General features: G+C 56.9%; 52 protein-coding genes (1 of these 52 running past the window's edge). 36 read left to right on the top strand and 16 right to left on the bottom strand.

Annotated features, from left to right (window positions below; genetic code table 11):
- The 6 genes from ruvB to yajC all read left to right on the top strand — a co-directional run.
- A protein-coding gene (gene ruvB, locus C7445_RS00250; protein ID WP_134158059.1) for a Holliday junction branch migration DNA helicase RuvB crosses the window boundary here: on the top strand, positions 1-618 show its 3' portion. Its footprint begins 375 nt before the window's first position; only the last 618 of its 993 coding nucleotides appear in the window; its start codon lies beyond the left edge, outside the window; the stop codon is at positions 616-618.
- 118 nt (positions 619-736) lie between these two features.
- Complete coding sequence (sigI, locus tag C7445_RS00245; RefSeq protein WP_134158058.1) at positions 737-1,498, top strand: RNA polymerase sigma factor SigI; 762 nt, start codon at positions 737-739, stop codon at positions 1,496-1,498.
- A gap of 4 nt (positions 1,499-1,502) precedes the next feature.
- Complete coding sequence (locus C7445_RS00240) at positions 1,503-2,381, top strand: anti-sigma factor domain-containing protein (protein ID WP_134158057.1); 879 nt, start codon at positions 1,503-1,505, stop codon at positions 2,379-2,381.
- Between the two features lie 66 nt (positions 2,382-2,447).
- The gene (gene queA, locus C7445_RS00235; RefSeq protein WP_134158056.1) at positions 2,448-3,515 is read left to right on the top strand and encodes a tRNA preQ1(34) S-adenosylmethionine ribosyltransferase-isomerase QueA; all 1,068 of its coding nucleotides are present in this window, start codon (positions 2,448-2,450) and stop codon (positions 3,513-3,515) included.
- On the top strand, positions 3,493-4,638 hold the full coding sequence (gene tgt, locus C7445_RS00230; RefSeq protein WP_134158055.1) for a tRNA guanosine(34) transglycosylase Tgt: 1,146 nt from the start codon (positions 3,493-3,495) through the stop codon (positions 4,636-4,638). Before queA ends, tgt begins: the two co-directional genes overlap by 23 nt.
- Positions 4,635-5,054: a preprotein translocase subunit YajC gene (gene yajC / locus C7445_RS00225; RefSeq protein ID WP_134158054.1), complete on the top strand. Its 420-nt coding sequence runs from the start codon at positions 4,635-4,637 to the stop codon at positions 5,052-5,054. Before tgt ends, yajC begins: the two co-directional genes overlap by 4 nt.
- Before the next feature lie 86 nt (positions 5,055-5,140).
- On the opposite strand, the gene C7445_RS00220 is transcribed toward yajC, so the two are convergent.
- Positions 5,141-5,554 carry a TIGR04086 family membrane protein gene (locus C7445_RS00220; RefSeq protein ID WP_134158053.1) on the bottom strand — a complete coding sequence of 138 codons (414 nt, stop codon included), beginning with the start codon at positions 5,552-5,554 and terminating at the stop codon, positions 5,141-5,143.
- A 131-nt stretch (positions 5,555-5,685) separates the two neighbouring features.
- On the opposite strand from C7445_RS00220, the gene C7445_RS00215 reads away from it, so the two are divergent.
- Together C7445_RS00215 and C7445_RS00210 are read left to right on the top strand one after the other, a co-directional pair.
- Positions 5,686-7,836: a sensor domain-containing diguanylate cyclase gene (locus C7445_RS00215; RefSeq protein ID WP_134158052.1), complete on the top strand. Its 2,151-nt coding sequence runs from the start codon at positions 5,686-5,688 to the stop codon at positions 7,834-7,836.
- Positions 7,837-7,980: 144 nt separating this feature from the next.
- Positions 7,981-8,670, top strand: coding sequence for a DUF421 domain-containing protein (locus tag C7445_RS00210; protein ID WP_166668917.1), 690 nt, complete (start codon positions 7,981-7,983; stop codon positions 8,668-8,670).
- A gap of 26 nt (positions 8,671-8,696) precedes the next feature.
- Here the strand turns inward: C7445_RS00210 and spoVB are convergent, their stop codons facing one another.
- Positions 8,697-10,280, bottom strand: coding sequence for a stage V sporulation protein B (gene spoVB / locus C7445_RS00205; protein ID WP_166668916.1), 1,584 nt, complete (start codon positions 10,278-10,280; stop codon positions 8,697-8,699).
- Positions 10,281-10,442: 162 nt separating this feature from the next.
- Between spoVB and C7445_RS00200 the strand changes: the two genes are divergently transcribed.
- From C7445_RS00200 to C7445_RS00160, 10 genes are all read left to right on the top strand, one after another.
- A complete protein-coding gene (locus tag C7445_RS00200) occupies positions 10,443-10,718 on the top strand; it encodes a post-transcriptional regulator (RefSeq protein ID WP_134158051.1) in 276 nt (91 codons plus the stop codon).
- Positions 10,719-10,767: 49 nt separating this feature from the next.
- Complete coding sequence (locus C7445_RS14475; protein ID WP_208320793.1) at positions 10,768-10,905, top strand: hypothetical protein; 138 nt, start codon at positions 10,768-10,770, stop codon at positions 10,903-10,905.
- On the top strand, positions 10,902-12,203 hold the full coding sequence (secD, locus tag C7445_RS00195) for a protein translocase subunit SecD (protein ID WP_134158050.1): 1,302 nt from the start codon (positions 10,902-10,904) through the stop codon (positions 12,201-12,203). Before C7445_RS14475 ends, secD begins: the two co-directional genes overlap by 4 nt.
- A complete protein-coding gene (gene secF, locus C7445_RS00190; protein WP_134158049.1) occupies positions 12,187-13,110 on the top strand; it encodes a protein translocase subunit SecF in 924 nt (307 codons plus the stop codon). The genes secD and secF overlap by 17 nt, the downstream gene beginning before the upstream one ends.
- Before the next feature lie 90 nt (positions 13,111-13,200).
- On the top strand, positions 13,201-14,133 hold the full coding sequence (locus tag C7445_RS00185) for a cation diffusion facilitator family transporter (RefSeq protein ID WP_134158048.1): 933 nt from the start codon (positions 13,201-13,203) through the stop codon (positions 14,131-14,133).
- 5 nt (positions 14,134-14,138) lie between these two features.
- Positions 14,139-16,178, top strand: coding sequence for a single-stranded-DNA-specific exonuclease RecJ (gene recJ / locus C7445_RS00180; protein WP_134158374.1), 2,040 nt, complete (start codon positions 14,139-14,141; stop codon positions 16,176-16,178).
- A 34-nt stretch (positions 16,179-16,212) separates the two neighbouring features.
- The gene (locus tag C7445_RS00175) at positions 16,213-16,731 is read left to right on the top strand and encodes an adenine phosphoribosyltransferase (RefSeq protein WP_134158373.1); all 519 of its coding nucleotides are present in this window, start codon (positions 16,213-16,215) and stop codon (positions 16,729-16,731) included.
- 30 nt (positions 16,732-16,761) lie between these two features.
- Positions 16,762-18,939 (top strand): RelA/SpoT family protein, encoded by a 2,178-nt coding sequence (locus tag C7445_RS00170; protein ID WP_134158047.1) that lies wholly within the window; start codon positions 16,762-16,764, stop codon positions 18,937-18,939.
- Between the two features lie 25 nt (positions 18,940-18,964).
- The gene (gene dtd, locus C7445_RS00165) at positions 18,965-19,414 is read left to right on the top strand and encodes a D-aminoacyl-tRNA deacylase (protein WP_134158046.1); all 450 of its coding nucleotides are present in this window, start codon (positions 18,965-18,967) and stop codon (positions 19,412-19,414) included.
- Between the two features lie 100 nt (positions 19,415-19,514).
- Positions 19,515-19,739, top strand: a complete 225-nt coding sequence (locus C7445_RS00160) for a hypothetical protein (protein WP_134158045.1) — start codon at positions 19,515-19,517, stop codon at positions 19,737-19,739.
- Between the two features lie 56 nt (positions 19,740-19,795).
- On the opposite strand, the gene C7445_RS00155 is transcribed toward C7445_RS00160, so the two are convergent.
- The 3 genes from C7445_RS00155 to C7445_RS00145 all read right to left on the bottom strand — a co-directional run bounded on the left by C7445_RS00155 (position 19,796) and on the right by C7445_RS00145 (position 24,275).
- A complete protein-coding gene (locus tag C7445_RS00155; RefSeq protein WP_243834844.1) occupies positions 19,796-22,129 on the bottom strand; it encodes an EAL domain-containing protein in 2,334 nt (777 codons plus the stop codon).
- Positions 22,130-22,269: 140 nt separating this feature from the next.
- Positions 22,270-23,469 carry a cation:proton antiporter gene (locus C7445_RS00150; protein ID WP_208320792.1) on the bottom strand — a complete coding sequence of 400 codons (1,200 nt, stop codon included), beginning with the start codon at positions 23,467-23,469 and terminating at the stop codon, positions 22,270-22,272.
- Between the two features lie 59 nt (positions 23,470-23,528).
- On the bottom strand, positions 23,529-24,275 hold the full coding sequence (locus C7445_RS00145; protein WP_134158372.1) for a sulfite exporter TauE/SafE family protein: 747 nt from the start codon (positions 24,273-24,275) through the stop codon (positions 23,529-23,531).
- A gap of 185 nt (positions 24,276-24,460) precedes the next feature.
- Between C7445_RS00145 and C7445_RS00140 the strand changes: the two genes are divergently transcribed.
- Entirely contained in the window at positions 24,461-25,738 is a 1,278-nt protein-coding gene (locus tag C7445_RS00140) for a beta propeller repeat protein (RefSeq protein WP_166668913.1), read from the top strand.
- Positions 25,739-25,757: 19 nt separating this feature from the next.
- On the opposite strand, the gene hemG is transcribed toward C7445_RS00140, so the two are convergent.
- Genes hemG through hemE form a run of 3 tightly spaced genes read right to left on the bottom strand, consistent with a single transcriptional unit; the run spans position 25,758 to position 29,190 of the window.
- Positions 25,758-27,182 (bottom strand): protoporphyrinogen oxidase, encoded by a 1,425-nt coding sequence (gene hemG, locus C7445_RS00135; protein ID WP_134158041.1) that lies wholly within the window; start codon positions 27,180-27,182, stop codon positions 25,758-25,760.
- Positions 27,179-28,117 (bottom strand): ferrochelatase, encoded by a 939-nt coding sequence (gene hemH / locus C7445_RS00130; protein ID WP_243834843.1) that lies wholly within the window; start codon positions 28,115-28,117, stop codon positions 27,179-27,181. Before hemH ends, hemG begins: the two co-directional genes overlap by 4 nt.
- The gene (gene hemE / locus C7445_RS00125; protein ID WP_166668912.1) at positions 28,114-29,190 is read right to left on the bottom strand and encodes a uroporphyrinogen decarboxylase; all 1,077 of its coding nucleotides are present in this window, start codon (positions 29,188-29,190) and stop codon (positions 28,114-28,116) included. The genes hemH and hemE overlap by 4 nt, the downstream gene beginning before the upstream one ends.
- A gap of 164 nt (positions 29,191-29,354) precedes the next feature.
- Here hemE and C7445_RS00120 point away from each other — a divergent pair, with 164 nt between their 5' ends.
- The 6 genes from C7445_RS00120 (at position 29,355) to dusB (ending at position 33,577) form a co-directional block, all read left to right on the top strand.
- Entirely contained in the window at positions 29,355-29,834 is a 480-nt protein-coding gene (locus C7445_RS00120; RefSeq protein WP_424922974.1) for a BrxA/BrxB family bacilliredoxin, read from the top strand.
- A gap of 128 nt (positions 29,835-29,962) precedes the next feature.
- Positions 29,963-30,643, top strand: a complete 681-nt coding sequence (locus tag C7445_RS00115; protein WP_134158039.1) for a fumarylacetoacetate hydrolase family protein — start codon at positions 29,963-29,965, stop codon at positions 30,641-30,643.
- Positions 30,640-31,314, top strand: coding sequence for a metal-dependent transcriptional regulator (locus tag C7445_RS00110; RefSeq protein WP_134158038.1), 675 nt, complete (start codon positions 30,640-30,642; stop codon positions 31,312-31,314). The genes C7445_RS00115 and C7445_RS00110 overlap by 4 nt, the downstream gene beginning before the upstream one ends.
- 52 nt (positions 31,315-31,366) lie before the next feature.
- Complete coding sequence (locus C7445_RS00105; RefSeq protein ID WP_243834879.1) at positions 31,367-32,239, top strand: D-alanyl-D-alanine carboxypeptidase family protein; 873 nt, start codon at positions 31,367-31,369, stop codon at positions 32,237-32,239.
- Between the two features lie 51 nt (positions 32,240-32,290).
- A complete protein-coding gene (locus C7445_RS00100; protein WP_040289042.1) occupies positions 32,291-32,521 on the top strand; it encodes a TM2 domain-containing protein in 231 nt (76 codons plus the stop codon).
- Positions 32,522-32,590: 69 nt separating this feature from the next.
- Positions 32,591-33,577, top strand: a complete 987-nt coding sequence (dusB, locus tag C7445_RS00095; RefSeq protein WP_134158036.1) for a tRNA dihydrouridine synthase DusB — start codon at positions 32,591-32,593, stop codon at positions 33,575-33,577.
- Between the two features lie 53 nt (positions 33,578-33,630).
- Here the strand turns inward: dusB and C7445_RS00090 are convergent, their stop codons facing one another.
- Complete coding sequence (locus C7445_RS00090) at positions 33,631-34,845, bottom strand: MFS transporter (protein WP_134158035.1); 1,215 nt, start codon at positions 34,843-34,845, stop codon at positions 33,631-33,633.
- 154 nt (positions 34,846-34,999) lie between these two features.
- On the opposite strand from C7445_RS00090, the gene C7445_RS00085 reads away from it, so the two are divergent.
- Positions 35,000-38,569: a PD-(D/E)XK nuclease family protein gene (locus C7445_RS00085; protein WP_134158034.1), complete on the top strand. Its 3,570-nt coding sequence runs from the start codon at positions 35,000-35,002 to the stop codon at positions 38,567-38,569.
- Positions 38,569-42,279: a helicase-exonuclease AddAB subunit AddA gene (gene addA / locus C7445_RS00080; protein WP_134158033.1), complete on the top strand. Its 3,711-nt coding sequence runs from the start codon at positions 38,569-38,571 to the stop codon at positions 42,277-42,279. Before C7445_RS00085 ends, addA begins: the two co-directional genes overlap by 1 nt.
- A gap of 52 nt (positions 42,280-42,331) precedes the next feature.
- Here addA and C7445_RS00075 read toward each other — a convergent pair whose 3' ends face one another.
- Together C7445_RS00075 and galU are read right to left on the bottom strand one after the other, a co-directional pair.
- Complete coding sequence (locus C7445_RS00075) at positions 42,332-43,264, bottom strand: C40 family peptidase (RefSeq protein WP_134158032.1); 933 nt, start codon at positions 43,262-43,264, stop codon at positions 42,332-42,334.
- Between the two features lie 316 nt (positions 43,265-43,580).
- Complete coding sequence (galU, locus tag C7445_RS00070) at positions 43,581-44,471, bottom strand: UTP--glucose-1-phosphate uridylyltransferase GalU (RefSeq protein WP_424922973.1); 891 nt, start codon at positions 44,469-44,471, stop codon at positions 43,581-43,583.
- A gap of 168 nt (positions 44,472-44,639) precedes the next feature.
- Between galU and C7445_RS00065 the strand changes: the two genes are divergently transcribed.
- Positions 44,640-45,491 carry a YheC/YheD family protein gene (locus C7445_RS00065; protein ID WP_166668911.1) on the top strand — a complete coding sequence of 284 codons (852 nt, stop codon included), beginning with the start codon at positions 44,640-44,642 and terminating at the stop codon, positions 45,489-45,491.
- Here C7445_RS00065 and C7445_RS00060 read toward each other — a convergent pair.
- Positions 45,466-46,689 (bottom strand): molybdopterin molybdotransferase MoeA, encoded by a 1,224-nt coding sequence (locus tag C7445_RS00060; RefSeq protein ID WP_134158029.1) that lies wholly within the window; start codon positions 46,687-46,689, stop codon positions 45,466-45,468. The two genes, C7445_RS00065 and C7445_RS00060, sit on opposite strands and share 26 nt — an antisense overlap.
- Before the next feature lie 38 nt (positions 46,690-46,727).
- Positions 46,728-47,675 carry an aldo/keto reductase family protein gene (locus C7445_RS00055; RefSeq protein WP_134158028.1) on the bottom strand — a complete coding sequence of 316 codons (948 nt, stop codon included), beginning with the start codon at positions 47,673-47,675 and terminating at the stop codon, positions 46,728-46,730.
- Between the two features lie 168 nt (positions 47,676-47,843).
- On the opposite strand from C7445_RS00055, the gene C7445_RS00050 reads away from it, so the two are divergent.
- The 5 genes from C7445_RS00050 (at position 47,844) to C7445_RS00030 (ending at position 51,845) form a co-directional block, all read left to right on the top strand.
- Entirely contained in the window at positions 47,844-48,614 is a 771-nt protein-coding gene (locus C7445_RS00050; RefSeq protein WP_134158027.1) for a PIG-L deacetylase family protein, read from the top strand.
- A gap of 16 nt (positions 48,615-48,630) precedes the next feature.
- The gene (locus C7445_RS00045) at positions 48,631-49,986 is read left to right on the top strand and encodes an MFS transporter (protein WP_243834842.1); all 1,356 of its coding nucleotides are present in this window, start codon (positions 48,631-48,633) and stop codon (positions 49,984-49,986) included.
- Between the two features lie 69 nt (positions 49,987-50,055).
- Positions 50,056-50,610 (top strand): peptidylprolyl isomerase, encoded by a 555-nt coding sequence (locus C7445_RS00040; protein WP_134158026.1) that lies wholly within the window; start codon positions 50,056-50,058, stop codon positions 50,608-50,610.
- Positions 50,611-50,716: 106 nt separating this feature from the next.
- Positions 50,717-51,013 carry a hypothetical protein gene (locus tag C7445_RS00035; RefSeq protein ID WP_134158025.1) on the top strand — a complete coding sequence of 99 codons (297 nt, stop codon included), beginning with the start codon at positions 50,717-50,719 and terminating at the stop codon, positions 51,011-51,013.
- A 58-nt stretch (positions 51,014-51,071) separates the two neighbouring features.
- Positions 51,072-51,845: an SDR family oxidoreductase gene (locus tag C7445_RS00030; RefSeq protein ID WP_134158024.1), complete on the top strand. Its 774-nt coding sequence runs from the start codon at positions 51,072-51,074 to the stop codon at positions 51,843-51,845.
- Positions 51,846-51,847: 2 nt separating this feature from the next.
- Here C7445_RS00030 and C7445_RS14875 read toward each other — a convergent pair whose 3' ends face one another.
- A complete protein-coding gene (locus tag C7445_RS14875; RefSeq protein ID WP_279586198.1) occupies positions 51,848-51,976 on the bottom strand; it encodes a hypothetical protein in 129 nt (42 codons plus the stop codon).
- A 162-nt stretch (positions 51,977-52,138) separates the two neighbouring features.
- On the opposite strand from C7445_RS14875, the gene C7445_RS00025 reads away from it, so the two are divergent.
- Entirely contained in the window at positions 52,139-52,996 is an 858-nt protein-coding gene (locus C7445_RS00025; protein ID WP_134158023.1) for a 3-hydroxyacyl-CoA dehydrogenase family protein, read from the top strand.
- On the opposite strand, the gene C7445_RS00020 is transcribed toward C7445_RS00025, so the two are convergent.
- Positions 52,981-53,931 (bottom strand): malate dehydrogenase, encoded by a 951-nt coding sequence (locus tag C7445_RS00020; protein ID WP_166668910.1) that lies wholly within the window; start codon positions 53,929-53,931, stop codon positions 52,981-52,983. The two genes, C7445_RS00025 and C7445_RS00020, sit on opposite strands and share 16 nt — an antisense overlap.
- A gap of 64 nt (positions 53,932-53,995) precedes the next feature.
- Complete coding sequence (locus tag C7445_RS00015; protein ID WP_134158021.1) at positions 53,996-55,411, bottom strand: RsmB/NOP family class I SAM-dependent RNA methyltransferase; 1,416 nt, start codon at positions 55,409-55,411, stop codon at positions 53,996-53,998.
- Between the two features lie 116 nt (positions 55,412-55,527).
- Between C7445_RS00015 and queF the strand changes: the two genes are divergently transcribed.
- Both queF and C7445_RS00005 read left to right on the top strand, forming a co-directional pair.
- A complete protein-coding gene (queF, locus tag C7445_RS00010; protein WP_134158020.1) occupies positions 55,528-55,881 on the top strand; it encodes a preQ(1) synthase in 354 nt (117 codons plus the stop codon).
- Between the two features lie 152 nt (positions 55,882-56,033).
- Complete coding sequence (locus C7445_RS00005; RefSeq protein ID WP_243834841.1) at positions 56,034-57,128, top strand: YheC/YheD family endospore coat-associated protein; 1,095 nt, start codon at positions 56,034-56,036, stop codon at positions 57,126-57,128.
- Positions 57,129-57,671: the final 543 nt, after the last annotated feature.

Raw genomic sequence — 57,671 nt, 5'->3', positions numbered from 1 at the left:
GCGATGGAGGATTTTTCTATCGATATCGTGATCGGGAAGGGGCCGTCTGCCCGCTCAGTCCGCCTCGACTTGCCTCCGTTCACGCTGGTTGGCGCGACGACGCGGGCAGGGCTTTTATCGGCGCCGTTGCGCGATCGATTCGGCGTGATGTTGCATCTGGACTACTATCCGGTCGAGGAGCTGGCGCACATTGTCGCCCGCAGCGCAGAGATTTTGCAGGTCGTGCTGACGAAAGAGGCGTGTGTCGAGGTTGCTCGCAGGGCGCGCGGCACGCCCCGAATTGCCAACCGCCTGCTCAAACGGGTGCGGGACATTGCCCAGGTTTCCGGCTGGAGCAGCATTGACGAGCGGTTAGCGGGCAAGGCGTTGTCGCGCTTAAAAGTCGACGCTTTGGGGCTCGATGCGACCGACGAGCGGATCGTTATCACCGCCATCGACAAATTTGGCGGGGGACCGGTTGGCCTGGAAACGCTGGCGGCGGCTGTGGGCGAGGAAGCGAGTACCATCGAAGACGTCTATGAGCCATACCTGCTGCAAATGGGCCTGTTACAGCGAACTCCGCGGGGGCGTGTGGTCATGCCGGCAGCATATCGACATTTTGGCAGAAAGATGCCATGATCGTATAAGAGTCTGAAACATCTGTGCGATCAAATCTGTTGCGTTGGCTTGAACCGGCAGTCGGACGTACCCCCACAATTGGGGCGGAGAATTCGAATGCGTGAGGAGAGGTGGAAGCGTGGGCGTTTTGCCGTTTCGGGGGCGTCGAATCGAGGAACGAAACGAGTTAGCCCGATTGCTCCACGGTGCAAAATCCGGGAATGCGAGTGCGCGCAATGAGCTCATTGCGATGTACATTCCTTTTATTCTGCGGATTGCGGCACAGACGGCACGCAGGTATATCGACCCCAAATCTGACGACGAATATAGTATCTGCTTGTCCGCGTTTAACGAAGCGATCGATCGTTTTCAGGAAGGCAAAGCAGCGTCGTTTTTAACGTTCGCCGAGACCGTGATCCGCAGGCGGTTGATCGATTTCTTTCGAAGCCAGCATCAGCATCGGTTGAAGCAATTGCCATGGAGCGAATTCGACGTGATCGACGACGAAGACAACGTCTCCAATTGGGCAGAGGTAAGTTCGTCGCTGGAAGTCCATCAGGCGCAGCAAGAAGCGGCGATGCGGGCTCTGGAAATCGAAGAGTATGCACATCGGCTGGCTGCGTTTGACCTGTCGTTTCACGAGCTGATCGATATTTCGCCGAAACACGAGGATGCGCGGCGCAACGCAATGGCGTGTGCGCGTGCCATCGCGTCGGACGCAGAGTTACTAGCGTTTGTCGAACGCAGGCGTGCACTTCCGTTGAAAGCGCTGGAGGAGCGTGTCAACGTGTCGCGAAAGACGTTAGAGAGGCAGCGCAAATATATTTTAGCTATCGTCATCTTACTTGCGGGCGATTTTCCACTGCTGAAATCCTTCTTGATGAATGCGGAAGGGGCTTGACACCATGCGAAGCAGGGACGAGGAAAAGGCCGTTATCCTATCGCTTGACGGAGATCGCGCAATCGTTCTGATGCGGGACGGTACCTTCCGGCGGATTCGCGTCGGCAAGGGCCTGCAGGTTGGCGAACTCTGTTCGGTGCCTGCCAGAGAGCGTCGATTCGATCGCGCTGTTCTCAGTCTTAGCCGTGCCGGTCGGCGTTGGCAAACGGGAATGGCGGCGGTTGTAGCATGCTGTGTGCTTCTTGGCGGACTTTTGGTCGGTGCTGTTTCGCACCGCTCTGACTATGCTTTGGTATCTTTGGATGCAAACGGACAGATAAGCTTTGCTGTCGACGCACACATGCACGTCGTGTCAGCCCGTGGTCTCAACGAAACGGGACAAAGTGTATTGAATGCCGTCCCTGTACAAGGTTTGCCGCTTTCTTCGGCCGTCGGCGAGGTGGTTGCGAAGCTCGCACAAGCGCAAGAATTGCCGCGCAATGACAGCATCGTTGTGACCACCGCTTCTGTCGCAAAGAATGCCGATGTGCATACGGTCGATGATCAAGTCATTTCGGCCATCCATACAGCCTTGGGTAAGAGTGAGACAAGAAATGTATACCATATGGATGTGCCAAAGGCGGTATGGGCACAAGCTCAAGCTGCACATGTATCGCCCGGGCAATACGCCACGTATCTACTCGCCCAGCAGGTCGGGGTACCGGTGAAATTGACGGATTTGAACTCGGCCAATCTGCAGACGGTGCTTGCCGAGGCACACGATTTGCACACAGCTTTATCCGGCTTCAACACGGGGGATTACCAGCAGGTCGCCTCGATTGTCGATAGTGCCGTCGGATCATCCACTTTGAATTCCACACAACAGTATCAGTATAATGGGTGAAGTTGCCCTGTCCGCACAGCGTGCGCTGTGCGGAATTGTGTGTACGGAAAGGATGGGACGACAACTGTGCGGGTCGATGAATTTGACTATTACCTCCCTGAACACTTAATAGCACAAGAGCCGCTGCCAGAGCGGGATCAATCCCGATTGCTTGTGGTCGATCCGGTGGCGCAAAGAGTTTGGCACCGCCAATTTGCCGACATCGTCGAGGAACTACATCCTGGTGACGTGCTGGTGATGAACGATTCGCGCGTCCTGCCAGCCCGCCTATATGCTCGCAAAAGTGCGACGGGTGCCCAGGTAGAAGTGCTGTTGCTACGCCCGTCGGAATCAGATGCGCATACGTGGTTTGCCCTGGCGCGGCCGGCCAAGCGGCTGCGCCAAGGAACGCCGCTCACGCTCGGCGAAGGCGAAGATGCCATCGAAATTGAAGTGGTTGCGGAGGGCGAAGAGGGTATTCGCGAAATTCGATTCCTGACCGATGAATCGGTTATCGACATCGCTAATCGTTTTGGGGAGATGCCACTCCCTCCATATATTCACAATAACCTTGAGGATCAGGAGCGCTATCAAACCGTGTATGCCAAGCGAGTTGGTTCGGTCGCGGCTCCCACGGCAGGGCTGCATTTCACGTCGCAACTGCTGGAACGGATTCGCGCGAAAGGTGTGGATATTCGCCACGTCACCCTGCACGTTGGGCTTGGTACATTCCGACCGATACAGGTCGAAACGGTTGAAAGCCATCATATGCACAGCGAATGGTACGAGGTCAGCCCGGAGACGGCCGAGGCAGTCAATCGGGCAAAGGCAGAAGGGCGGCGCATTGTCGCAGTCGGTACGACGGCTCTGCGTACCTTAGAAGCTGCCGGTGCGTCCGGAAAACTGGAAGCCAAACAAGATGAGACGGATATTTTTGTTTACCCTGGATATAAATTTAAGATGGTAGACGCGTTGATCACGAATTTCCATTTGCCGAAATCGACCTTGTTTATGCTGGTTTGCGCATTAATGGGTACGGAGTTTGCGAAATCCGTCTACGCACAGGCCGTCGCGGAGTCTTACCGGTTCTTCAGTTTCGGCGACGCGATGTTCATTACGAGGAGGGCCGACGTTGAAGCAACCGGTAACGTATGAACTGATTGGCCGTTGCTCTCACACCTTGGCGCGTCGTGGACGCGTGCACACCCCTCACGGCGCAATCGAAACGCCTGTGTTTATGCCGGTTGGCACACAGGCGACGGTGAAGACCATGGCTCCTTGGGAATTGACCGAGCTCGGGGCTCAGATCATATTGTCGAATACATATCATTTGCATCTTCGCCCAGGCGAAGACATTGTGCGGCAGGCTGGCGGTTTACACGGCTTTATGCAGTGGCCAGGAGCCGTTTTGACTGACAGCGGTGGATTTCAAGTCTTTAGCCTGGCCAGTCTGCGCAAGATTACGGATGAAGGCGTCGCCTTTCGCTCCCACATTGATGGCAGTCCCCGTTTTTTCTCGCCAGAATCGGTGATGGGCATTGAAAATGCACTCGGCGCGGACATCATCATGCAGCTTGACGAATGCCCGCCATATCCTGCATCCCGAGAGTACCTGCGCACGTCTTTGGAGCGGACTTTGGCCTGGGCAAAGCGCTGCAAAGAGGCTCATCGCAGGCCGGACGAGCAAGCGTTGTTCGGGATTGTGCAGGGTGGCGAGCATCTTGATTTGCGAAGAGAAGCCGCAGAGCGCCTTGTCGAACTCGATTTGCCGGGATATGCGGTTGGGGGGCTCAGCGTCGGGGAGCCGAAGCCTTTGATGTACGACATTCTCGGCTATACGACGCCTTTCTTGCCTGCGGACAAACCTCGCTATCTGATGGGCGTGGGCAGTCCCGACGATCTATTTGAGGGGGTGGAGCGCGGGATCGATATGTTTGACTGCGTGTTGCCGACGCGCATCGCCCGGAATGGAACGGTCTTCACGGCGACGGGTAAACGCGTTCTCAAGCATGCGCGTTACCGCGACGATTTCCGTCCACTCGACGAAGCGTGCTCGTGCCGTGTCTGTCAAACATTCTCGCGGGCGTACATTCGACATTTGCTCAAGGCGGATGAGATTTTGGGCCTGCGCCTCACAAGCTATCACAATGTGCATTTTCTGCTTGATATGATGGCGAGAATCCGAAAGTCGATTGAGGAAGACAGGTTTTTGCAACTCAAACGCGAATTTTATGAAACGTATGGTTATACTGGTCAGCGAGAGGACGTGTTGGATTGAAAGGCGGAAGCAGTCTCATATTTCTCATCATCGTCGTGATTGTGTTTTACTTCTTGATGATTGTGCCACAGCGCCGACAGCAGAAAAAGCGGGCAGAAATGATGAAACAGATTGGCCCTGGTGCGCGTGTCATGACAGCCTCCGGTTTGTATGCCGAAATCATCGAGACGCGCGGTGATATTGTCGTCGCCCAGATTGCCGACGGTGTGAATGTGGAAATGGACCAACGTGCAGTAGTGCGCGTCATTGAAGAGGGTCCCACTCAGCATGATGACGAAGCGGACGAGCTGCCGGAGGTGGACGCGGAAGCGATGTCGGGCGTCTCGGAAGCCGTTGCGGACACCGATGATGATTTCACGGGGTCCGACGCACAGCGCCAGTTTGACGAGCATCACAAGCAGCATGGACAATCGTGATTGCTTTTGCGACGACGGCCGTGGGCATACGCCTGCGGCCGTTTTGCGGATAGTCCTGTGAATCGGGTCTCATTAGGTTGCTTACATCAGCCGTCAGTTCGGGAGAATGCGGAGCCAATCATGCCGCCGAACGCGCCGATGACCGCCATCAACAGCACGCGAAACAGACCGCTCCCATCCATTGTGAAGGTGTTATACACAAACAAGCCGATGGCAACCATAATGAGGGCGTACAAAAGTCCGGTTGATCCGCCGTGAAACCAGCCTCGGCTGTCGACTTGCCGAGCCGCCGCGATCGCGCCGAAAAACACAGCCGCACAGTGCACCACATAAGCGGCGGTTGTCAAGGAGTTGGCACCCCAATCGCCATACTGTGCGAAAAGAAAGATCACGACGGTCCCTGAGAAGGCAATGAATAAACTCCAAAGACATCCATACAAAACCGGTATCGCGCGCAGTACGTCGAGCCGTCTGCTGCCATCCGCCTGAGGCACCTTCATCACCTCTTGTACAAGTTTCACTACAAAATATTCGGGTATCAAGACGAATATGATCTTGTCCAAATAGATATGAATTGTTTATACTGGAAACTTGAAGAATTCTGTAATCGGTTTGCAGTGGGGGTGAGCGCATGAGGGAGGGCGGGACGTTGCGGCGCCAGAACTTGTACAGCGCTGTTGTCGGGATCGCCGGCTGCCTCATCGCGTTGTACGGGCTGCCGAGTTTACGCCATGCGGATGGGTGGCTTGTCGCGGCTCTGGCGGCGATTGCGTGTGTACTCGAATCACTGCCTATTCCGCTGCGGCAAACACAAGCGTCGCTGTTGCCAGCCGTCATCATCGCACTCGTTGGCCTTGGCCAATTGGAGCCCGCGATGGTGTGTGCGATGTTAGCGGCCTGTGTCGCGCCGCTGTTCTTGCGTACGTGGGACAGCGTCATTGTGCTGTTCAACGCCGGGCAGTATGCACTTAGTGCGTGTGCCCTGTGGTTCGTCCTACAGGCGCTTCACCCCCTGCCCATTGTCTCCGTTCACGCAATGGTACTTTTGGATCTCGCCATTGGTTCCCTGGTCTTTTTGATCGTCAATCACCTGCTTGTCCACACCTTGCAATGGCTTCGTGGAAACTTGTTGCCGTCGTCCGTCGTCGGCGCGTTTGTTACGGATATCGCCAACTTGGCTCTATGTTTGCCGTTTGCCGTCCTCGTGCTGGCCTTGGCGCCTGACAACGTATGGTTCGAACCCATCGTGATGTTGCCGTTGGCGATGCTCGCGTATATGCTGCGGGCGCATCGTCAGACGCTTGATCTCCAAATGATTCACGAGGCAACGACCAAACTCGCTACCGAATTTGATATGTGTGCAATCGCGACGGAAGCTGCGGTTCTCACACGGCGCATGACGCTCGCCGATTGTGTCGTCGTGTTTTTGATTGACAATGAGCGAAATGCACTCGTTCCCATGGCCGTTCACCCGATTGCATACGACGCGTTTTTTGATAAGAACGGTTGGCCAGAAACTGAAGGTGGTGTCATATGGAAGACCATCCACCAGCGCGGTCACGTCCACATCCCGGACGTTCGCAAGGACGCGAGAGTGCGAATTCTCGGAGAACATCCGACATTTTTAAGTATGGCCATCTTTCCCATGCACGCGCACCTCAAGGCGCACGGTGCGATCGTGTGTTATGCGACACGGCCGCGAGCGTTCTCGCATGTTCACCAGTATATGGACACTCTGTCCAATCAAGTGTCCGTTCTTCTTGAAAACGCAAAGTTATACCAGGAGCTGCAGGAGCGCACCATCCGCGACGAGGCGACGGGGCTGTTCAACTACCGCTATTTCTACGAGGAACTGGCGAAGCGTGTACAAATGTCGGTGGCGGAGAACCGCCCAGTGTCGGTCCTGATTGCCGACGTCGACTTCTTCAAAAAGTTCAATGACACATATGGGCACCTGGCAGGGGATGCCGTTTTACGCGAAGTAGGCCGTCTTCTGCAGCGGCATGCCGGGGATCATGGGATTGCCGCGCGTTACGGCGGTGAAGAATTTGCCGTTCTCATGTGGGCGAGCGCCGAGGAGGCCTATCGTATCGCGGAGCATATTCGGCAAGAAGTTAGCAGATTGACGGTCGAGTTTCATGGATACCATCTGCAAGGGATTTCGGTCAGTGTCGGTGTGGCGACCTGTCCCGACGACAGTGTCTCCGATCGCGATCTCTTGCTCAAAGCGGACAGTGCCATGTATTGGGGGGCGAAACAGCGCGGTCGCAACCGTACCGCGATGTATACGCCAGAGTTCGACACGCAATTGTTTGTCGACAGCTTAACCAGTCTGTATACGTACCACTTCATCAACATTCGGATTCGTGACGGTATCGTGCATGGTGTGACGAGGTGGGGAGTCATCTGCATTGATTTGAATCAGTTTGGCGAAGTCAATGTAGGATTTGGTTTTGATGTGGGCGATACAGTTCTGCGCCAAGTGGGTGTGCTCGTTCGGGAGTGCCTGCGTCATACGGAATTGGCGTGTCGGTATGGGGGAGACGAAATGTTAATCGTGCTGCCGGACGTCTCCGAAACCGAACTTGCCGGGGTGTGCGATCGTGTCGTGAACGCGATCGAACAACACCGATATGTTGTGTCCGACAACGTGGTGCTTTCGATGCGGACGACGGCTGCTTATCGGGTGTTCGATGACGTTGCGGACGGTCCGGACTTATTCAATCGGATCGCGGAGATGTTTGCCCAACTCAATCCCACCTCAGAACAATCGATGGCGTGAAGCGGTGCCCGCACGTGTAGCGGGGCGTTGAATATGCGACCATCTCCAAGGCTTCCCTGGCTTCTCTGTCGGGGCATCCGCGCCATTCGCAGAACGCATGAACGATCCCGGTGCCAGGTCATACTAGCGCCGGAGGGATCAGCCATGCATAGCGTTCCCTTATGGCAATTTCCAGCACGCGCGCTCGTTCTCTACTTGATTGTCATGGTTGCACTGCGCATCATGGGCAAGCGGGAAATCGGTCAACTCTCCGTATTCGATCTCGTTGTGTCTGTCATGATGGCCGAGTTATCGACCTTGCCGATGGAGGACCGACGCGTACCGATTTACGAGGCGGCCATCTCGATCGCGTCCCTTGTGCTCTTTCAGGTCGCGGTTGCGTTTCTCCAGATTAAGAGCCATCGTTTTCGGCATCTGATCGACGGAGAGCCATCGGTTCTCATCGAACATGGGAGAATTCAGGATCGGGAAATGCAAAGAATCCGCTACTCGGTTCACGATTTGCTCACTCAACTTCGCGAGAAGGGCGTCGCAAATGTGGCCGATGTCGAGTTTGCGATACTCGAGACGTCGGGCCAACTGAGTGTCATCCCAAAAGCCGAGGCGCGGCCGCTGACAGCGCGCGACCTGGGTAAGCCAGTCGCAGCAGAAGCGATTCCACTGCCGCTTGTCATCGATGGCCGCCCTGTGCCCAAGACGCTCGCGATCATCGGCCGCGATGAGGTGTGGCTCAGAGATGAACTTGAGCATCGCGGATACGCCTTGGAAAACGTGTTTTATGCGACCATCGACGCGGCAGGTGCGATATGGATCGACGAGCGGGATCGAACGTAGTGCACCGTGTTTGGCGGTGTTGCTGTTTACACTGCAAATGGCATCCAGCGGACGATTCGTGAGAGAGCAGGGCCAATCTTCGGGATCCGCGAGACCGCTCGACTGGTTAGTACGCGCAAGGTGCACAGCAGCGCAAGGTAGAGGAGGAGTCCGCCGCCGATTGCCAGGAGCAGGGTGGTCCCAGGCACTGGGCGGTGGTACGTGATGACTTGCATGTAGACGAACATGCAGAGCGCGGCAATGCCCACGCGCAGGAGCGATTGCAGTCGAATGTGGAAGCCAATCATGCGCACGACAAACCACAGGTTTAAGAGTGTGGAGAGTGTAAAGGAAAACGCCGTTGCCATGCTCACGCCGAGAATGCCGAGTTCGGGGCGGCGAGCTAGGACGACGACGAGCAGAAGTTTCGCCACGCCGCCCACAATCGAGTTGACCATCGCCACGCCAGCCCGATTCAGGCCTTGCAGGATACCTGTCAACGGCGCTTGCAAGCAGAGCAGAAACTCAAACGGGGCCATAATGGCGAGAATGGGACCGATGTTCGGTTGTTTGTAGATGGCGGACGTGAGCGGCCCTGCGAACAGGGTGAATATCACGGACGCCGGGAACGAGATGAGTGCAGTTGCTGTGAAGCTTTGCGAGAGCCGTTTGCGAATGCGGAACATCTCTCCGGCCGCTGCTGCTTCTGAGACCGCTGGGACAAGATTGGTCGCCAACGAGGACGTGATGACCGTCGGGAAGACGAGCAGTGGGATGGCCATGCCGCTGTACTCGCCGTACATGCTGGTGGCTTGGCTCGTGACAAAGCCCGCGGCTTGTAACGCACGCATGACGAGGACGGGTTCGGCGGCGAACAAGAGCGACCAAATCAATTTGCTCAAGGTTACCGGAAGTGAAATTTGCCCGATCGCGTGTACAGTGCTGCGCATCGATTCGGCGGCACGCGTGTAGGCAGGTTCAGGAACGACGTCGACGAGACGGGCGCGTCGACGCTGTTGAAAGACCATAAATAAAAGGCCGGAGAGTTCGCCCAGTACCATGCCCATCATAGCAGCGGCGGCTGCGTACGACAGCGAATAGCGGACAAAGTATGCCGCAAGGATCCAAATGCTCAAAATGCGCACTGTCTGCTCGAGAATCGAGGCCCATGCGGTTGGCGCCATATCCTGCAGTCCCTGAAAATAGCCGCGATAGAGGCTTGAGACGGCGATGATGCCGACGACAGGGATCATGGCGAGATAGGTTGGGTACGCGCGCGGATCGGTCAGCCAATGTGTTTCAATCACATGACGCAGCAGGTACATGAGCAGGGTGAACAGGGCTGCCAGGCATGCGACCGAAATCCCGGATATGCGCATAATGCGATGAATCCGAGCGCGATCGCGCTGCGCCACAGCCTCCGCCACCAGTTTGGAGATGGCCAAGGGGAAGCCCATGGTGACAAAGGTCAGAACCAATCCCAGGATAGGGAAGACGATTTGAAACAAACCCATCCCCTCGGCGCCGATGATGCGAGTAAGGAAGATGCGGTATATGAAGCCCATCACGCGTGTGACAAGCCCTGCAATCATCAGCACGAGCGCTCCGTGTAGGAAGGTGTGGCGATTCATGGTGCAGTACCTCCCGTTTTGGTTTCTGTCTACGGCAGACATGTACGTTATTCCGTATGCGAAGCGAGCGTGAGGTAGTCCTTTTTTTGGACCAGAGAGGAATTTGCGCGGTGCGGGTGGAAAGATAGATAGCTTAGGCCAGCCGAGGGAGATGCATGGGGGATGGATCCGTTTCAACTTCCGTCGATCGCGGAACACAAAGCGGCAATTCTCGATCTTTGCCGGGCAAAGATCGAGGAATTTAAACTGCTCGGATATGATCAGGTCGATTTTGACGAGTTCTGGTCGTACATCGAATCGAAAGTCAGGTTTGGCATTCAGTTGCACGAGTTAGTAGAACTCATTCTATCCGTTCGTATCACCGATTACATGAATTATTTGACCGTGAATGCCTACCGCCAATTGGACGGCGGATTTGGCGAGCCGTCGCGTTCGTGACACAAAGTGGCTTGATATTGCGCAGCCAGTGCCTTCGAGGCAGGTTTTTTTGTTTGACGGCGAAATTTGTCGTTCGTATACTGGACATGGCATGCTGTTGGAAACGGCAGCGGAGCGTTCGTTTGGCTGGACGAAACCCGTTTTGCGGGCGAGGCTGGACGGCGGACTGAAGGAGGACAAGCTATGAAATGGGGACGCCTGTTCGCGTTTCTGCTGATGGTCGCCGCGATCATCGGCGTCACTGCGGGCACAGTTCCACAGGTATGGAAGTCGATCCCGCTTGGGCTCGACTTGCGGGGCGGTGTCGATTTGCTGTATGCGGTCGATACGCCAAAAGGGCAATCGCTTTCGGACAGCGGCCGTCAGGCGTTGTTGAAGGCGGTTGAAATGCGCGTCAACTCGCTCGGCGTCTCGTCGCCCAGTATTGATCTCGAAGGCAAGAATCAGCTTGGACAGGATCAGATCCGCGTCCAGGTCGCGGGTGTGAAAAACCAGCAAGAAGCGGTTCAGGTCATCGGCGCGACCGCCCAATTGGCCATTTACGGAGACGCGACTGTGGATAAGAAGACGGGCAAGATTACACCCGTCGGCGCACCGCTTGCGACCGGCGCTGACCTCAAGAGCAACGCCAAGTGGGTCGTAGATCAGCAGGACGGCAAGAATGCGGTCGCCATTGAGTTTAAACAGGCGCAGAAGTGGATCGATATTACAAAAGAGTATGTAGGGAAGCCCATTTTTGTTTTTCTCAACGGGCAGCTGTTGACGGATCCTGTCATTCAGCAGGTCATGTACAGCGGCAGCAGTGAAATATCCGGTGGAAGTCTGACGACGCCGCAGGCGTGTATGGCGCTGGCAAACGAACTGAATGCGGGAGCGCTGCCGTATCCGCTGACGCTTGAAAGTGAGACGAGCGTGGGTCCGTCGCTTGGTCAAACGAGCTTACAGCGCACGATGGTCGCTGGTCTCATCGCCATCATCATCATCTTCGCCTTCATGATGTTCGTGTATCGCTTGGCTGGTCTTATCGCCGATATTGCGCTCGTCGCATACGGCTACTTGACTTTGTTGGTCTTCTCGGGGCTGCACGTCGTGCTCACATTGTCGGGCTTGGCGGCACTCGTATTGGGTGTGGGAATCGCGGTTGACGCGAATATCATCACGTACGAGCGCATCAAGGACGAGATGCGGAACGGCCGGAGCTTGCGATCCGCCGTACGAGTCGGCAACAAGAACGCCTTGCGTACCATCGTCGATTCGAATGCGACGACGTTTATCGCCGGTGCTGTCATGTACATCTTCGGCGGGCAGGGGGATGTCCGAGGATTTGCCGTCGCGCTCATGGTCGGCATCATCGTCAGCCTTTTGACCGCTGTCTTGCTCAGCCGCCTCATGCTGCTTACGTTCACGGCATCTGGCGTCGTTCGCCGCCCATGGTGGTACGGCGTCGGGAAGGGAGTGTTGAAACAGCATGAAACCCAGGTTTAACATTGTTCGGTTGAGCAAGTGGTTCTTTATGCTGTCGGGTGCCATCACGGTTGCTGGCATCATCGTCTTCGCCCTGTTCGGATTCAATTTGAGCACAGACTTTAAGGCAGGATCGCGAATTCAATTTCAATTGAATCAACAGGTTCCGGATGCGCGCGTGCGCCAAATGTTTCAATCGGTTGGTCTCACCATAGGCGATACAGGGCTCACGGTTGGCGGCATCGAACGAAACGTCGCCATCGTCACGCTGCCCGAACAACTGAGCGCGAAACAAATCGCCGCAATTCAGACGGCTGAACACAAATTCTTTCCGAACGCGAAGCAAGACATTCAGGTTAACTCAGTCGATCCCTTTGTGGCACAGCAAACGGCGCGCAAAGCGATTTGGGCCGTTCTCGCGGCGGCGGTTTGCATTGTCATCTACGTGGCCATCCGCTTCGAATTTCGCTTTGCCATCGCCGGCATCATCGCATTGTTGCACGACGCGTTTATCGTTCTTGCCGCTTTTGCGCTGTTGCGCCGCGAAGTCGATTTGACCTTTGTGGCGGCTTTGTTGACGATTGTTGGGTATTCCATTAATGACACCATCGTGATTTTTGACCGCATCCGTGAGAATGTAAAGATTCACAAACCGGACAACATTGAAGCCCTGCGCGAGGTCGTGAACAAGAGTTTGTGGCAGACCATGACGAGGTCTATCAACACAGTGTTCACGGTGCTTGTCGCTGCTGTGATTCTTTACTTTTTCGGCGGAGTGTCCATCCGCAATTTCACGTTTGCGCTCATCATTGGTCTCATTAGCGGCGCGTACTCGTCCATTTTTATCGCGAGTCCGATTTGGGTTGCATGGAGAGGCCGCTCCATGCGTAAACATAAAGCCGTCACGAATGAGGCAAGTGCACAGTGAATCAGGACATTTGCGCGAAGCGCTCCCAAGGGGCGCTTCTTTATTTCTATCGCACGCACACCGCTAACGGTGGAAAGGACGAGATCGGCAGTGGATGCAACAACCAGACTTGCGCGTCAAGGAACTCGAATCGCGTACGCCAATGCGGGCTTTAACGTCGCCCTCACGGTCGCGAAGGGGCTCGTTGGTGCAATGGCACACAGTGACGCGCTCATTGCCGACGCAGTCCACTCAGCTTCTGATCTCGTCGGCTCCTTGGCCGTCATCATCGGGCTTCGGATCGCCCGGAAACCCCCTGACGAGGATCATCCATATGGCCACGGCAAGGCGGAGTTGATCGCATCAATCGTCGTGGCAGGGCTCCTTATCGCCGCCGCCATCGACGTGAGCGTCTCGTCGATTTCCTCGTTCTTCAAGCCCCCCAAAGTTCCTGAAATGGCAGCGGCCGAAATGGCCTTCGCCGCCATCGTGGTCAAGGAACTGCTCTTTCGATATAACGTGCGGATCGGCCGCCGCTTGCAAAGTAAGAGCCTCATGGCGCAAGCGTACGATCACCGCTCCGACGTTTATTCGTCCTTGGCGGCGCTGATTGGCATTCTCTTGGCCATCATCGGAGAACGGCTGGGTATGCGATGGCTAATGTACATGGATACTGCCGCCGGTCTGTTGGTGGCATGTCTCGTTCTCAAGATGGCTGTCCATATTGCGCAAGATTCGCTGCAGAGTCTGATGGATAGGGTCGTGCTGGAAGAGGACGCCTTGCATCCGTATCGCGAGCAGGTGCTGCAGGTGCCGGGCGTGCGTGCCATCGACGAACTGCGCGTGCGCGATCACGGCCAGTACGTGATTGTCGACATCGAGATCGCGGTGGATGGGGACATCACAGTGTTTGCAGGTCACGACATTGCGGCAACAGTTCGCCGTGTTTTGCGTGAGAAATTCGCGCGCGTTCAGGACGTGTTTGTTCACGTGAACCCGTACGAGGCGGGGGACGAGCGAGTGAGAAAGGATCAGGAATTGTGAGTACGATGCAACCGTTGTGGAAGGCCGCTGGCGTGCCAAACGAGGACGCCGCTTGTTTGGCAGAGCGTCTGGGACTGCCGACCCGAGTTGCGCGTTGGCTGTTGGCCCGTAATATTGTCGGCGAAGACGAGGCGCGGCGATTTTTGTTTGCGCGTGAGGCGTGGACGGACCCTTTCGACTTTCTCGACATGCGCGGCGCCGTCGATCGCATCCTTGCTGCCGTTCGCGATCGTGAACAAATTGTGATTGTCGGGGATTACGATGTGGATGGGGTCACGGCGAGTGCCATTCTCGCGAGTGAACTTGAGGCGCGCGGAGCCCATTGGCATTGCATCATACCAGAGCGGGTGGCAGACGGATACGGACTTGCACCACCGCTGGTCGAGCGTGCGCACCAGCTTGGTGGCACCTTAATTGTCACGGTGGACAATGGCATCCGGGCACAGGCGGCGCTCGAAGCAGCTGGGAAAATCGATATCGACGTGATTGTCACAGATCATCATGAACCTGTCGACGAGCTTCTCACATCTGCATTCGCCGTCGTTCACTACAGCCGTCACGCCGATCCGGAGCGGGCTCGTGCGCTGTCAGGAGCAGGTGTCGCTTGGAAGCTGACACAGGCCATGCAAGCGGTCGATCCGCGGCGACCTGGAAGCACGCCCGCGCAATTTCACGAGGCATGGCTCATGGGTCTGGCGGCGCTTGGCGCGGTGAGTGATATGATGCCCATGCGGGGCGAAAATCGGAGGCTCGTCCGAGAAGGACTCATGGCCTTGCGCTCGTGCCAGCGCCCTGGCTGGCTGTTGCTCTGTGAGCGAGCCAGAGTCGATGTGAGCAAGCTGTCCGTAAGCGACATCTCATGGCGGATTGGGCCGCGTGTGAATGCCGCCGGGCGCATGGCGCATGCAGGTACGGCATTCTCTTTGCTCATGGCCGAACAACGGTCACAGGCTGCCGATCTCGCTGACGAGATCGAGCGGTTAAACGTCCAGCGCAGGCAGGCGACGGAGCGAGCCACGCAAGAGGCCATCGCGCAAGTCGAGTCTATCTATGGGCCAAGTCCAGATGCGGTCGTCGCTTGCGGCGAGTGGCCGTTAGGTGTTGTCGGCATCGTCGCCGCCAAGTTGGTCAACCACTTTGGCTGCCCGGCGATCGCGCTTGCGCAAATGGAGGACGGCCTGTTGCGCGGGTCAGGCCGTGCACCTGCAGGCATCTCCTTGCACTCGGCAGTGGCTCTCTGCGCACCCTATCTCAGCCACTTTGGCGGTCACGATGCGGCGATAGGCTGCGGCCTGCAGATGACACACCTGGCGGATTTTCGAATAGCGTTCGCACGAGCGGTGGCGGATTTGCGCGCGGAGACGCGCGATGTCGACGCAGTCTCGTCCGAGAACATGATTGCGGACGACTATCTGCCGTTGTCGGAACATGGGCTCGAGTTACTTGATTGGGCACAGCGGTTTGCACCGTTTGGGCCCGAGAACGAACCTTTGCAATTGTTCGTTGGGCCTGTCGAAGTCCGTCAGGCGACGAAGTTGGGAAATGGATCGCATCTGCGGCTGCGGCTTGTGGAGGGCGGCGTCGAACAAGACGCGGTCTGGTTTCAGGTGCCGCCTCTCGCGGCTGCTAGGTTGGAAAGCGGGCTGCCGCAAGTGTGCGCATTCTTGGTCGAGATCGAGGAGAACGTGTGGCAAGGGCGGCGCACTGCACAGTTGCTCGTCCGCCGGGGATGGGTGCTTGATGCGCCGGTGTTGCGATCGCGCTTCGCCGCAGTGTATCGGTTGTTGCGGCAGGGAGTCACGGGGGTACAAGCTTTGCTTCATGCTCTGCGCGATCGCGGCGAAGTCTGTGCGCCACAGGAACTTGCCGCGATTTTGGCGACATTTGTCGAATTGGGATTTGCCGCTGAGCGCGATGGTGCGTATCATGTCATAGAGGGGAAAAAACGCGATTTGCGCGATGCGATGACATACCAGTCACTCGTGCGCGAGCATTTGTCTCCACTGGACGATGCAGAGTGGACAGGCTCGGGCTTGGGCGAGTGACAGCAAAGGGCGTAGAGGAGAGAACGTGTTGACCATCCAATATCGAGATTGGATTCGCGATGTTCCGGACTTTCCAAAGCCGGGCATCTTGTTTCGCGACATCACACCGCTTTTGGGCAATGGTTCGGTCTATCAGCAGGCGATTGCTGAACTCGCGGAGCGCGTGCGGGCGTGGGGCGCCGACGTGATCGCAGGGCCAGAGGCTCGTGGCTATGTCGTGGGCGCACCGCTTGCCGCGACGCTGGGACTTGGTTTCGTGCCCGTTCGCAAACCGGGCAAATTGCCGTATACCACGGTGTCCGTGACGTACGACTTAGAATATGGTCAGGATAGGCTTGAAATTCATAGTGATGCCATTCAGAAGGGGCAACGTGTCGTCGTTGCGGACGACTTACTCGCGACTGGGGGAACGATGAGCGCGACCATCGAACTGGTTCGCAAATTGGGTGGAGAAGTTGTCGGGGCTGCTTTTTTCATTGAACTAAAGGCCTTAGAAGGGCGTTCACGCTTGGGTGACATTCCGATTCATACGCTGGTCCAATACGAGTCATGAGGTGGCTTGGGTCGACGGGAGGTGACTGCCATGACGGAGCAAACGAAGGATCAGTCGATAGACGGCTTGTGTGAAAAGTTAGCGTCGTACTGCAGCCAGGAAGAACTGGATGAGGTGCGTCAGGCCTACGAGTTTGCCAGGCGCGCGCATGAGGGTCAGGTGCGCATGTCCGGCGAACCGTATATCACGCACCCGCTGGCAGTCGCGTATATTCTTGCAGATTTGCAGCTTGACGCGACCGCCGTCGTCGCGGCCTTGTTGCATGATGTGGTCGAGGATACGCCGGTGACGGACTCGAACATCGTGCAGACGTTTGGAGCCGAAGTGGCGTCCCTCGTCGACGGCGTGACAAAACTAAAGCGAATTCGCTTCGATTCGCGCGAGGAACAGCAGGCCGAGAATCTGCGCAAAATGTTCATGGCGATGGCACGGGACATCCGTGTTCTCATCATCAAATTGGCGGATCGGTTGCACAACATGCGCACGCTGCGCTACCAAACCCCTGAGACACAGATGCGGAAAGCGCGCGAGACGCTTGAAATCTTTGCTCCGCTGGCCCATCGGCTTGGGATTAACACAATGAAGTGGGAATTGGAAGATATTTCGCTGCGGTATCTGAATCCGCAACAGTATTATCGCATTGTCAATTTAATGGCGCGTAAGCGACAGGAGCGCGAGCAGTTTATTGAAGGCGTGATGGACGTGCTGCGCCAGAAGCTGGGCGAGCTCCATCTCAAAGCAGAAGTGAGCGGTCGTGCAAAACACATTTACAGTATCTATCGCAAGATGACCACGCAGCATAAGGAGTTTAATGAAATTTACGACCTTTTTGCCATTCGCGTCACTGTGGAGAGCATCAAGGATTGTTACGGCGTGCTTGGTGTGGTTCACACCATGTGGAAGCCGATGCCCGGGCGGTTCAAAGACTATATCGCGATGCCGAAAGCGAATATGTATCAAAGCTTGCATACGACAGTCATTGGCCCGAATGGCGAACCGCTTGAAATTCAAATTCGCACGTGGGAAATGCACCAGACGGCAGAATACGGAATCGCGGCGCATTGGGTCTATAAGGAGTCGGGATCGCGCAGGGTCGAGGACGATTTTGCGAAGAAATTGGCCTGGTTTCGCGAGGTGCTTGAATGGCAGCAGGATTTTCGCGACGCCCAGGAATTCATGGAGACACTAAAAATCGATTTGTTTTCGGATCAGGTGTTTGTGTTCACACCGAAGGGCGACGTGATCGAGCTGCCTGCCGGTTCCGTGCCCATTGATTTCGCGTATCGCATCCACACGGACATTGGCAATCACTGCATCGGCGCGAAAGTCAACGGCAAGATGGTGCCCCTCGACTACCGCCTGCGCACTGGCGATATTGTCGAGGTGATCACCAGTAAGCACTCGTATGGGCCGAGCCGCGATTGGTTGAAAATTGTACAATCGTCCCAGTCAAAGAGCAAGATTAGGCAGTGGTTTAAACGGGAAAAGCGAGAGGAGAACGTTGCGCGCGGGCGTGAGCAGATTGAGCGTGAGATCGTCCGTCAGCGCCTGGAGCCGAAGCAGTTGTTGACCGCCGCAGGTCTTACCGAAGTGATGCACAAGTTTAGCTTCTCCCGTGAGGAAGATCTCTACGCTGCCGTCGGTTATGGAGGGTTGAGCGCGGCACAGGTTGTCACGCGCCTCGTCGAAGTATACCGCCGTTCCCTCGAAGAGAAGCCGGTTGATTCGATGTCCATCACCAAGGGGCAGGCGAAGCCATCGGATACGGGTGTGCGGGTTAAGGGCGTCGATAACGTACTCATTCGCTTTGCGCGTTGTTGCAATCCTGTCCCTGGTGACGATATCGTCGGATTCATCACACGTGGGCGTGGTGTTTCGGTTCACCGCGTTGATTGTCCAAATGTTGCCGCACTGTCAGCGGCTCAGACGCGAACATTGGAAGTTGAGTGGGCGACGAGCAAGGACTGGTCATACAACGCTGAAATTGAAGTCACAGCACTCGACAGGCACGGTCTTGTCAACGAGGTACTCAATGCCGTCGCCGAGACGAAAACGGATATCACGGCGGTCAGTGCGCGAGCCGATGCCAAAAAGGTTGCACATATCCATATGAGTATCCGCATTCGCAATTTGGATCACCTCCGCTCCGTAGTCGAGCGTTTAAAGCGGATCAAGGACATGTACAGTGTCCGGCGCATGATTCAGTGACGAAGATTTGGCAAGGAGGAGCGGTATGCGCGTAGTGGTACAGCGAAGCGGTCCAGCGCGAGTCGAGGTTGAAGGCGAGATCGTCGGGCAGATCGCGGGCGGACTCGTGTTGTTGGTCGGCGTGAGCAAGGGCGATACGGAAGAGGATGCCGTTTATCTGGCGGATAAAATTGTCGGGCTCCGCATCTTCCCGGACACAGAGGGCAAATTGAACCGCGATGTGCGCGAGGCCGGCGGCTCCATTCTCTCTGTGAGCCAGTTCACGCTCTACGGCGATGCCCGAAAGGGCAGACGGCCGAGTTACGCAGAGGCGGCAGCGCCTGACGTCGCAGTCGACTTGTACAACAGGTTTAATCAATTGTTGCGCGATCGCGACGTCCATGTCGAGACAGGCCAGTTTCGCGCGATGATGCAAGTGCATCTCGTGAACGACGGGCCGGTCACATTGTTGCTCGACAGTAAAAAGGTGTTTTAGATCCATCTCCCGACCTCCCCAGCATCACATAGGTGAGGAAACGACCTCCAGCATAGCGGTGCCGTCTGTGGTGGACGATAGGGTGGGGGGAGATGGAGTTATGGAGAACGAGATTCACGCCACGCATACCTGCTATGCATGCGGACACATCATGCCGTTTGCGGGCCATATCTTTGGTGGAATCGTAGTCGCACACGGCAACGAGGTCGATGCGTCCATCTCGGTCACTGGAACGACCGGCAACTATGTTGAAATGGCGATTGAGCTCCAGTGTCCGAAATGCCACGCAATCAATCAGTTCAAAGCCCTTCATCCAAAATCGTAATCCGTTTCACGTTATATAGTACAACTCGCATTTGACACCGCTTCGGGGTTGCCGCACTATCCGTTTGCGCGTTGCAGGGCCAAAGCTTGTTCTCTGGCATCTGCATACACCCTCCAAAACGCACGCCAGTCTCCTGTCGCTTGGCCTGTATACACTTCCAGGCGCTGACTGGCGTCTCCCAGTCGATCCGCCCGTACATTCAGCAATTGAATATGTGAACGCAATTGATGCAAAAAATGCGTCACCGACAGACTCGGCTGATCGAAGGCGAGAACGAGTACTTCATTCGCCCCCATCCGTATGGCCACAGCATTGGGAACCGCGTGGGTGGACCAGCACTGTCCAATGTACGCGACGGCTTGCTCGCCCTCCAACAGGTCCATGTTTTCGTGGTTGGCGATTGAGACCACAACGGCTGTCGCCGTGGTCCACTCCGAAAACGGTCGCTGTACCGCTTGCGACAGCCACGCCGAGGGGGCGTCTGCAGTGAGCAGTTCGACGAGAAATGCGCGATGATATAACTTGGTTTTGGCGTCATACAGATGTGAAACCGGTTGCCGTGCATCTTGATAGGCTGCGTAAAGCGCGTCGCTCAGGCGTTCCGCCGTTCGTTGCAGACGTTTGCGATCCGCCTCTGTATACACGCGCTCGAGTGTGGACTGTACGTTTAGGGTACCAAAGACTCGGTTGCCCCGAAGCAAGGGTGCGCGGATCACCGATTGAATGCCTTCAGCAGCCAGGCCGTAATCATCATCAAATTCGGGGTTGTGGAGGATGTCCACGCACATGACGGGTTGTTTCGTGCGTTGGACAAACGCCAAACCGCTATTGGCGACGGGTATCAATGTGCCCACGGGTCTAGCCGGCACGTCATCGCGCAAGGAAACCTCGTGTACGGCAGAAAAGGCGGCACCGTTTTCAGCAAATTCCAAACTTAGTCGATCCAAGGGCACGTGTTCCACAATGGCGTCGGCCAAGTACGAAGTCAACTCGTGTAAGCGCGGGCGACGCCGAACGTTCGTCAGGACGGTGTCTAGCCACTCGCGTTCGCTGAACCGTTCCAAGTTGTGTGCATCGTCAGGCACAAAATGGGGATGGCGTGGTTGCAGTGTTGCGATAAACGCTGAGAGCTGAAAGGATGTTGGCGGAACTGGAGCGCCGAATAGATATCCTTGAATCTCGTCACACTTGCTGTCACGCAAAAAGTCAAATTGTTGGACCGTTTCCACGCCTTCGGCGACAACGCTCAGGTTGAGCGATTTCGCCAACGAAATGATGGCTCCAATGATTGGCGTCTGATTGACCGCACTCTGAATCCCAGCCGTAAATGAGCGGTCGATTTTCAGCGTATGTACTGGAAATTGCATGAGATAATTGAGCGACGAATAACCCACGCCAAAGTCGTCGATCGCGATGCGTACACCAATCTGGCGCAGTTTGGTCAAGATGTGAACCGCCCGTTCGACGTCGTACATGGCCGTGCGCTCTGTAATTTCAAGTTCCAGTAAAGACGGTTCAAGTCCAGATTCAGCAAGTGCCTGCTCAACAAGATGTGGGAATGACGGTTGTAGAAACTGGCGGCTTGAAATATTTACGCTGGTGCGCACGCGGTAACCCTGCTTGAGCCAGGTACTGCCCTGTTCACAGACGGCGCGCAGGACGTACTCGTCAATTGGAAGAATCAAATCGCTCGATTCGGCGATGGGAATAAATGCATGCGGTGGAATGTCGCCAAGTTCTGGATGCCGCCAACGACAGAGGGCTTCCGCACCGACGACCTGCATCGATTTGGCATGCACTTTTGGCTGATAATAAATCTGCAAGTCGCGATTGCGCAGGGCATGTCGGAGCATCGTTTCAACCATGAGCGGCGGCAATTCACGAGGAGGCCTTGCGCAATCCGTGCGCACTTGGTTGCTCCCCAATTGCTTTGCACAGCGAACCGCTGCATCCGCTTGGCGCAGCAGTTGCTCGGCGGTCGCCTGGGGATGCGATCCTGTCGCAATACCGACGCTGGCGGTGACAATGACTTCTGTGCCGGCAATGTGATGAGGCTCGGCGATGGCGAGACGAACTCGTTCGGCCACCGCTTCTGCACCGTCCTTGTCGACGTCGGTCAAAGCGACGGCAAACTCGTCAGCACAGAGTCTGCTCGCCGTTGCCGACATCGGAATGGCTGTTGAAATTCGCTGAGCGGTTTCGCGCAGGACCATGTCGCCATCCGCATAACTGAAATGCTCATTGACCATGCGAAACCGATCCAGATTGACAAGGAGTATCGAGACCGTTGGCGCATTGGGCATCGCTTGTGCCACGGCATATAGAAAATGGCTGCGGGAAAACAAGTTGGTCAAGGCGTCCCGCTGCACCGGTAAAAAGTCATTGCCCACAAAGCCACCGCCTCGTATCATGCTGCGCTTTAGAAATACTTCGTTTCTATAGCGTATGACAAAAGTTCAGTTCCCTACGTGATGTCGTACCTTGACTATTTCGACATTCGCAGATGAAAGTCCTCTTGTCTCGACGTGTTTCAACGATTGTCGACCGTGGGGGATTGCGGTGCAAGCAACGTCCATGCCAGAGGGCCTACGAGGCTGGTTACAATCGATACCAGGATGGTGCAGGCAGCCCACATTTCGGGGATCATATGGGCGTCGACAGCGAGTTGGGCGGCTGCTGCAACCAGGCTGAGCCGGCTCGACAACAGGAAACCAGCCGCCCACGTCTGCCGCCTGCCATGGGAATAGAGGAGGACGTGGGCGGGTAGAAGTTTCACCGCGAAAGCCATCGCCGCAAAGACAGGCAGCCAATACAGTGCCTCTTGCGAGTGGAGTTGCGCAATGGGCATCGTATATCCGGTTGCCACAAAGAACATCGGGACGAACACGGCATAGCCAACGCCATAGCTATACATTTCGACGAGTGGCTTGTACGCAAAAGACAGGCCGCGGACAATCATGCCAGCCAGAAAAGCGCCTAAAATGGGCTCGCTGCCGGTCATGTCTGCGAGCATGGCAAACAGCGCGACAAGTGCGATGGTCGCACGTGTTCTGTCCATTCCTTGACCCAATAGGCGACCAGCGGCAGGGATGCTGCGCAATTTCCAAAGGCCAAGTCCGACCCCAAGCGCGATCGGCAAGATGGCGAGTGTAAGCCCAACCCGCCAAGGATTGTCCGTGGCGTGGGCGCCAAGCAACAACGAGACGAGCAGCATCGTCATGAAGTCTGCGATCACGGCGCTATAGAGAATGGCTTGGCCCAAGGGATGGCGGAGATAACCTGTTTCTTCGAGCACGGGCAGGACGACGCCAAGGGACGTCGTTGCGAACAAGAGCGATAGCATATAGGGGTTCGCGTTGCCAGGCGCGAATCGTGTCAAGCATGCGCAGCAGACAAAGCTGAAGAGCAATGTTGCACAAAACATCATAGTTCCAACGATGGCCGGGGATGGACCGTCATGATGACCGTCGCGGCGTCTGGCAAGCAGCAGGTGAACGTCAATTTCCATGCCGGAGAGGAACATGAGAAACAACAGCCCCAAATCGCCGAACCGGCGCAGCCACCAGGCGTCCATGGGTGTGACATGCAGTGCGGGTAGTTTTAGAAACAGTCCGACGAGAAGGTAGGAGATGGGGCTCGGCACCCTGAACAACGGTGCACGCCTGAGGAGTGCGGCAACCGCGAATGCAGCGACAAACCATGCAAGAAATCGAAAGATCGTGGAATCCAATCCGCTCACCCCGCCAACGCTATACGATATGCGCCGCGGGACAAGCGAATGACAGCCCTTCAGTGGATTAAGGTATAGACCTGTTGCGCGATGACGATGCAGGTGACGCCGATAAAAATCGGTCGCACGTAGCGCGAGCCCTTGCGAATGGCGAAGCGCGATCCTGTAAACGCGCCAATCATCATACATGCGCCAAGGATGAGTCCCGCTTCATAACGGACCGACCCGACACTGGCGAATGCGATTAAAGCCCCTACGTTGCTTGCAAAGTTGAGTGTGCGGGCATTGCCGCTGGCTGCCAAAAAGTCAAAGCCAAGCAGGACAAAGCCCATCATGAGAAACGAACCTGTGCCTGGTCCGAAAAAACCATCGTAAAACCCGAGCACGATGGCGAGCAGAGCCGTCCACAGATACGTGCGGGCTGTTGTCGTACGCATCGCTTCGACCAGACCCAAGTTCTTCTTAAAAATTGTATAGGAGGCGACCAAGATCAGCATCACCAGTACAAATGGGCGAAGAAATGAGGACGGAAGATGATGAACGACGATGGCGCCGGCTGCCGAGGCGAACACACCGAGCGGAAAGAGGGGGCCGACGAGACGAATGCTGACTTTTCCAGATGTTAGATACGACGTGAAGCTCGTGACAGCGGACATCGTGCCAGCCAATTTGTTGGTGCCAAGTGCCAGCGAAGGGGGCAGGCCGACGAACAGGAGAGCGGGCAGCGAGATGAGGCCGCCGCCGCCAACCGTCGCGTCGATGAAGGCTGCGACAAATCCAGAAACGGCCAAGGTGATGACGGTCATGAGTGACAGATGCACTGTGTAACTCGTCCTTTCTGTGTGCACGATGTTCGGTCCAAAATCTTGAATATTGTACTGCCACCTACCTTGCCTGACAACCTTCATTTGTTTTATTTCCCTTTGCGTGCATGGTTTTTCACCGGCCAGCCAACCTAGTCGTAGACGAACTGGAGACGAGGGGGATTCGCATGTATCGATCGCGCTTGCTGTCGCTTGCTGCCGCTGGCGCCGTCGCCTTGATGGCCGTCGGTTGCGGTGCAAACACCGGAGCCATCGTGTCGAAATCGCAAACGTCCTTGCGGCCGTCTCACGACACCGCTGCGGTGCTGCAAAAACCGGATTCGCCGGGTATTCCGGCCCCTGTTTCACTGGCCGCGCTACAGCATAACAACGTTTGGTATAACATCGACTTGCCAGATGGCGATACGGGCTATCGTTGGGGCTATATGCACGGCGTGTTTCAAATGGAGCGCACGGAGGACCGGGGGGTTTCCTGGCGCGGCGTAAATCTGCCTGTCCGTTTTCGCCTTGGCGGGGATTCGGCTTACCGCGGTGTGGAAAATCCGCAGTTGGCAGTGGTCGATCTGGATACGCTTTATCTCTACGGCGTCTCTGGGCGTTCTTTTGTGCGGGCGGGGACAAGCGACGGTGGTGCGCATTGGAGCACATACCGAACAGATTTAGGGGCGGATGGCTTTCGAGTGGCTAGCGTAAGTCAGCCTGCCAAGTCACAAGCATGGGTGTTACTCGCCGGAACGGGTGCAGCCAACAGCGGTGTGACCCGCCTCTATCATGTGACGAATGGAGGCGCCACCGCCGCGGAAGTGAAGGTCGGCCCATTGCCGTCGGGCTCGGGTCTGCCCATGAACGCACAAGCTGTTGTCGCGTTTACCAACCTGCGCAGTGGGTGGCTGCTAGCGACCGATCCACGTGGTGAACTATCGCTGTATCGGACAGAAGACGGCGGTGGACACTGGTCGGTACGCACGCTCAATCCACCAAAGCAAATTCTCGGGGCGCGTGCCATTCGGGTTTTCCAGCCGCAACTTCTCGAACATGAAGGGACGTTTGCTGCCATGTTCGCCACAGGATCCGGAAAATCGAGCAAGCCACATGTGGTGATATTCCGATCGCGCGACGGTGGCAAAACCGTTGCCGGTGAGTTGACAGATCAACTGGATGGGGCGCAGGCCAACTACGAAGGTCAACCGGCGGTGTTTACGACACCGGATTATGGCTATGCCGTCCATGGCGGGCGCTTGCTTCGCACGACGGATTCTGGTGACAGTTGGCTCGCGGTGCACTCGCCGTCCTTGGAACTGTGGCTGCAACGTTATCCATGTGTTTTGGCGATGGACTTCGTGTCCTATACGCAAGGCTACATGCTGCTGGCCGACCGGGCGCAGAAACACACCGTGCTCTTACAAACCGCTGGCCTGCGGGATCGGTGGCAGCCAGTGCCGTAACCGGCCGCCAAGCCGATGTTTAACGTCGGGACAGCGCTGTAAAAACATCATCGGCCGCCTGCTGCCCTTGCAATATGCAGTCAGGCAACCCGAGACCTTCATACCCGGCGCCCGCCACAGCAAGGGAGGGCGCCTGACTTTGGATTGCAGCGCGGAGCGCTTGGAGCCGTTCGCCATGGCCGACGAGGTAATTGGGCATCGCGTGCGACCAGCGTGTGACCTTGTGCCAAGTCGGCTCGGCTTGGATACCCACGATGTGTCCCACTTCGTGGCTCACCTGTTTGACCATGGCCTCGTCGTCTAACCGCAGATGTTCTTGCTGTCCCGCTCGTCCCACGTAACAACGCAGCACCACCATGTCGGCCGGGGCTGTGTGAGGCCACTTGCTCGACATCCACGTACTTGCTGTCATCGCCATGCCTTCGGAGCGGGGGACGAGAAAGCCAGAAGCGTGCGACAAGTCGACGCTGACATCCCGCTTTCGGTATGCGAGGATGACTGTCGCCGTCGAGGCATACGGCACAACAAATCCGTCGCCGGCCACCCCAAGCTGATGAAGCAGATTTTTGGCGGCTGCGACAGGCGTTGTGATGACGACACCATCAAACCGATCGGTTTGCATTGCGCCGTTCTCGTCTACAGCCTGCAATTCATAGCCATCCGCCGTCCGGCGCATCGCGGAAATTTCCGTTCCGGTCCGGATGGATACGCCTTGGGCGATGTCGTCGCGTAACCGTTCGATCACGCTTTCCAGCCCCGTGCGCACGGTCACGAAAGCACTGCGCCCCGATGGACCGCTGTGATGCGTCTGTTGTCGCTTGCGGTTGGCGATCGCGCCGATGATCAAACTTCGCGACTGTACCGCGAGATCGTATAGTTGGCGCCAGGTGGCAAACAGGCTTAGATGGTCGATTTGCCCAGCATAAATGCCCGCGAGCAAAGGTTCACCAAGATAATCTACCCATTCATCACCCAGGCGAGATCGCAAAAATGCACCAAGCGACACGTCTTCTTCCATGTGACTGGCTGGCAGCCAGACATCGGCGAGCGCTCGCAATTTGCCCTGCGACGAGAGTAAAGATGACGCCAAGAATGTTGGAACGTCCGCAGGGATCCCGACAAACGTCCCTTGTGGCATGGGGTGAAGGCGACCGTTGCGAACGATGAATGTCTGTGAGGCACCCGGGTTCATATACACAATGTCCGCTTCCATGCCGAGATCGCGCAACAATTGCACTCCGGCTGGTTTACGGGCGAGCATGGAGTCGGGGCCGCCTTCCACGACAAGCCCTTGTTCTCGATACGTGCGAATTTTGCCGCCAAGTCGATTCTCTTTTTCATACAGGACGATGTCACAGGCCATGCCGTCGGTGCGGCTGCGTTGCAAGAGGCGCCGCGCTGCCGTCAGACCCGTGATACCCCCGCCGATCACCGCCACTTTCATGGGTCGATCAGCTCCGCTTCTCGTTCAGCCCGGCGCACAGCGTCGCGGAGGGCGGCCAGAAACGCCGGATCGTCGTTCATTTGGCGGGTGCGTACCAAGTGCAATCCCAACTCGCGCGCCCGCGCTTGGGCCTCGATGTCAATGTCATAAAGGACTTCCAGGTGATCCGCGACAAAACCTTGCGAGCACGATACGACCTCGCTGTAACCCTCCTCTTTTAAGTCGCGCAAAACGTCGAGAATGTCCGGCCCGAGCCATGGCTCACGCGTGCGGCCAGCACTTTGCCAAGCGTACATGTAGTGGTGCAGATCCAGGCGCTTGGCAATCGTGTCACCGGATTCGTGCAGTTGTTCGACATACGGGTCGTTCATCTCGAGAATGCGCGCAGGCAAGGAGTGTGCCGAGAAGACAACCATTGCGTGCTGTGGTTCGCGGCAGCGAGCCAAGGCTTCTTGAACGCGATCGGCCAAAGCGTCGAGAAAGCGCGGCTCCATGTGCCATTGGCGGACATAGCGGAAGCTTGGCCCACCGAGGCGCGCCGCCGTCTCCCGCACCTGCTGATGGTATGTTTCAATGCTCATCGTCGAATAATGCGGTGCAAGCACGATGGCGATCGCCTCCGTGATTCCGTCCTCGTACATTCTCGCTACCGCGTCAGGGATGAACGGCGATGTGTGTTTCATCCCCTGGTACAGCCTAACCGGCCTGCCGCCGTCTGCATTGAGCAACTGAGCAAGTCCCTCCGCCTGCCGCCTGGTAATGTCAGTAAGTGGTGACACGCCGCCAATGGCTTCGTAGCGGCGAATGAGATCAGCCAACTGTTCGTCAGAAGGTGGCCGGCCATGGCGAATGTCGGTGTAATACGGCAGCACCTCGTCGAGGCTGTGCGGCGTGCCGTAGGCCATCACCAAGAGGCCCATTGGTTGAGTGTTCAACGGATTTCCTCCTCAGAGACAGCTTCTCCAGTTTGCGTTGGCTGGTACGCGTGCACGGTTTCCACCAAATGGCGCAATACACCGAGATCTGTGGTCGGCTTGACGCCATGGCCCAGGTTAAACACATAGCCGGGTGCTGCCGTGCCTTCGTCCAGAATGTCTTGCGCGAGTCTGTCGATCACGTCGATGGGCGCAAACAGCATCGCGGGATCGAAATTGCCCTGCAAAGCCATGTTGTTGCCGACGCGTGCGCGAGCACGAGAGAGTGGGACGCGCCAATCGACACCGATGACGTTGGCTCCTGTTTCGGCAAAGTCAGCCAAGAGTTCACCCGTATTGACGCCGAAGTAAATCAGCGGTACCTCGAGCTTTTGCAGTTCGTGGAAAATACGGGTCATGAACGGCTTGACGCTTTTGCGAAACGCGCCGACGGAGAGGCTGCCCACCCACGAGTCGAATACCTGCAAAGCGGAGGCTCCCGCCTCAATCTGAGCTCGCCCGTAGCGGATGACCATGTCCGCAAGCTTGTCCATTAACGCCTGCCACAGATCCGGGCGAGCCACCATCATCGTCTTCGTTTGCAAATAGTCGCGGGACGGTCCGCCCTCAATCATATAACTTGCGAGTGTAAACGGTCCGCCCGTGAAGCCGATGAGCGGGACGTGTAACTCCGCGCGTAATAGGCGAATGCTTTCGAGGACATGCGGCAACGCTTCACTGGGCGCAAATGGCTTCAGCCGCTCGATGTCTTCCTGCGTACGGATGGGCTCTGCGATAACCGGCCCAACGTTTTCGCGAATCGTAAATTCGAGCCCCATCGCTCCAACAGGAACCATAATATCGGAAAATAAAATGGCGGCGTCGACGCCTAACTTGCGAACCGGCATCAAGGTGACCTCCGCGCACAATTCAGGTTGGGCGCAGATGTCCAAAAGCGAGTAACGTTCGCGAATCTTGCGATATTCCGGATCATAGCGGCCGGCTTGGCGCATGAACCAAACGGGTGTGACATCCGTGGGCTGGCGCCGGCAAGCCTGTAAAAAGCGTTCGTTTACCAATGTATGTATCCCCATTCGACGTCCACCCACCTCATCTTTCGTAGGATGGCCGATAGTTGGTGGCTTTCATCCACTGTTATACCGAAGCCCGAAATGGAGTTGCAAACGGACGATAGGTCCGCTGTCTGGCAAATGGGGTGAGTTCGTAAAACTGTCATTTGCTTGGCGCGAGGAGTATAATGATGGGGCAAGACAAAGTGCGAGGAGGCGTGCTCGTGAGTTTGGAATTGGATTTCTATCAGATGATGATTCAACCGATGCGCGACGAGCTGACCAACATTGGATTTCGCGAGCTTCGCACGGCCGAAGAGGTCGACGAAGTGATGGCAGATAAGACGGGAACCACCTTTTTCGTGGTGAACTCCGTATGTGGTTGTGCGGGTGGGATCGCCCGTCCAGCCGTGGCGATGGCTCTCGAGAACGACCGCCGTCCGGATCGGCTCGTGACCGTGTTTGCGGGACAAGACAAAGAAGCCACCGCGCGCGCACGCGAATTTTTCACAGACATGCCGCCATCGTCGCCCTCATTCTTCCTGTTTAAGGACGGCGAATTGGTTGGTGTCCTTCACCGCAGCGACATCGAAGGTTCGCGAGCGGACATTGTCGCAGGCAAGTTGATGGCTTTGTTTGACAAATATTGCGAGGCAAAGACGAACTGAACACTTGGACACGCACCGCTTCCGTCCGGAGGCGGTTTTTTCTTTGTATCAGGCAACATGATGGCACGGGCATCCTGGTCTCGTGTGATATGATGAAAGCATCATGCTGGCAAAGGGGAGCGGCTGCGATGAGCGGATTTACATATTGGCAACGGGCCGAAAACGTCTTTCCCGACGTCCGCAACATTTTTTGCGTTGGTCGGAATTATCGAGATCATGCTGCTGAACTTGGCAATCAAGTGCCCACGTCGCCGATGATTTTCGGCAAATTCACACACGCCTTGACCGCCGCGCGCGACACGGTGCCGTTTCCGGTTGGACGCGCCGAAATTCATCACGAACTTGAAATTGTGCTTTGGATCGATCACGCCATTGCAAACGGCGAACGGCCAGAACAAGCCATTGGTGCCATTGCTTTGGGGCTTGATTTGACGGACCGCGCATTACAAAGTCAGCTCAAGACACAAGGCCATCCATGGGAAGCGGCCAAAAGCTTTCGCCACTCCGCCATCGTCTCCGACTTTTATTCGTTCTCATCGTTCTCTGACGTGACCGATTCGACGTTTGCGATGACGGTAAATGGCCGCCAGGTTCAGATCGGGCAGCCGCAGGACATGGTGTTTTCGTTCGCCGCTTTGATTCGCCACTGCGCTCAGACGTACGGGCTAAATCGCGGCGACTTAATTTTTACGGGTACGCCGGCAGGCGTCGGGCCGCTTCAGGCAGGCGACGAGGTGGTGTTGACCATGAACGGAGAGATATGGGCAACCTTTTGCATGACTGAAACAGATGAGGGGGGAAAGGCTTGAGTTCGAGTGCACTCGATTCGTATCTGGAGGCGATCTACGTATTGCACGCTGAGGGGGAACTGGTCTTGGCCTCGCGCGTGGCTGATTATCTCGGCGTTTCCCGCCCGACCGTTTCGCAGACTCTTCAGCGTTTGCAGGCCCAAGGCTACGTCGAAATTGGCGAGGCGCGCGAGTTGTTATTGACCGCCGAGGGCAGGGCACGCGCCGAGGCCATCGTTCGCAAACATCGGTTGCTGGAGCGCTGGTTGACCGATGTGTTGGGGCTCGACTGGGCGGATGCGCACGTCGAGGCGGCGCGCTTGGAAGGCAGCGTATCGCCGTTGGTGGAAGATCGGCTGAATGAGCTGCTGAAGCATCCGGCCACATGTCCGCACGGCAATGTGATTCCTGGCAATGGCTTTGTACAGCCAAAAGGGCTTTCGCTCTCCGAGGCGCCGACCGGTGTTCCGCTCGAAGTGATACGCATCGTCGAAGTCGCCGAAGAAGATTTGGATTTGCTTCGATTTTTCCATCGGACAGGCCTTGTCCCCGGCGAGACGGTCGAGGCCGGACAGCATCAGCCTTACGAAGCTGGGATTCCGGTGACGGTTCGCGGCCAGACCCTTTCACTCGATCCGGCGATCGCCGCGCGCGTTCAGGTGCGCGCGCTAATCGCGAACCAACAGGCATAGTTCCGACCCGTTTCGTCCACCTTAAGCGCGACGAGAAGCGAGTGAGGTGGGCGTGTTGTTTCGCAAGTCAACGGTTTCAAGGACATGGCTTCGCCTGGCTGCAGGGTTGCTCGCCTTATGCAGTTCACTGTTGTGTCTGTTGGTGCCCGTCCCATACGCACAGGCCGCTGGTAAGGCCCCGTATGTCAATGCGAAGGCCGCGATTGTCTACGATGCAACTACGAGAAAGGTTTTGTACGACAAGTTGGCCGATACGCCCATGTATCCTGCCAGCACCACCAAGCTGATGACCGCCATTCTGCTTGTCCAGCATCTCGAACCCGATAGCCCTGTCTACATCGGCACCAAGGCGGCCCATCAGCCGCGCGTCCGCCTCGGCGTCAGCCCTGGCACGACCATTCCGGCGGACGACGCGTTGCGCGCATTGCTCATGAAAAGTGCCAACGACGTCGCGTATGGCATCGCCGAGACGGTGGGCGGATCGCAGGAAGGTTTTGCCCGGATGATGAACGTACAAGCACGTCTTCTCGGGTGTACACATACGCGATTTGTCACACCAAACGGTCTGCATGCGGATGCCCACACGACATCGGCCAAAGATATTGCTCTAATCTTGGCAGAGGCTATTCGTTATCCGCGCATCGTCCAGGCCATGCAGACGCCGTCAGCCACCGTTGCTGGTAAGGCGATCCGCAATGGCAACAGGCTTCTCTACAGCCCACCCAGTGCCATCGGCACGTTTATTGGCGGCAAAACCGGATTTACTTCGAAAGCGATGTACTGTCTGGCCACCGCCGTTCGCCGATCCGATGGACATGTCATCATCAGCGTCGTCTTTGGCGCTCCTCGGAAAAGTTTGATGTATCGAGAGACCATTCGCCTATTGACGTGGGCCAACCGGATGTCGAATCATAGCGCAAGTTGACAAGCAGGTCCCTCATAACCTGTATTACGACGGGTGATGGGGGGCCTTCGCATGGGCAAAAGCGTCGCGTTGGCATATGTCCTTTGGTTTTTCCTTGGATACTTAGGCATTCATCGGCTCTACTGCGGACGAATTGGAAGCGGCATCGTCATGGCGGCATGTACGGTGGTAGGGGGACTGACCGCACCGCTGTTCATCGGCCACGTGCTATTGTTTATCGTCGGCGTCTGGTGGTTGTTCGATCTCGTCCTAACCGCGCGCATGGCAGGATACCGCGGTTGAACATCAACCGCGGCGACCGTATAATGGTGCCGTTATGCCATGCGCTCAATGTAGAAAGGAAGTCGAGGCATGAAGCTGCAAATCGCCGGCGTGACGTTGGACAACCCTGTCATTCTCGCGCCGATGGCTGGCGTTTGCAACCCGCCGTTTCGCATTCTTGCCAAGGAGCTGGGCGCAGGTATGGTATGCGCCGAAATGGTTAGCGACAAGGCGTTGGTGCACGGCAGTGCGAAATCGCAACGGATGCTCACCATTCTGCCGGATGAACATCCGGTCAGCTTGCAATTGATGGGCTATGACAAGGCCTCGATGGAACAGGCGGCCGAGATGGTCGGGGAGACAAATGCCGATTTAATCGATATCAATATGGGCTGTCCGGTCCTGAAGATCTATAAAAATGGCAGCGGTGCGGCCCTCGCTCGCGATCCGAACTATGCTGCTGAAATCGTACGAGCGGTCGTCAGCCGTGTCGACAAACCGGTGACCGTCAAATTCCGCAAAGGCTGGGATGACGATCACGTCAATGCTGTGGAAGTGGCCATTGCCGTGCAGGAAGCGGGTGCCCAGGCGGTCGCCGTCCATGGCCGCACGGCCAGGCAAATGTATGCGGGTAAGGCGGATTGGGACATCATCCGTCGAGTCAAGGAAGCCGTTCGCATTCCCGTCATTGGCAACGGCGATGTAACGGATCCCTTGGCTGCCAAGCGTATGCTTGAAGAAACAGGTTGTGACGCGGTTATGGTGGGGCGTGCGGCCTTGGGCAACCCTTGGATTTTCCGCGAGATCGCGCATTATCTGGAAACCGGTGAGTTTTTGCCAGCGCCGGCCGTGGACGAGCGAATCGCTGTTACCTTGCGCCATATGCGACTCCTGGTCGAACACAAAGGCGAGGATATCGGCGTGCGCGAGATGCGCAAGCACGCGGCATGGTACATCAAAGGCTTGCCAGGATCCGCGGAGATGCGTACACTCATCAATCAGCAGACCACCATGCCCGGTATGGAGCAGGTCTTAACCAGCTATGTCGAGGAACTGTTGGGTCAAAAGTCTGCGTAATGATACGAATTGCGGCGGGAGGAAAGCCATCTGGCTTTGGCCCGCCGCCTTTGTCATTCGAGAGCCTGACCTTTGGTTTCGCGCCCTAGCAGGCTGACGAACAAGAAGCCAACGATAATGACGGCAAAGAAAATGCCGAAGACCCAGCCGTAGCCCAGTTGCGATCCCAATAGCCATCCGGTAATGAACGGCGCCAAGGCACTGCCGATACGACCGAAGCCCGCGGCCCAGCCCATGCCTGTCGCCCGAAATGCGGTGGGGAATTGCTCCACCGTAAATGCATACGTGCCTGCAAACGCAGCCAGCATGAAGTACGACAACAGCAATCCGAAAACAATGAGGCTTGCTGTGTTCCAGGCAAAGCCAAATGCCAGTGCGGCCAAGGCGGCAAGAATCATCGACGTGGCGAGCGTCTTTTTGCGTCCCCATTTTTCCACCAACCAGGCGGCAGTCAGGTATCCAGGAATTTGCGCAAGGGTCATGACGAGTGAATATCCCAGGCTGTGAACTAAGGAATACCCTTTATCGGACAATACCGATGGCAACCACAAAAACATTCCGTAGTACGAATAATTCATGACGAACCAGAGAATCCATGTCACCAAGGATCTGCGGGCGATACCAGGTGACCAGATTTGGCGAATCGCCTGGCGCATTGAGGTGCGTTGCGACAAGTGTTGGTATTTCGGCGTTTCCGGCAGCGCGAATCGGAGAACGATGCTGTAGAGCGCCGGAATCGCACCAATCAAGAAGACGATCCGCCAACCATGCGACGGGATGACGAAAAAGGATACAAGCGCGGCGACGAGCGAACCAACTGCCCAGAACGATTCGAGCAGAACGACACGGCGCGCGCGGACGGACTCTGGTGAAGTCTCCAGCACGTAGGTGGTTGCGACGGGCAATTCACCTCCGAGTCCCAGCCCCACAAAGAAACGCAGGACGAGGAAAATGCCGATACTCGCAGCAAAGGCGGACAGGCCTGTTGCCAAGCTGTAAATGAGCAGTGTGACGAGAAATAACGATCTTCGACCAAATCGATCTGCGAACAGGCCGGCGAGTCCGGAGCCGATGGCCATGCCTATCGAGCTGATACTGCCGACGAGGCCCGTCACAGTGTGTGTGAGATGCCATTGTTTTGACAGCGAGATCAACACGTATGACAAGATGCCGACATCAAACGCGTCAAACAGCAGACCAAATCCGGATGCTGTGAGAATCCGGGCTGCATAGATGCGTTTGCCGCCGACGGTGATTGGATCCACCACGCCAGTCACCTTCCTTCTCAAATTAAGTTATCCACGGTATATGAAGCGGGCGGTCAGGTGGTGACAAACGCCGTGGCAGGAACCAGCTGGCTGCTGCCGAAGTGAAACACGAGACGATGGGCAGGAGCAGCACAGGGAAACAGAGGTGCGATAGATGGCGAAATCGGTGCAATTGTGGTTTGGGCCGACAGGCAGCGGTCGGTCTCAGGGCGTCATCGAAGCGATGCGTCAGGAAGTCGCGGTTCGGCCAATAGGTTCCCCGCTTTTATGGGTTGTTCCAGACGAGACGGCGTTTGCGGCCGAACAAATGCTGATGGCATCCATGCAGTCTGCGTTGCGGCCGGAGGTTATCACGTTGCGTCGGCTGGCTGAGCGCGTACGCGCGAGCGTGGGGCGCGGCGGACATGTGGTCAACCGAGTCGGGCGACATATCTTGCTCCACGCCGCTTATGAAGACGTGCGCCATCGTCTGGGACCGCTCCAACGAGCGGTGACAGGAGCAGGGCTATACGAGCAAATTCTCGCCGTGTTTGATGAAATGATTCTTTACGAAGTCGACTTGCAGGCTCTGGAGGGAGCCATTGAGACGGCTGCGGCGCGCATCGACGAGATCGATCACCCCCACCACAGCCGTGCCGCTGCCTCTCTGTTCGGCAAGTTGCGCGACATTTGCACGCTCTATGTGCGCTATCGGGAACTTTTGCAACAACATGATTTGTTCGATCCGGCCTTGGCCTTGACCGATGCCGCCAGTGTTGTGGATGAAGTGCCCTGGCTGCGGACGAGCCGACTGTACATCGACGGCTTTAGCTTGATTGCGCCCCAAGAACTTCGCTTTATCACGGCACTGAGCGAACAGGCCGAAGAGGCGGTTGTCGTTTTGGGCGAGATTCAGGCGGAAGCTCTCGCAGCTTGCGCAAAGAGTCGCGACGCGACTGCAAATTGGCCGCGGTTGCAGGATTGGTGGCGCGAGCACGGCGATGTGAACGATGAGCATCACGATCTCGCTCATTTCTATAGCGCCGCACGGCTTGTGTCTGCCCTCATGGAACGCGGGATCGCCTGGGAGGCGGTGGCGTTTGAACCGGGCAAGCGCTTTGCGAAATCTGGGTTGGCACGATTGGAGCGCGCGCTTGCGGGGCAGTCCGAGGGGATTGATGGCCATACAGAAGGTGTGCGGATTTGGCGTGCGCCTGACCAAGAGGCGGAGATGCAAGCGGTGGTCGATGACATCGTCTCGCTGGTCGAACGGGGTGACGCGCGTGGGCGCGATATCGCGATCGTCTGTCCGTCGCTGGACGACTACGGACAACGCCTCGCGCAACGACTGGCGAAGGCTGGTGTTGCACACGCCATCGACGTCTTTCCAACTTTGGACGAGCATCCGCTCGGCCATTTCATCACGAAGGCCATAGCCGTCGTGCAATCGAACATGTCGGCAGCGGCCGTCGCCTCGTGGATCCGCAGCCCATACAGCGGGTTGACTGAGGACGAGCGAGACAGGTTTGATCTGTACATCCGCATGTATGACGTCTCAGGCCGTGCGGCTTGGTTTTCGGATACGCCTTGGACATACGCGCAAATGGCGGTGGATGGCGACGCGGTTGCAGGGACGAGGGAGGATCAGTTTGCCAATCGCATTCGTGTGCAGTTGGTGGCCAAGTTGCAACCGTTTGTCACCGCCTGCAACGAGCCAACACTGCGCCTGGCGGATTTTGCCAAAGCCATTTGGCAGTTGTTTGAGGGGTGTGACGTGAAGGCGAAGGTCGCGGCGGCAGTCGTCAACGGCGACGCGCAGGCGAGTGTGCTCGCAGGCAGCATGGAAGAGCAGGCGTGGAACCAGTGTATCGCCTTGTTGGACGATCTCGCCGGTATCTATCCCGATGTTCGCCTGCCCCAGCGCGATGTCCTGAGCTTGGTGGTCGATGCGCTGCGCCGTGAGCGACTTGCCACGATTCCCAGCAGTGTTGATCAGGTATTGATCTGCGATTATCGCCGTGCGGACCATTGGACGAAGCCATACGTGTTTGTGGTCGGCGCAGATGATGCCCACCTGCCGCCGCGAGCGAGCGACGTGGGTATTCTGCGCGACGATGAGCGCGAGATGTTCACGCGGGCGTTTGGCGTTCCGCTCGGATTCACCGAGGCCGAACAGCACATCGTATTGCAGCGCGTTCCGTACAAGGTGCTCACGCGCGCAAGCACGTTGCTAACGATCAGCTGGGCCGTCAGCGCGGGAGTCAAAGAACACGAGGCAGCTGTTCATGTGCGTTTTGTCGCCAATGCGCTCGCCGTTCCGGTGACCGACGTTCAGCTGCCGGATACGGGTGTGATGAAGGATGCACAGATGCCAATCCTGCGTCCGGATCGCGCATTGCACCTGCTTGTGCAGCGGCTTGCGGGTCTACAACGCGGGATGGCTTGGAATCAGATACTGGACTCCGCAATCGTTCAGGACATACTCGACTACTTTTTCGATGAACACGCTGAACGTGTGCAGGTCTTGCGCAACAGCTTGCGGGGATTGGTACATCGCCTGAGCCATGGACGTCTACCGCAAGAGGTCGCAGAGGGCCTATTTGGACGGCCGTTGCGCACGAGTGTCAATCGACTGGAGACGTTTGCCACGTGCCCCGAACGGCATTTCTTGCAGTATGGGCTGCGGCTTGAGCCGTTGTCGTTTGCTGCCGTGCGCCCGCAGGATGTCGGAACGTTTCTACACGATGTCGCACAAGCGTTGATCGCTCGTTTGGTCGAGCTCGAGGCCACAGCGTCATCACGGCCGGCCGCGAGTTGGGATGAGCATGTCATTCGCGTGGCGGACGATGTATTCGAGGAGCAAATCCATCGAGCCAAGTACAGGCGTTTGCAGAGGGAGCGTGTCGGCGGCGTCCGCATGGCCGATTTGCTGCGCGGTGTGCGGTGGTTGGCACGCATGTTTTGGCGGCAGTTACAGGATGGCGCATTTCGGCCATATGGGCTTGAAAGATCGTACGGCCTTGGCGAAGAAGCGTGGCCCCCTCTCGCGTGGCGGACAAATGGCGGCACAGAGGTCGAATTGCGCGGTCGTATCGATCGCGTCGATCTATTCGAACGGGACGGCGTGCGCTGGTTTCGCATTCTCGACTACAAGTCCAACGCCGACACGGTACTCGATGCCACGAAAGTGTTTTATGGGCTGCAACTGCAGCTGTTAACCTATGCCGAAGTCGTGCGCAGGCAGTTGGCGGATGGAACCGTGGCAAAGCCAGCCGGGGTACATTATGTGCCACTCTTGGCGGTCTGGGACATTTCCGACGCGCCGGAAGGCCTATCGCGCGATCAGATTTTGTCTAAGTATCGGGCAAAAGGGTACATGCACGCCAGTCACGACGTGATCGTGGCCATGGACAGGCAATTGTACGCGGGGGGAGCAACGCCGTTGTTTTCAGCCGTGCTCAAGAAGGACGGCGAATATACGAAGGATGCAAAGGTCTGGTCTGACGAGCAGTGGCAGCGAGTCACGCAGTTTGTCTGGTCGTGGGTCGAACGGATTGCGGATCGCATCATGGCTGGGGATATCGGCGTGCGGCCATACTTTGTCAAACATGTGGACAGCGGCTGTACGCATTGCCCGTATAGCATGGTGTGCCACTTTGAACATGCGGATCACCACGCTTCCTACCGCGTGCTACACAAGCGCACATTTGCCGATGTGCTTGATGCAGGGGAGGCTCAAAGCTGATGCAATGGTCTGGGGATCAAGCGCGCGCCATTGGCCTGCGCAATCAAAACGCGATTGTTTCGGCTGGTGCGGGCTCGGGTAAGACGGCCGTGTTGACCGAGCGGATCGCGACGTTGCTGGCGGCAGATCCGAGCTTGGAAATGGAGAATTTTTTGGTTGTGACCTTTACGGACGCGGCCGCTAATGAAATGCGCGGGCGCATCGCCAAGCGACTCGAACAAATGCGCGAAGAGGCTGAGATACTTGGCGAACGGTCGCGGGCACGTCGTTTTGAACGGCTGTTGAACACGCTTTGGCAGGCGCAGGTCTCGACCATCCACAGTTTCTGCCTGCAGGTCATTCGGCAAAATGCGCTGTCTCTCAACATCTCGCCGACCGTTCACCTGCTTGATCCAAACGAACAGCGCGTCATGATTCGGCAGGCGGCTCGCGACGTGGTCGAGGCAGCGCTTGCAGGTTCAGCGGGAAACGAGGTACAGCGCGCGCTTGTCGCGTTGAGGCTCGTGGCGGCCGATCAGATCACGCAAGCGCTGGTCGATCTCTGTGACACGGCGCGCAGCCAGGTTCATCCGCAAGCATGGCTCGACAAGGTCGCGGCCATGTATCGCGAAGACGGAACGTTTGTCGGCAACGCGTTTGGCGATTGGTTTCAAAAGTGGTTATGCGATGGTTTGGAGCGTGGCTTGGCCGCCATGCTGGTGGCGCAGCAAGCAGCCGCGGGCGTGCCGGAACTGGCCAAGTTTCATGCTTGGGCGACCGATGCCGTAGATGCATTGCAGCGTGCGTTGCAGATCGGGCAAACGCTGCCGCTCGACGTGGATGCTGTCGCGGATATACTGCGTTTTTTCGATCAATCATCTGCGCAAATCAGGTACAAAGGCCCAGAGGCCGATCTGGTCCGTGAAAATGCCAGTCAGGCGAAGGACGTTGTGCGCAAGGTCATTGCACCGGTTGTCTATCGTGGGGAATCCCTGCTCAAGCAGGATCTTGCGAGCTTGTCGCCCCATGTGCACGTGCTGGTCGATCTCGCCAAAGCAGTGCTTACAGAGATGGATCAGCGCAAGGAGCAGCGTGAGGCGCTCGACTTTCAAGATCTTGAACATCTCAGTTACCGCCTCCTTTCCGCGCCAGACAGCATTGCGCTTGCGCGTGTACGCGCGCAGTACCGGCATGTGTTTGTCGACGAATATCAGGATACCAGTCCGATACAGGACGCACTCGTCGATCTCATCACAAGCGGTATGAACAATCTATTTGCTGTCGGCGACGTGAAACAGAGCATCTACAGGTTTCGAATGGCTGAGCCGGGGTTGTTCTTGGACAGGTATCGCCGTTACAGCCGCGGCGAAGACGGCGTTTGTATCGATTTGCGCGACAATTACCGAAGCCGTACAGAAGTCGTCTCCGTGATCAACTACTTATTCCGACAGTTGTTCCATGAAGCGACGTCGGGTTTTGATTACGACAAGCGCTCCGAGATGCGCGCGTCTGCATCGTACCCTTCGCTGGAAGAGGCGCAGCCGGCCGTCGAGTGCCACATTTTCACGGTGAGCCCGGACCCCGACGGTGCCGGTGAACCCGACACGGAAGGGGCAGGCGATGGACAGGAGGACACTGTTGCGTTGGAGCGGCTGGAGCTCGAGGCGGACTGGGCGGCGCGACAGATTTGGCAATGGATGCAGGAGAAGTCCGCAGTGTACGACAGCAAGCTCGAAAGCTCCCGTGCCCTCGCCTATCGTGACATCGCGATTCTGCTGCGCACGGGTAAGCAGAGCTTGAACGTCGTGGTGGCCGCCTTGCAGCGGTACGGGATACCTGCCAACGCCAATACGAGTACAGGGTTTTTCAATGCGCCCGAGATTCAGTGGCTGATTGCTGCGTTGCGGGCCATCGACAATCCTCTAGACTCGTTGTCGTTGGTTGCACTGCTGAGATCGCCACTCATGGGCTGGGATGACGTCATGCTGGCCAGGGTTCGCCTGGTTGCTGGCGGATCGTATTGGCATGCACTCTGCAAGGCCGCGGACAGCGCAGAGCTTGGCGCGGTGCGGCAGGCGGCGGTGGCGGCGTGTGCGCGGATTCGCCGCTGGCGCGCCCTTGCTTCGCGTGCGCAAGTGGCGGATCTCGTGCGAGGCATACTCGAAGAGACTGGTTATCTTCTTTACCTCGACGGCATGACACGAGGCACGATACGGCGCGCCAACGTCGATAAACTTCTCGATCTGGCGACGTCGCATAGAGCGACGGAGCGCGGTGATTTGTTTGGCTTTCTGGAGGTTTGGCGCGCATGGGAGGAAGCCAATCTCGACTTGGGTGCGGCCCTGTTAGCGGACGCCGACGCAGTCTCTGTGATGACCGTTCACCACAGCAAGGGCCTCGAGTTTGCGCGCGTATTCGTCCTTGACCTAGGCCGCCAATTCAACTTCAGTCACAACGGGCCGCTTCTTCTCGAGCGTACGACGGGCATTGGCGCCCACATGTTCGATCCTGTCACAGGCCAGCGTTGGCGTACCGTCGCTTCCATCGCAGCCGCCTACGCCGATAAGCGCGAAGCTCTGGCGGAAGAAGCACGAATCCTGTACGTCGCGATGACGCGTGCCAAGGAAAAACTCATCTTGGTCGGAACATCGCAGAAATTGGAACAGAAGGTACATCAGTCGTATCAAGCCCATGTTCCAGGCAACCCCCAGCTGACCGCGGGGTGGTTTTTTGCGGCGAGATCGTATCTGGATTGGCTCGTTCCCGCATGGGTGCGCCATCCTGCGGGGGCTGCACTGCGCGCGTTGGCGAAAGGCGCGTTTGATGGGCATCTGTTCGATCCGGAGGGCGCCACATTGTCTGTCTCGATTCATGCAGGCGACGAGGCGGCGATGGGTGCGGTGGAGAACCATGCGGATCCTTCCTTTTCCAATCTATCGATTGACGATATCCAGGCAAGGCTTGCAGCCAGTCGTCATCCGAGCGAGGGTGGGCCGCGAGCCGTTCAGATCCGTCCAGTGCAGGTAAGGGGCGTTGACCATCTGTACGCGAAGGTGACGGCGACAGACATGCGCCGCTTGCATACTGCCTTGTCAGGCCGCAGCAGGCATGGTACCGGGTCTGCCGCATCGCTGCTCGAAGATCCCGCCTTTGTGCGCGCGCACTCCGTCTCGCCACGCGAGCGAGGCACAGCGTTTCACGCATTCATGCAACGCTGTACGTGGCCCTGTGCCGCAGAGGCAGACGCCGTCGCCGAAGAGCGCGATCGGCTTTTCGCGAAGGGCTTGCTCGACGCCCGCCTTGCATCTGCATTGCAAGTCGATGACGTCGTTCAATTCCTGCGCTCTGATCTCGGCCTGCGGATGCGCAAAGCGGCGTGTGTGTATCGCGAGCAGCCGTTCTTCCATCGCATCGATGTGCCTGCCGGCGATGGTGAGACGGTGCCTGTCGTGGCGCAGGGCGTGATCGATTGTCTGTTTGAAGAGGCGGAGCGCTGGGTTGTGGTGGACTATAAGACGGATAGGGTACAAAGCGAGGCGGATTTGGAGAGGCTTTTACACGAGTACCGGGCGCAGGTGGCGACATATGTGGCGGCGCTTACCCCCTTGGCAGCGCAGAAGAAAATCGAGGCTTACCTGTATTTTGTCGCCGCAGGCAGAGCGCTGACCGTGCAACCTATGGCTTTATCAACGGTGTTTGAGCGGTTGCTCAGCGTGCGCGATGGGAACTAATCACCCTGTTGCAACCCCCTGCTCGGCGTGGCAGGGGGTCGTTGCGACTCGTTTATCCAATCACGTCGCGCGCACCGTAGTAATGTGCGGAGTAGTACGGGTTTGCAAACACGTTGTGGACAACGACAACGCCTTCGCCGTTGTTGGCGGATGACGACTCAATCATGTTGCCGTTTCCCATATAGATACCAACATGTGTCACGTGGTTCGCATACTGACTCGCGTAGGAGTCGGTATCCGTGAAAAACAGCAAGTCGCCGGGTTGTAACGAGGACTGGGCGACTGGCGTGCCGACAGTGGCTTGATCGTGAGACTGCCGTGGCAACGAAATGTCAAAATGGGCGAACACATACTGCACGAAACCCGAGCAGTCAAAGCCGGTCGTCGGCGAACTGCCACCCCAAGCATAGTGGATGCCGACGAGCGATTGCGCGAAATTCAAGATATTCTGGCGAAGCACCGCGGTCGAGGACGTGGATCCTGATGTGGTCTGTGCCGCTGTGCTCGGCGTGCTGACTGTCGACGACCCAGCGCCGGGCGCCGCGTTGACACTAGCGCTCGATGCGGAGGCAGGAGTCGATGTCAAGGTTGTCGAGTGATTCGCAGGAATCGGCAGGAAAATGGTTTGTCCAATTTGCAAGTTGGTGACGTCTGTGATTTGCGGGTTTGCGGCCTCAAGGGCGGCCAAGGAAATACCATGCGCAACCGCGATTTTGTACAGTGTATCGCCGCTTGCCACCACATAGGGTGTTGGCAGCGCAATCACTTCTCCAGGGTAGATGGATGTCGGATTCTGAATTTGTGGATTCGCAAGTTCCAGAGAGGCCAACGGCACATCTTTGGCGAGCGCGATTTTGTACATGGTGTCTCCTGTTTGTACCGTGTACGCGGCGGCACTGCTGCTGGTTCCGGCAAAGGCGACGCCCATTCCAGGTGCGGCAAGGGTTGCGATGGTGGTGACAACTGCGATGATACCCTTTCTCATGCTGTCGACTCTCCCTTTCGAAACGAATGACATACCATTCGCGCGTGAGGGAGCTTTCACCTTCATGTAAATCGATCCAGTGTAAGGGCAGTCAGGGCAATCATCAGGGTGTGGTGGAGAATATAGGTATCCACGGTTGCGACAGTCGTAGGCAACGTGGCGACTGGATGGCCGCGTTTTGTGCACAACCGTGCAGGATGAAGAGGACAGGGGATGCCGGAAAAGACAGATGAAGCGGAGGAAGCGGCTCCGGGCGAGCATCGACGGGCTGCCGAAACCTCCGCGTTTTGTTGTGTATCGATGCGCCGAAAAAACCTTAAAAGCTCGCGAGACGACTTTGCACCCGATCGTCAGCCAGCCAGTTACGCATGGACACGGCCAGTTTCGGGTCTTCCAACCCGAATGCCAGGTTCGCTTTCAACCAGCCCTCCAAATTGCCGATGTCGTGGCGGACGCCTTCAAACTGGTAGGCGTCGACGAGGTTCAGGGCGGCCAAGCGCTGAAGGGCGTCCGTGAGCTGGAGTTCACCGCCGTGGCCGAGAGGTGTCTCCTCTAACGCGTCGAAAATCGAGGGCGGCAGGACATAACGACCCAGTACGGCCAAATTGGAAGGTGCCTCTGCTTCGCTTGGTTTTTCGATCAATCGCCGCACGGGTATCGGCTCCCGGCTGGCCGTGCGCTTCACCGGCTCGATAATGCCGTACTTCGAGACGTCGGACGCAGGCACAGGTTGAATGCCGAGCAGGGCTCTGTCTACATTCTCGTATTGCGAGAGCAATTGGCGCGTAACAGGCTCGTCCGACTGAATGATGTCGTCGCCGAGCAAGACGGCAAACGGTTCGGAGCCGACGAACGACTTTGCGCACAAAATCGCATGCCCAAGCCCAAGCGGCGTCTTCTGCCTTGTGTAGTGAATATCCACGAGGTCAGAAATCGCTTGCACTTCTGTGAGCATGCTCGCTTTGCGGCTTTGCTCGAGGTGGAGTTCAAGTTCGGGGGAGCGGTCGAAGTGGTCTTCAATCGCCTTCTTTGCGCGACCTGTGATGATCAAGATCTCTTCAATTCCGGAGTAGACCGCTTCCTCCACGATGTACTGTATACATGGTTTATTTAAAATGGGCAGCATTTCTTTCGGAACTGCCTTGGTTGCCGGCAACATGCGCGTGCCAAAACCGGCAGCTGGAATAACCGCCTTGCGTACTTTCATCTTCATTCACCTCTGGCGACGATTCACTGCTAAGAAGCCTGTCCTTCATATTTTAGCCATTGTTGAGGCGGTGCGCCAGCATGTGGATAAACATTCCAACCCTGCCCGAACGCAGTACAAGGGTTCACATATAGTGGAATGAAGTTGAGGAGAGGGCGGGAGTGTGACTTGGCACGCAAACCTGAATTGGGAAAATGGTTGTTGTACCGATTCTTCGCACGGAATGCGAGTGCTCGTAAACATTTGCCGACGACGCGAAAATACAGCAAAAAGTCGCTTGCTTCTATGCTTCAGGCCTATGGAGCGGTGTACTTGAAACCTGCTGCAGGTTCACGCGGGCGCGGCGTGATGAAGGTGTGGAACGATCGGCAGGGCCGCGTGATCGTACAGCATACGGTGCGCCGGCCGATCGCGTTTGCCACGCTGGATAAGGCAAATGTCCACATTCGACGTTCGCAAGGCGGCAACGTGTACATCGTGCAGCAGGCTGTCCGTCTGCTGCAGGTCAAGGGGCGCCCCATGGACGTTCGCGTGATGATGCAGCGAGATCGGCCGGGCGGCAAGTGGCTGTACTCCGGTATGGTTGCAAAAATTGCGGGACCAAGCAGCATCGTGACGAACGTGGCGCTCAGTCATGGTACCGTGATGAGTGTCGATCGCGCCTTGCGTCAAGCCGGCTGGACGAAGGAACAGATAGCGCGCACGAAGTCGCGATTGGTTCAACTCGCACACGCATGGGCAAAACACTTTGACACGTATCAACCCTATCGGGAGCTCGGTTTTGATGTCGCGATCGACGTGGAAGGGGGAATCTGGCTGCTGGAGGAAAATACGGGACCGAGCCATCGCTTGTTTGCAAAAAACATCGACGGGCTCGCCGATTACAGGCGCATTCAATATCGCTGGGGCCGATATGAACAGGCACGGCGACGCAACGGCCCTCGCCAATGCAGCACACCATCCTGCGGCCCACTGCCTGACGCGCGGAAGGCCGTCACGACTCGCCAAAGCATCTCGTGAACAATATGGGCACGGTGTCACCTGCTCCGTAACGATCTTCATCGAGGCGGATCAGGGCATTCGTCGAGGCCAGTCCGCTGATGCTGCCAGAAGATTGCTGTGCCTGCGCGACGGCGGTCAGGACGCCGCCCTGCCAATTCGCGGTGGCGCGATGCACGCGAACGTGTTTTAGCGGTTTCAACCGTACCGGCTCTGCAAGTGTTGTCCGATAAGGAAACGGATGTGCGGCGAGATCGCCCATCATGCGTCGGATTGCAGGCAACACAAGGCTGTGAAATTGCACAAAGCAAGCAGCCGGGTTTCCCGACATCGCGAACACGTTCGTCGTGCCGATCCGCCTGACGATGAGCGGAGAACCGGGGCGCATCCAGACGCGTGACATGGCGATGGGATGTTCACCCGCGACGGAGGAGATGGCGCGCAGAGCGTAATCGGTGTCGCCGACGGACGCGCCGCCAGTCAGCAGAACGCAGTCGACTCTGCCAATGCGGCGCTCGATCTCACCGCAGATGGACTTGAAATCGTCGGGAAGATAGACGATATCGTCCACGATGGCTCCGACTTCGGACAGACTGGCGGCAAGAAACGCGTCGCTGGCGGCGTATACCTGCCCAACGCCGAGTGATTCTTGGCCAGTGCGTAGTTCGTTTCCAGTCACCAGAATGGCGATCCGGCAAGCGCGATAAACTGGTACCTGCATCACGCCGGCAGCTCGCAGCACGGCGATGGTCTGTCCGTCAAGCGGGTGGCCTGACGCAATCAGTTGAGCGCCAGCCGCGACATCTTCGCCTCGACGTTGAATCGATTCGCCCGGCCTGATGCGCTGCAACAAACGAATCGCGTCACCCTCCACATCGGCCCATTCCTGGCGGACGACCGCTGCTGCGCCCATTGGCGCCATGGCGCCCGTGCGCACGCGCACCGCTGCGCCACTTGCGATCGCGGTTGGGTCGGGATCGCCAGCGGCCACAGCCCCGCTTATACGCAGTGGTTCGGTCGCGTCCAAATCGGATGCTGCGATGGCGAAACCGTCCATCATCGCCCGATCAAACGGCGGCAGATCGATGGCGGACACGACATTCTGGGCGATCCGCCGCTTACTGGCCGTCGCCTTCCAGACGTCCACCCATTCCGGCGGGAGTGGCGCAGACAGCGATTGAATCGCCATCCACGCCTCGTCAAACGTGAGAATCTTCATGGCCCTCACTCCCCGTATCGGCGCTGCCACATATCGGCTTACACGAGTGCCTTTTCGATGGCGTCGATTACGTCTTGTGACAGCTTGACACCCGCCGCCTTTGCGTTTTCCACGACCTGCTCCGGCCGGCTTGCACCAACGAGCGCGCTCGCAACGTTTTCCAAGCGCAAGGTCCAGGCGATGGCCATTTGGGCGAGCGAGATACCTGCCTGATCGGCGATGGCGACGAGACGTTCCACTTTGTCGAGCACCGCTTCGTCAACACGCATGAACTGATTGACGCCAGGTGTCGCCAAGCGCGATCCCGCCGGGGCCGGCTGACCCTTGCGATACTTGCCGGTCAAAATGCCCTGCGCGAGCGGGGAGAAGACGACTTGCCCAATGCCTGCGTTTTCGCAGATCGGAACAATTGCCTTTTCGATATAGCGTTCAAACATGTTGTAAATTGGCTGGCTCGCCGCGAACTTGTGTAGCCGCAACTCCTTTTGCAACTGAACGCCGAGAGCAATTTTATCGGCTGGCCATTCGCTCAGACCTGCGTACAACACTTTTCCTTGTGTAATGAGGTCGTCCATGGCGCGTAGTGTCTCTTCGAGGTCCGTGTCAGGATCGAATCGGTGGAAGTAGAAGATATCCACGTAATCGACGCCAAGCGCTTTCAAGCTTTGTTCAGCCTGCTCGATGAGATGTTTGCGGCTAAGTCCGCGATCATTCGGGCCATCACCGACGGGCCAAAACGCTTTCGTCGTGATCACGTAGCTTTGGCGCGGGTATGGCTTTAAGGCTTCGCGCATCACTTCTTCTGCGGCATGAGGTTTCGCTCCATAGACGTTGGCACAGTCAAAATGATTGATGCCAAGTTCATACGCCTGCTTGACACAGGCGACAGCCTGTTCCCTTTCGGTGACAGTGCCATATGTAAGCCAGCTGCCCAGCGCGATTTCGGATACTTTCAAACCACTTTTTCCAAGTCTGCGATATTCCATATAGAAACACCTCCTCCACCATTGTACCTTGGTTCGTCCAATACACAAAATTCGTACAATCAACAGCCTAAGCTGCGGGATGCTGAACGAGAATTGTCAGTTCTGGGACAAAGGAATGCAAGCAGGCCAGACAGAAATAGAATGAGACACGAAGAGGAGGGGGCACAAGTGGAGATCCTGCGCATCTTGGGTTTGAAACCGCTTACTGATGTTAAATCCGTATTATGCGTTCAGCCGCATCCGGACGACAACGAGGTGGGGGCAGGAGGCACCTTGACGCGGTTGGCGGCAAATGGGTGTCAAGTCTGCTACGTGACCGTGACCGATGGCCGCTATGGCGGCTCGGATCAGACTGTGTCCGCGGACGAAAGGGTTCGCATTCGGCAGGCAGAACTGCGATCAGCCGGGGAAATTGTCGGTGTATCGCACCACTATGAGTTGTCTTTCGAAGATTTGGGTAGTTATTCGGAATACGAAGTGATGTCTGCGTTGATCCCCATACTTCGCGATGTAGAGCCCGAACTGGTGATGACGGTGGATCCGTGGGCGCCGTATGAGGCACATCCTGATCATCAAAAAGTCGGCCGCGCAGTCGCGGCTGCGGTGCTAGCTGCCAACAGCTTGATTAAACCGGACTGTGGCCAGCCATGCACCGTGCCCATGATTGCGTTCTACGCGAGCGCCTATCCAAACACGTATGTCGATGTCACAGACTTTTGGGATGCCAAGCTCGCCTCGATACTGGCTCACAAAAGTCAGTTCGCCAACGACGAGTGGCCCCTGCTCGTCCAGTATTTCGAGCATCAGGCCAAGCAGTACTACGGCGCTATGCAAATGGCACAAGGGGTAGCAGAACCTTTGTCAGAAGGCTTTGCGGAGGCGTTTAAAGTGTTGTCACCGCGCCAGTTGCACTTTTTCCCTGCGGCACTTCACATGTGATTTTGGGGGTGGGGCTATGCAAGCACCACAGGCAAGGATGGGGGCCAGTCCATCTGGTCATACGTCTTCACAGGTGCCGCCAAGCAAACGTATCGCCTATGCGGCAAACCAGGTTGCCATCAACATGCTCTGGCAGGCGTTCAACGCCGTGGCGGTCTATTTTTACGTCACCAACTTGCATGTATCAGCTGTTGCCATCTCGACCGGCATGATTGCGTATGGCGTCTTGAACGCGCTTTTTAACTTGCTTGCCGGACACATCAGCGATCGAACGAACACGCGCTGGGGCAGGAGAATCCCTTATATTGCCCTGTGTTCACTGCCGTTTGCCTTATCGTTTGTGCTTCTCTTCTCGCCTCCATCGCTCGGGCACGCGGGGCTCTTGTGTTACTTTTTTGCGATGACGCTCGCTTTTGATCTGAGTTTTACCTTTACAGCTTTGAACGCGGGTGCCTTGTACCCGGAAATGTTTGTAAGTCAGCGCGATCGCGCATATGTCTCGGCGCTCCAGCAATTGTTTGGCATCATCGGCCTCATCGCCGGTGTGGCGCTCGCAAAGTCGCTCGGTCAGTCGCTGGGTTGGCGTACGATGGGACTCGTATTCGGGGCCATTGGACTGCTGAGCATGTATGTGTCCCTGTATGGCAGCTTTGAGCGCAAGGAGAGGCGTGAAAGGCCGTTCGGCTGGGGGGAGGCGTTGTCTTCCACGTTCCGCAATCGCCATTTTCTGTTGTACGTCGCCGCCAGTTTCTTGGTCCAATTCACGACGACGTTGTTTACCAGTACCTCTTCGTTTTACACGACCTATGTCATCCGCTTGACCCCCATGCAAAATTCGTTGTTCCTCGGCGGCATTTTTATTGTCGCCATGCCTCTTTCGTTCATCTGGGCCCGTGCAGCGGTGCGCTTTTCTTCAGCGCGATCGCTCTGCCTTTCCATTGTGCTCTATGCCTTCGTCGAACTGTTGTTGCTGGTGGATCGCAGTCCAGTGTCTTTACTTTGCACGGGTTTGGCGCTCGGCGTTCCCATTGCAGGATTTATGGTTCTGTTGAACGTCCTGCTGGCTGAAGTGATTGACATTGATGCACTGCGCACGGGCAGGCGGCGCGAGGGTATGTATCTGGGTGTGAATGGATGCGTCGTGCGCCTTGGCATGTCGCTGCAATATGCGGTAATGGCGATCTTTTTTGCCCTCAGTGGTTACCGGTCAGGCGCGCCTGTTCAAGTTGCTGGTACCATTCTTGGCTTTCGGATTCTGCTTGGACTTGTACCGCTTGTATTTTTGCTAGCAGCGTTCGTCCTCATGCTTTTGTATATTCGCATGAAAGGGCGGGCTGTGGAAACCGCCCGCACACCGTCGGTTCCGACGTGAACTTGGGCGGTAAATGTTGTCTGTGTTAAGCTGTGCATAGACTTCGGCCGATCACGGCCACTATGCGAGGTGTCCAGGTTGCCACAGAAACAATATGACAAAGCCCCAGATTTTCAATTGAACGAAGGAAGCCGCTATGAAGCGGTTGTCCATACGGACAAGGGTGAATTCACCATCGAGTTGTTGGCGAACAAGGCGCCGCTCACGGTGAACAACTTTGTCTTTCTTGCCCGCGACGGCTATTATGACGGCGTGATCTTTCACCGCGTGATCAAAGAATTCATGATTCAGGGTGGAGATCCGACAGGGACAGGGCGGGGTGGCCCGGGTTACCGTTTTCGCGATGAATTACCGCCCGTGTTGTCCTATGAACCTGGCGTCGTTGCCATGGCCAACGCAGGCCCGAACACAAACGGATCACAGTTTTTTATTTGTACCGGCGACATGAGCAAGAACCTCAATCGGTCGCCGTATTACTCCGTATTTGGCCGCATCAGCGCCGGCATGGATACTGTCATGGACATTGCATCACAGCCGGTGGAACGGAGCGATATGGGTGAGGTCAGCCGTCCGGTGGATCCTGTGCATATCAAGCGGATCGAAATCATTGAATACAGTGCCTGAATCAAGGTGAAGGTGAACCTCGATTCCGCATCAGCCTTGCCAATTAGTCCATGCCTTTGCTCGTTGTTGCGCGTAAGGTACAGCAAACGTGCGAGGAGGAATGGACATGGCAAACCTTCGGGCGCTTGCGATGCAGCACATTGGCCGTCCGGTTGTGGTGCATACCGCATATGGAGTACACCGCGGCATTCTGCATCACATCGATGATCGCGGTTTGTATTTGCAAACGTATCGCCAAGGTGGTCGCCTTGCTGCCGCTGCGGATGAGGCGAATGTGCAGACACTAAATCAGGGCGCAGGTGAATTGGATGCGCAATCTGCTTGGTGGATCTGGCCATTTTTCTTCATTCCGTGGGCGGCTGCCTGGGCTTTGGCCCCGTGGTGGGGACCCTACTGGTGGTGAGCCGGGTGCTTCGCCCGGCTCTTGCTTTACACAGGTTTGCTCAAAAGGAGGACAAGATTTGGCGAAAACTGCGTTTATCACATCTGCAGGTAAAGGGCTTGGACACGCCATGGTGCGCAGGCTGGCAAGGGCTGGCTGGGACGTGGCTTTTACATACGGCAAAAGCCAAGAAGAAGCTCTGCGCCTCGCGGCGGATGTCGAGGCAATGGGGCACGGTGCCCTTGCGATTTCTTGTGATTTATTTGATCGGGAATCCGTACTGGCTGCGCTCGCGCAAGCTAAACGACAATTTTCTTGTATCGATGCACTCGTTCACAACTTCGGGCCCTTTGTCTTCGAGCGCAAACCATTGGCCGACTACGACGAAGAGATGTGGCAGCGCATGATGCACGGGAACCTGACCAACTTCTTTTGGCTGTACAGGGAAGTTGTCCACGACATGCGAGCGCGTGGGTTTGGTCGGTTTGTCACGGTGGGCTACGAGGGTGCTGGCGAAGCCCGTGGATGGCGGTACCGGGCGGCATACGCCGCTGCCAAGTCGGGTTTGGCTGCACTCACGCGATCGATCGCGCGCGAAGAGCGCACATACGGAATTACGGCAAACATGGTCTGCCCCGGCGACATTCGCGGGGAGGACAAGATGCGGATGATTGAAGATGTCGCTGCCGAGCGAACGGAGGAAGGGCTGCGGCCGCCGGTCGGCGAGGATGTTGCACGCGCAGTGGAATGGTTCCTGCGCGAGGACAGTCAGGAAGTGAACGGAACGGTTCTCGAGGTGACCGGCGCCCGCGAGATCGTGGCGAAAGACTCGTTTCCTAAGCGTACATCGTAATGTTACGTTTCCTGTTCTTCGCGTAATTTCCTGCGTTGGTGCAACGTTTTGCGCAGAGACGAACTCAGACGCCATGTCAAATATACGGCGAATGCGGCAGCCAGGAGCAGATACAAAGTGCTATCCCGCATGCGCTATCCCTCCTTGTTCCTTTGCCGCCTGCTTGGTGCAGGCAATTTGGTACTGTATATGAATGTTTTCCAAGTGCTGTTTTGCTATGCGGAATTACGAATCAAAAACTTCACTCTCAAGCCTTCATTTGTGACATAATAGTGACCGGAGGAGGGCTGTCCGTGGAGGTTCACACTGTCGGGATCGTCGGTGCAGGAGCAGTTGGGCGGGGGATTGCCATGACCTGTGCCGTAAGCGGATTGCAAGTGCGGCTGTACGACGTGGATCCGAACGTCGTCGAAACGGCCATGTTTCAAATTGGCCAGCGCGTGGCTTCGCAAGCAAGAAACGCGCGCTTGATGCAAGACGAAATGGAAGGGGTGCTGCACCGCATTCGCACGCTATCCCGTCTCGACGGAATGGACGAGGTGGACGTCGTCTTCGAGGCGGTACCGGAAGACCTCGAGACGAAGCGGACGGTCTTCACACAGCTCGATGGGATATGCCCCCAGCGCACTGTCTTTGTCACGGGTACTTCGGGATTGTCCATCACGGAATTGGCCCAGGCGACGTTGCGCCCGGATCGCTTTATCGGAATGCATTTCTTTCATCCCGTCTCGACGGTTGGCTTAGTCGAAATTGCGCGCGGGTACGAGACGAGTTATGAGACGTTTGAGGTCGCGGTTGCCCTGTGCAGGCGGATCGACAAGACGCCCATCGTCGTCCAGGATGTTCCGCCGTTCGTCGTCAATCGCATTCTCGTGCCGATGGTCAATGAGGCCATCTTTATGCTCCAAGAAGGACTGGCGACTGCGGAGGATATCGATACCGCGATGCGGTTGGGTGCGAATCACCCGATAGGGCCGCTCGCGTTGGCCGATAAGATGGGACTTGACGCGCTGTTGACCATCACCGAAACGCTTTTGCGCGAAACAGGAGATCCGAAATATCGCCCGCCGCGGTTGCTTCGCCAATTGGTTCGGTCTGGGAAGCTGGGCCGTAAGACGGGCGAGGGCTTCTACCATTACGACGAAGATTGACGGTTTCGCCATGTTTGAAATGCGTTGTCAAGGACGGCAGCGGAGCGATGCAGTTGCGTTATGTCATCCTCGTCGAGAGGCAGTTCAAGCACGGCTTCGACGCCTTTGTGGGACAGTTTGACAGGCAGTCCAATGAATACGTCCTCTGGCAGGCCATACGCTCCCTCGCTGCGCACCGATACGGGAAGTACTTGCGGGACTGGCGAAAGAAGCGCATGAATCATCGCCACGACCGCGTGTGCGGGGGTGACCGCAGCGCCGTGCGTGGCAAACTTGGACAGAATTTCACCACCGCCATACCGAGTGTGTTCGACGGCCGTTTGCCAAAGCTCGTCGGACATCAAAAGAGTGGCGGGTATGCCATGAATGGATGCGAATTGGCGAACGGGGAGCATGTGATCACCGTGTCCGCCAAGAACCATCGCGCGCACGTCGCGCTGGCTGACATCACACAACGCCGCTATCCAGGTCGCCAGACGGGCGCTATCGAGAATCCCGCCTTGAGCCATCACTCGATTCGCGGGAAATCCGGTAGCTTCCCAAGCTGTCCGGGCAAGAATATCTGCCGGATTGGTCAGCACAATCACGAACGCGTCCGGCGCTCGTTGTTTGATCTCCTCGCAAATCTCCCTCACAATCTGCGCGTTCGTCGCCAACAGTTCCTCTCGGGCGAGACCCGGTCGCCGACCGATGCCTGCTGTGATCACAACAATCTGTGCACCTGTGCAGATGGCGGGATCGTTACCGCCGTAAATGCGGCTGTCACGGCCTGTCAAAACGCCGGCTTGGCCGATATCGAGCGCCTTGCCTTCCGCCAGTGCGCCATTCACATCGATGAGGGCGATCTCGCCAAAATTGTCGTACAAAAGCAGTTCCGCAATCGCGCCACCGGTGCCGCCCGCACCGAAAACGGCTACTTTCACCTCGTTTGCCAACACCGCCCACCTCGATTCCCATCGCTTACGACCTCATCGTACGGGGGGCTTAAGCAAACCGTTCTTAATGCGGGCGCTCCAACGGCTCTAGATGGGCGGATCGCAATCCTTTCGGATACAGGTTGTTTAGTCGCCCGGGGGCGCCTTTGGCAAAGCCAAGGCCGTATCCGGCATACGCCAGGTGGACAAATCCGCGCAGATCTTTCGGGTTGTCGAGTGCTTCCCCACGCAGATAGGCCATAGCCTCTGCTTCGTCAAGTTCTATCGAGGATGGAAACGCGTTGGCTGGCAAGGCACGCGATAGCGCGTGGTGGGGAGAGAACTGATCGGTTTTCCACGTTGCGAGTGGGCAGCCTGGTCGCAGGACGCGTAAGCCGTCTGTCGGCAAGTCCCCTAATTCATCGCTAAATATCATGTCCTTTTGTATGCGCGGCTGGACAAAGGTGGACGGCGGATCGGCCACGGTGGAGCTCAGCCAAGCGGACCAGTCGCGCCGGTTCTTCGTTGGCCGAACTGCTCGGACGCGGGTTGTCTGCATGGGCAGAGCGTCTTCCGCCAAGCGCAGACGGGCGACGAAGTGTCCTTCGCCGCGTGCGAGATGCGGCCAGAGGCGGCGAGTGCCCAAGAGTTCGGGGCGATCGAAGGCCCATTCCGGACGCCCAGAACTCCATCCAGGCCATTCGGGAAGCGGATCGATGGACAGTGGAAAGGAGTCCAACAGCCACGCAACGATTCGTTCGTTTTCCAAGGGATTGAATGTACAAGTCGAGTAGACGAGGCGTCCTCCGGGTTTGAGCAGCTTTATGGCGCTGATCAAAATTTCTTGTTGCCGCATTTGGCAGCGATCCGGACTGTCAGCCTGCCACTGGTTTGCGGCTTGTGGGTCCTTGCGAAACATGCCTTCGCCAGAGCAGGGGGCGTCCACGAGCACCGCGTCGAACGCAGATGGCCACGCTGTTGCCAATCGATCCGGCGATTCGTTGACGATGGCGGCTCGTGCACCGACGCGTTCGATATTTTCGGCAAGTGCGCGCACGCGCGTTGGATGGAATTCGTTTGCTACAAGTCGCCCGCCGCCCGCGCGCGAAAGCAAGGACGCGAGGTGGGTGGTTTTGCCACCGGGCGCTGCACACAGATCGAGAATGCGCTCGCCTGTTTGGGGAGCAACCGCGAGAGCGATGGCCATTGCCGACGGCTCCTGCAGGTAGTAAGCTCCCGCCTCATGTAGAACCGTCTTGCCAAGTGCTGCATCGACATCGATGTAATATCCGTCTGGTGTCCAGGGAATGGAGGCGTTGAGATGGGGCACCAGCAAGCTGGGTATATGCAGAGGCATGGCCTTGCATCCAGATAGGCGAAGGCCGCGCGTCGGTGGCGATGCAAGCGCCTCGAACAGCGAGGTGGCTTCGGTTCCAAGCCAGTTCTGCATGAGTGCACAAAATGCTTTTGGCAACTCTGTGTATTCATTTCGATTAGCCATCCGCGAATCTCCTTTCGCTATGGCAGGTTGTCCACAATCGGCAGAGGCGGTATAGTGATACGGGACCTGCGCATATTCCGGCGCTTATGGCGCTATCTTTGTAGAGGTGACATGGCATGTTGAATCAACCCAATAAGACGCTGGTGACGGTACCGAATCCGCATCCGGATCGCGTCTATACGGTCGAGATGGAGACCGCCGAGTTCACGACGCTCTGCCCGATGACGGGGCAACCCGACTTCGCGACCATCTATATCGAATACCAACCACATGAGAAGCTGGTGGAACTCAAGTCCCTCAAGCTTTACTTGTGGAGCTATCGCAACGAGGCCAGTTACCATGAGGATTGCGTCAATCGCATCCTAAACGACTTTGTTGCTGCGGCCGAGCCCCGATCAGCCAAAGTCGTTGGCGATTTTACCATTCGCGGGGGTATTCACACAAAGGTAACGGTTGAATATACGAAGTGATGGGGCTTGATGGGGCGCGATCGCGCCGACTGGTACGTCGCCAGTTGGTGGGTCGCGCTTTTTTCTTTGTAGGAACCGCAGGACGTCACAAGCGCACAGTCAGACACTGCTTCGCCACATATCATGGTGAGGGAACGAGTGAGGTGGTGGGCGTGGCTGAGGAAGGGAACAAACGAAAACTGTTAGGGATTGCGACGACATCGTTACCGAGTGTTCGCGGTGGCATCCGGCGTCCTGCGCCGCACTATGTGCGCATTGCCCGCGCCGCGGCACGAATGGGTATGGATGTATGTTTGTTCGACCCGCACCACGTGAATTGGCAGACCGGAAGCGTGAGTGGATACATGCCGGAACGCCCACAGGTGCCGGAAGGGAACTGGGTCAAGCGGACGATGCGGCTGCCTGATGTTATATACGAAAACGTGTACGTACACCTTGCGATCCGAGGGTATTCAGCGACGCTTCGAGAACAGGCGAAACGGCATCAGATTCCGCTATTTAACCCCATGCTGCCGGGGAAATGGAAGATGATTTCGGTATTGCGCCAAGCGGGTATGAGCGACGCGACACCGGAAACGGAGCGCATCGCCTCCAGCGAGCAAGTGATTCACCGTGTAAACGAGTGGCAAACTGCCTACGTCAAGCCCATCGGCGGTTACGGAGGTATGAATGTCTACCGGATCGAACGATTGCACGCGGATCGGTACAGGGTAAGCGCGGATCGGCGCGGCTCACATGGTGGAAAATGGCGCAAGGTGATGTCGGATGCACAGCTTCGCACATGGCTGCGGCCGCGCGTGGGAGGCTATCTACTACAGCGCGGTTTGCAGCTTCTGACAGTTGGTGGTCGCAAAGTCGACTTTCGGGTTGTATTGCACCGCGATGAGCACGGGGAGTGGCAACTCGTTGGCATGGTTCCCAAAGTGGCGGCTCCGGACGGCGTGGTGACAAACATCATCGCTGGCGGGGAGCGGGTACCCATGAGTCGGCTTGTACAAATGGCGGAAGCAGATGGGAAGACCATACCCTTGGAGGCTTTGGAAACCCGAGCGCGGGCCATTGCACGGGCGCTTTCAAGACGCTACCCGACTACTGCATTGGTGGGTTTTGATATGGCCGTTGAAGAGGATGGATCCGTCAAGATGATTGAGATGAACCCCAAGCCAGCGCGATCGCTCTTGGACGGCCCTATGCTGGCCAAATTGGCAGACTACCAAGCGGGATTTGCCAAGTTTTTAGCGAAGTAGGTTGATCGCAAATGGGGCCGACATTTCCAAGGCAGGGGAGCGAACTTGTCTTTTGAGCATAACGGAACATTCAGCCAGGGGAAGCCTGCCTTTCTCCTGGCTGTTTCGATCTGAAGCAGGATGGAGGTGTTCCGTTATGGAGTGATAAAGCATGTCGCAGCATCACGCGCAAATACAGCGCGCACATGCGGTGCATAGTCTCGAAATGGGTGTCAACAGCGCGCGCGATAGATTAGGATGTATAATTCACGGCAGTCATGGTTATCCATAAAAATACACTAGACAGCCGCAATCTCGCGTAGTATAGTAGTCGATGCCGCTTCGGACGGCGCAGTTTGCGACGCCAAGCAGCACAGTCGGTAAGAAGCTGTTTCTCGCCAGCGAGTGAGCGATGCAAAACTTACCGATTGACGATGAAGTGTAAGCTGTGATATATTGATTGGGCTGCCTCGAACGGCAGTGTCGCTCCTTGAAAACTAAACACACACCACGCCAGTTTATCTGTCTCGCGTATGCGGGATAGTGAGATTTCATTGAGAGTTT

It is taken from the genome of Alicyclobacillus sacchari, from assembly GCF_004366795.1.
GTDB lineage: Bacteria > Bacillota > Bacilli > Alicyclobacillales > Alicyclobacillaceae > Alicyclobacillus > Alicyclobacillus sacchari.
Note: the sequence above shows the minus strand (reverse complement) of the source record. Positions and strands in the feature narration are given on the sequence as shown.

Excerpts from the sequence above, each read along its gene's own strand:
- C7445_RS00035 (WP_134158025.1), top strand. The coding sequence starts at position 50,717 with ATGGCAAACCTTCGGGCGCTTGCGATGCAGCACATTGGCCGTCCGGTT.
- secF (WP_134158049.1), top strand. The coding sequence starts at position 12,187 with ATGAAACCCAGGTTTAACATTGTTCGGTTGAGCAAGTGGTTCTTTATG.
- C7445_RS00045 (WP_243834842.1), top strand. The coding sequence starts at position 48,631 with ATGCAAGCACCACAGGCAAGGATGGGGGCCAGTCCATCTGGTCATACG.
- galU (WP_424922973.1), bottom strand. The coding sequence starts at position 44,471 with ATGAAAGTACGCAAGGCGGTTATTCCAGCTGCCGGTTTTGGCACGCGC.
- queF (WP_134158020.1), top strand. The coding sequence starts at position 55,528 with ATGTTGAATCAACCCAATAAGACGCTGGTGACGGTACCGAATCCGCAT.
- C7445_RS00055 (WP_134158028.1), bottom strand. The coding sequence starts at position 47,675 with ATGGAATATCGCAGACTTGGAAAAAGTGGTTTGAAAGTATCCGAAATC.
- C7445_RS14875 (WP_279586198.1), bottom strand. The coding sequence starts at position 51,976 with ATGCGGGATAGCACTTTGTATCTGCTCCTGGCTGCCGCATTCGCCGTA.
- C7445_RS00220 (WP_134158053.1), bottom strand. The coding sequence starts at position 5,554 with ATGAAGGTGCCTCAGGCGGATGGCAGCAGACGGCTCGACGTACTGCGC.
- C7445_RS00160 (WP_134158045.1), top strand. The coding sequence starts at position 19,515 with ATGGAGAACGAGATTCACGCCACGCATACCTGCTATGCATGCGGACAC.
- C7445_RS00115 (WP_134158039.1), top strand. The coding sequence starts at position 29,963 with ATGAGCGGATTTACATATTGGCAACGGGCCGAAAACGTCTTTCCCGAC.
- C7445_RS00100 (WP_040289042.1), top strand. The coding sequence starts at position 32,291 with ATGGGCAAAAGCGTCGCGTTGGCATATGTCCTTTGGTTTTTCCTTGGA.
- secD (WP_134158050.1), top strand. The coding sequence starts at position 10,902 with ATGAAATGGGGACGCCTGTTCGCGTTTCTGCTGATGGTCGCCGCGATC.
- spoVB (WP_166668916.1), bottom strand. The coding sequence starts at position 10,280 with ATGAATCGCCACACCTTCCTACACGGAGCGCTCGTGCTGATGATTGCA.
- C7445_RS00085 (WP_134158034.1), top strand. The coding sequence starts at position 35,000 with ATGGCGAAATCGGTGCAATTGTGGTTTGGGCCGACAGGCAGCGGTCGG.
- C7445_RS00210 (WP_166668917.1), top strand. The coding sequence starts at position 7,981 with ATGCATAGCGTTCCCTTATGGCAATTTCCAGCACGCGCGCTCGTTCTC.
- C7445_RS00215 (WP_134158052.1), top strand. The coding sequence starts at position 5,686 with ATGAGGGAGGGCGGGACGTTGCGGCGCCAGAACTTGTACAGCGCTGTT.
- dtd (WP_134158046.1), top strand. The coding sequence starts at position 18,965 with ATGCGCGTAGTGGTACAGCGAAGCGGTCCAGCGCGAGTCGAGGTTGAA.
- C7445_RS00075 (WP_134158032.1), bottom strand. The coding sequence starts at position 43,264 with ATGAGAAAGGGTATCATCGCAGTTGTCACCACCATCGCAACCCTTGCC.
- addA (WP_134158033.1), top strand. The coding sequence starts at position 38,569 with ATGCAATGGTCTGGGGATCAAGCGCGCGCCATTGGCCTGCGCAATCAA.
- C7445_RS00240 (WP_134158057.1), top strand. The coding sequence starts at position 1,503 with ATGCGAAGCAGGGACGAGGAAAAGGCCGTTATCCTATCGCTTGACGGA.
- hemG (WP_134158041.1), bottom strand. The coding sequence starts at position 27,182 with ATGAAAGTGGCGGTGATCGGCGGGGGTATCACGGGTCTGACGGCAGCG.
- C7445_RS00120 (WP_424922974.1), top strand. The coding sequence starts at position 29,355 with ATGATGGGGCAAGACAAAGTGCGAGGAGGCGTGCTCGTGAGTTTGGAA.
- C7445_RS00060 (WP_134158029.1), bottom strand. The coding sequence starts at position 46,689 with ATGAAGATTCTCACGTTTGACGAGGCGTGGATGGCGATTCAATCGCTG.
- C7445_RS00015 (WP_134158021.1), bottom strand. The coding sequence starts at position 55,411 with ATGGCTAATCGAAATGAATACACAGAGTTGCCAAAAGCATTTTGTGCA.
- hemE (WP_166668912.1), bottom strand. The coding sequence starts at position 29,190 with ATGGGGATACATACATTGGTAAACGAACGCTTTTTACAGGCTTGCCGG.
- C7445_RS00170 (WP_134158047.1), top strand. The coding sequence starts at position 16,762 with ATGACGGAGCAAACGAAGGATCAGTCGATAGACGGCTTGTGTGAAAAG.
- C7445_RS00140 (WP_166668913.1), top strand. The coding sequence starts at position 24,461 with ATGTATCGATCGCGCTTGCTGTCGCTTGCTGCCGCTGGCGCCGTCGCC.
- C7445_RS00145 (WP_134158372.1), bottom strand. The coding sequence starts at position 24,275 with ATGACCGTCATCACCTTGGCCGTTTCTGGATTTGTCGCAGCCTTCATC.
- C7445_RS00200 (WP_134158051.1), top strand. The coding sequence starts at position 10,443 with ATGGATCCGTTTCAACTTCCGTCGATCGCGGAACACAAAGCGGCAATT.
- recJ (WP_134158374.1), top strand. The coding sequence starts at position 14,139 with ATGCAACCGTTGTGGAAGGCCGCTGGCGTGCCAAACGAGGACGCCGCT.
- dusB (WP_134158036.1), top strand. The coding sequence starts at position 32,591 with ATGAAGCTGCAAATCGCCGGCGTGACGTTGGACAACCCTGTCATTCTC.